Genomic DNA, 57671 nt, shown 5'->3' with positions numbered 1-57671 from the left:
TCAAGCGGTCTTGCGCTGCGGCGCAGCCAGCTGCGCGACGATCTCCTCCTCGACTTCGCGCAAGCGGTCCTTGCCGAAGAATATCTCGTCGCCGACGAAGAAAGTCGGCGAGCCGAACGAGCCGCGCGCCACGGCATTGCTGGTGTTCTCGATCAGCTTCTTCTTCACCTCGTCCTGCTGGGCGCGGGCGATAATGCGGTCGATATCGAGGCCGGAGGACAGGAACGCCTCGCGGAACACCTGCGGATCGTCCATCTTCTTGGGCTCGGACCACATGTGGTGATAGGCCGCGCGGAAATAGGGCTCGAACAGCCCTTCGAAATCGGCCGCAACGACGCCACGCATCAGCATCAGCGTGTTGACCGGGAAGAACGGGTTCGATCTGAACGTCGTGATGTTGTGGCGCCGCAGGAAGCGCTCGGTCTCGAGCGCGTTGTATTCCGGCTTGTTCTTGATCCCGCGCAGCGACTCGCCGGGCGACATGTTGCCGGTCGCCTTGTAGACGCCGCCAAGCAGCACCGGCACGTAGTCGAACTTCACGCCGGTACGCTTCTCGATCTCCGGCAGCGCCAGTTCCGCGAGGTAGGCGTTCGGACTTCCGAAATCGAAGTGGAATTCGACCTTGAGCGGAGCAGCCATGGAACGCCCTTCCCTTCGATTGTCGGCGGCCGTCTGCTCGGCCGGGTTGATCGTGGGGCGGACCATAAGTTCTATTTTAGAACTGTCAATATGATATTTGTCATCCTATAGCCGAACCATAGGCCAGTTCGAGGCATCCTATTGAAATGACGTCAGTTCTGTTTTAGAATTTCACTTCTATTGTCGTCGCAGAGCGCCGGAGACGCTGATGAAATGGGATACCCTCGAGGAGGAGCCGTGCTCGCTGGCCCGCACCGTCGCGGTGATCGGTGACCGCTGGAGCCTGCTGATCCTGCGCGAATGTTTCCTGCGCATCCGCAGGTTCGATGACTTCCAGGCGTCGCTCGGGATCACCCGCCATTTGCTCGCGGACCGGCTGAAGAAGCTGGTGCGCTTCGGCGTGCTGCGCAAGATTCCCTATCAGGAGGCGCCGAAGCGCTACGAATACATCCTGACCCAGAAGGGCCTCGACCTCTATCCGATCATCATGTCGATCGTGCACTGGGGCAACATCCACATGGTCGACGCGCGCGGCCGGCCGATGCTGCACGAACACAAGACCTGCAAGAAGATGTTCGACCCCGTCATGGTCTGTTCGGAATGCGGCGAACCGCTGAGCGCGAAGGATGTCCACGTCCATCCGGGCCCCGGCGCGCGAAAGTCCTCACCCGTGCACGCAAGGGCGCAGGAGCGGGCCAGACGGGTCGCCGAATCGACCTAGATACGCTTTGCGACCCAGTGCCCCGAGCGACCGTCGACATCAGCGCGTTTCAGCGTGACGGCGTAGCCAGCAGCACGACATTGCCGCCAAGCAGGCAGCCGACCGGCCGGCCGCCGGCGAAGCCGATGCGGACGCGGATCTCCGACAGGCGCCCCATCGCCCTGCCCTGCAGGATCCGAATCTCGTCGTCATCAGGCGTGACCAGGCCGTAATCGAGCAAGCCGAACGCCAGCGCCGCAGCCGCGATGCCGGTTGCGGCGTCCTCGCGATAACCGGATGAGCGCGGGAATTGCCGTGCCTCGAACAGGCGCGCCGCGCGGTCGACCACCGCGAATGGATAGAGCCCGGTCGATCCGATCCGCCCGCAGACCCCCTCGACGTCCCCGACCGAAGGCTCAAGCGCATTCAGCGTCTCCGGCGAGCGCATCGGAATCAATGTCTTGACCCGCGATGTGACCGCATTGCAGAGCGGTTCATTGCCGATCGCATCCGGCCCGACCGCGAGCGCCCGGAGCACGTCATCGCGTTGCTCGGCGTTGAGCGGAACGGTCTTTCCGACCGGCTGGGTGATCTCGACACGGGGCTCGCCGCTACGATCCCGGCTGATGAAGCCGGTGACGGGACCGCTGCGCGTTGCAATCCGGATCGTATCGCCCGGCAGTCGTCCCTGCCGTGCAAGCAGCCAGAGCGCACCGATGGTGGCGTGGCCGCACATTTCCATTTCGTGGTTCGGAACGAAGAAGCGGAACGTCGCGTCGAAATCGTCACTCTCCGCCGGCAACACGAAGCCGGATTCATGACCATGGCGGCGGGCAACGTCCTGCATCTCGGATGCGCTCATGCCGCTGGCATCGGCCACGATGGGACAGGGATTGCCGCCCTGCCCATCCACCGTGAACACGCTGACCAGTTCGACTGTCGTCATGATGCCATCCTCGAGGCTCCTACTTGACCAGCGTCGCGCCGGTCTCCGGATGCTGCAGCCAGCCGAGCAGCGCCTCGTGGAAGCGCGCCGGCGCCTGGATCTGCGGCGAATGGCCGAGGTCGGGGAATTCGATCAGCTGCGCATGCGGAATCCGCTTCGCGGCTTCCTTGCCCAGCACCGGATAATTGCCGAGCGTCTTGCGGATCTCGGGCGGCGCGGTGTCCTTGCCGATCGCGGTGGTGTCCTTGTCGCCGACAAACAGCAGCGTCGGCGGCTTGATCTGCTCGAATTCGTAGAACACCGGCTGGGTCGCGATCATGTCATAGAGCCGCGCCGAGCTTGACGCCACGGCCGCGCGGCCCGGGCCGCGATACATGCCGACCAGCATCTGCACCCACGTCTCGTAGGACGGATCCCAGGTGTCGGCGTAATAGGTGGCGCGCTCATAGGCGCGGATGCCGTCGGCGGTGACGCGCGTCTCACGCTGCATCCAGCCGTCGAGGCTGAGCCACGGCACGCCCTTGGCCTTCCAGTCCTCGAGCCCGATCGGATCGACCAGCACCAGCCGGTCGGTGGCGTCCGGATACATCAGGGCGTAGCGCATCGCCAGCATGCCGCCGGTGGAGTGGCCGACCATGATCGAATGCTCGATCCCGAGCGAGGCAAGCAGCGCGCGGCTGTTGCCGGCCAGCTGCTGGAACGTGAACTGATAGCGTTCCGGCTTGGAGGATTTGCAGAAGCCGATCTGATCCATCGCGATCACGCGATAGCCGGCGCCGCTGAGCGCCTTGATGGTGCCGTCCCAGGTGGCGGCGCAGAAATTCTTGCCGTGCAGCAGCACCGCAGTCTGGCCGTTCGGCGTCGCCGGCTTGACGTCGAGATAGGCCATGTCGAGCTCCTGCCCCTGCGAGCTGAAGCGATAATGCTCGACCGGATAGGGATAGTCGAAGCCCTGCAGCTCCGGGCCATAGGCCGGCTCGGCGGCCGATTGCGCTGACGCGGCGGACGCACCGAGCGCGACGGTCGCAGCGACGGCAAGGTGAAACAGGGCTCTCAGGTGCATCTCTCAAGGTCCGAAAATCAGGGGCGATCCGTGATGCCGTAGCCGAACGGCCGGGCGCCAGCCAGCGCTACAGCGATGATTTGTTCGTGATCGGCTCTGAAGCGTAGTTAGGCCGGATCGAACGCCCGGATCGGCGGCAGATTGCCGTTGAAACGCTCAACCTCGACCGTCGTGAGCTGCCCGGTGCAGCCCTGCGCGAAAGATGACGTGCCGATGTCTCGCGTCAGCACGTTCGGATTGCCGTGAACGCAGAGCGGCGCCTCCTCCTCGGGATCCATCGGGTCGTACCAGGCGCCGGTCGGCAGCTGCACCACGCCGGGCGCAATGCCGTCGGTGACATGCACCGCGGCAAGGCAGGCGCCGCGCGCATTGAAGATGCGGATGATGTCGCCGTCGGCAATGCCGCGCGCCTTCGCGTCGCGCGGGTTCATGCGCGCGACCTCGCGGCCGCGATGCTTGGCCTCGGTGGAATGTCCCCCGAAGTCGAGCTGGCTGTGCAGGCGCGTCACCGGCTGGTTGGCGACCAGGAAGCACGGCGAGCCGGATGTCGGCGTGTCGGTCTTCTCGAGCCAGACCGGATGGCCCGGACAGTCCACGTCGCCGTGATCGGCGATCTTCTGCGAAAAGATCTCGATGCGGCCGCTCGGCGTCGGCAAGGGACGCGCGACCGGGTCCTCACGGAAGCGGCGCAGCGAGCCGCCGTCGTCGAGATGTTGCGGCACGACCAGGCTGCCGCGCTGCCAGAATTCCTCGAAGTGAGGCGCCTCGAGCCCGCGCGCGGCAAGCGCCTTGCGGGTCGGCTCGTAGAGATGATCAAGCCATTGCCGCGACGTGCGCCCTTCGGTGAAGGGCTCGCGCGCCCCTAACCGCTCGGCGAGATCGGCAAAGATGTCGTAGTCGTCGCGCGCGAGGCCGAACGGCTCGGCGATCCGGTGCATGGCAACCATCAGCGGATCGTTGGTGGAATAGCCGATGTCCTCGCGCTCGAGCGTCATCGTCGAGGGCAGCACGATGTCGGCGTGACGCGCGGTGGCGGTCCAGGCGAGCTCGTGCACCACCAGCGTGTCGAGCCGCGCAAAGGCCTTGCGCAGGCGGTTGAGATCCTGGTGATGATGGAACGGATTGCCGCCCGCCCAGTAGACGAGACGGATATCCGGATAGGTTCGCGTCTCGCCATTGTAGCGATAGGCAGCGCCGGGATTGAGCAGCATGTCGGCGATGCGCGCCACCGGAATGAAATCGGCGATGCCGTTGCGGCCCTGCCCGAGCGTCGGTCCCGGCACCGCATTGACGCGACGCCCGTAATAGCCGATCGCGCCGAGCGAATAGGCGTAGCCGCCGCCAGGCAGGCCGATCTGGCCGAGCGCGGCCGCCAGCACCATGCCCATCCACACCGGCTGCTCGCCATGCTCGGCGCGTTGCAGCGAATGCGACACGGTGATCAGCGCGCGCCGCCCGGCGAGCCGCCGCGCGAGCGTCGTGATGGTGTCGGCCGCGATGCCGCAGATCGGCGCAGCCCATTCGGCGCTCTTGGGCTGGCCGTCGCTCTCGCCGGTCAGATAGCGCAGGAACACCGGCCAGCCCTCGGTGTAGCGATCGAGGAAGGCCTGATCGTGCAGGCCTTCGCTCACCAAAGTGTGGACGATGCCGAGCATCAGCGCGGTGTCGGTGCCCGGCACCGCCGTCATCCATTCGGCGCCGGCCTCGACGGGAAGATCGTCGCGCAGCGGGCTGACCAGGACGAACGCGCAACCGCGCCGGTGCGCCGCCTCCATCGCGCCGCGCTCGACGTGCTTGCTGATCGAGCCGCCGGCCACCATCGAGTTCTTCAGCGCCATGCCGCCGAATGCCAGCACGATGTCGGTTTCGGCTGCGATCTGCTCCCAGGTGACGTTGCGCTTGGTGATGTCCTCGTAACCGGTCAGGATCTGCGGCAGCAGCACCGAGGACGCGCCCGAGGAATAGGTGTTCACCGAACGGACATAGCCGCCGAGTGCGATGTTGAGGAAACGGTGCACCTGGCTCTGCGCGTGATGGAAGCGGCCCGCACTGGACCAGCCATAGGAGCCGCCGAACACTGCGCCCGGGCCGATCGTGTCGCGGATCCGCGTCAACTCACCGCCGAGCAGGTCGAGCGCCTGCTCCCAGCTGACGGAGACGAATTCATCGCGGCCGCGGCGATCGTCGGGCCCGGGCCCGCGCTCGAGCCAGCCGCGGCGTATCGCCGGCTGGGCAATGCGCGCCTGATGGCGCAGCGCGCCGGGGAAGTTGTTGATGATGCCGTTCGGATCGGGATCGCCGCCATATGGCCTGACTTCGAGCCCCGCCTTGCCGAACCGCGCCGAAAACACGCCCCAATGCGAGGTGTGCGGCTTGAACCCATCGGACAGATCGAGGCCGGGATCGGGGTAGCCAATGGTTTCGCTCATCGAGTGTCCTTCATCCGCAGCCGGCAGTAAGGCCACGCCTGTGTCGCGACGTTCCGGCCAGTATAATGATCCAATCGGCGCGCGGTACCCGCTATCAGAGATGTCGCACCGCACCGTGCCGGCATGACTGCGGGTGACGGCGGCGGAACTCGCCCCCGGGGCCGCGCTGCCAAAACATCGAAAACAACCCCATGCAAAGGAGCTGGCGGCGGCCGGGTTCGACAAGGCAGGTTGACACGTCGGGCAACTCAGGGATATTTTTCCAATATTCCGAAATCGTGTAAGCCCCCCTCGCCCGCAACAGCGGGCACGCCGGTTGCGATTGCGGCCAAAAATCCTCCCCCACAATTCAAAATGCACCGGCTGCCGCAGCGAGCGATCGCCTGCGCGCTTGCCGCGCGTGCCAGGGAATATCAACATGACACCTGCACCTGAAATCACCGTACCGACGATGGTCGCCGCAACCGACCAGACCCAGGCCACCGCGGCCCCGCGGATAAAACTCTCGCCGCGCGGTTTCTCCATCGACCACCCCGACCCGAAGCTCGGCGAACAGCTGATGGCGAACGCACTGGGTGTCGCCGACCGCGACGCGATGGAGGGCATCCTCCGGCAATTGGTAAAGGCCAGCGTGAACGGCGGCAAACCCTGCGAGGTCAACCTCGCTTTCATGATCTCGATGGTGAAGAGCATTCGCCCACGGGATTCCGTCGAGGCCATGCTGGTGGCGCAGATGGTTTCGGTTCATGTGATGGCGATGCGATGTGCCCATCACCTCGCGCATGCGGACGACCTCGCCCAGCACGACAGCGCCGCGCGCGCCTTGGGCCGGCTCGCCCGCACGTTTCCCGCCCAGATCGAGGCACTGAACCGCTACCGGAGCCATGGCGAGCCCGCCATCACCGTGCAGAACGTGAAGGTGGAGGACGGCGGCAAGGCCATTGTCGGCAACGTCACACAGCATGCGAGCGTGATCGTTTCGGACAAGACGCCGGCAGCCGCGGCGCGGGCACTGAGGCCCGCGGGCTCCAGGCGACGGCATGATGCCGCCGATGCCAGGCAGGACGCACAGGCATGAGCGATCACGTCAGAACGACCGGCCCGATGCTGGCGAGCCCGCGTTGTGGCGCCAGAACCCGCACCAGTGGCGCGTGCCGCGCGCCGGCGGTGCACGGCAAGACGCGCTGCCGCATGCACGGCGGCGCCGAGGGCTCCGGCGCGCCAAGGGCAAACCAGAATGCGCGCAAGCACGGCCGGTTCACCAGGGATGCGATAGCCGAGGGGAGGGAAATTCGGGCGTTGTTGGGGGAAGCGCGGAGGATGTTGGTGCGGACGAAGTGATTGCCTTGGCAGCAACCGGAGGCCACTATGCGTTCCCAACATATAAGCGCTCGTTTCAACCACCTCGCTATTAACAATTCTTGACCGGCGGCCTTTGTCATGAATGGCCGCTTCACTGCTTGAGCCATCTACCAGAGCCGAAGACCGGGCTGAAAATTACCCAGCACACGCCGCGTAAGAATGCCGGGCTAATAATCGACACCATAAGTTGAAATTAGAACAAAAAGAGAACTATATTATCCATTCATTTACCACAACCTGACAGACATAGGCGATGAGGCTGTCCGCGCCTAAGCCAATAAACGCTATTGCGGAATAGATTGTCTATGACCTGTATTAGCCTGGATCTATTAGCCCGTACAGTTTTTGAAGCACCTGATATGCTCGTCTTTATTCCCGCGCGATCTAACGTAATTTGCCTGGTGTTGATGTAGTTCTCGATTAGCTCCCTAGCCGCCTCTGGATCTGCGCTTCATCGTCGAGCTCATCAGATAGCGGAGCGCCGGTTTCATCGCATAGCTGGACCGCAACTCCCTCGCATGGTTCATCAAAGCTTCTGAGGCGTCCCAGCGCGCCAGTCTCAATCCGAGTTTTCGTTTCCTTAGTGTCTATCTCAATGAAGCAACCAGGCGAGTCCGCGTCGTATGAGTTTTTGACGCACTCCAAGATTGCTTGCTCGACGTCGGTCACTAGCTCGCGACCAAGCTGTATCAGAACGTGAGCATCGACCTTTAATTGGACGTCGTCGTCTATAGGCATCAGATTTCCGGTTGTCGGCTTGTGAAAGACGGACAGAAGACTGCGTAAGGCTTTGATAAGGTGGGTATGTAGACGATTCTCAATTAGCGGATGGTCTTAGTCTGCCTGCGCCACCTAAAATCGCCCATCCCAAGGCGTCTGGCAACAAATGTTGCGGTGCGAGAGAGGCCGCGGGAGGCCTTCGATCAGCAGCAGCAGGGCGTCGCCGAGCACGGCGGGGTGACGCGCGCCCATGGCCGTGGCGAGCTCCTGCAAGCGCTTGCGAAAGACCTTTCTTGTACGAGGCGGACCCGCCACCTTGACGTCCGTCCGGTCGAGACAATAAATGATGTTCGTCATATAAACCTGACCCGATCAAGGCCGCGCAAATGCCGGCCATGCCGGTTCGCACAAAGGGCGCGACAGGAGAACCATGCGTCGAATTGTTGTGACGGGCCTGGGGATGGTGTCTCCGCTCGGCTGTGGCAGCGAATTGGTCTGGTCGAGGCTGCTTGCGGGGCAGTCCGGGCTTGCGGCATTGCCCGCGTGGGCGGCGGCCCTGCCGGCCCGCGTCGCAGGACAGGTTCCTGATAAGGCCGAGGATTCGGAGGGCGGGTTCGATCCCGATTCCGCAGCCCCGCGCAAGGACCAGAAGAAGATGGACCGGTTCATCCTGTTCGCGCTGCTCGCAGCAGCCGAAGCCGTGGCACAGGCCGGCTGGATGCCGGCCGAGGCTCGTGCGCAGGAGCGCACCGCCACCGTGATTGCATCCGGTGTAGGCGGGTTTCCCGCGATTGCGGAGGCGGTGCGCACGGCGGAGAAGAGCGGCCTGCGCCGGCTGTCGCCATTCACCATTCCCTCCTTTCTGGCAAATCTCGCAGCCGGGCACATCACCATCCGATACGGCCTCAAGGGTCCGATCGGCGCGCCGGTGACCGCTTGTGCAGCGAGCGTTCAAGCCATCGGCGATGCAGCCCGCTTGATCAGGTCCGGGGAAGCCGAAATTGCGATCTGCGGCGGCGCGGAGGCCTGCATCGATCCCGTGAGCCTTGGCGGCTTTGCGGCCGCGCGGGCACTTTCGACGTCGTTCAACGACACGCCCGCCCGGGCTTCGCGGCCGTTCGACCGCGACCGTGACGGTTTCGTCATGGGCGAAGGCGCCGGCGTCCTTGTCATCGAGGAGCTCGAACATGCCGTGCGGCGCGGCGCCAAGCCGATCGCGGAGATCGTCGGCTACGGCACGACGGCGGACGCCTATCACATCACCGCGGGCCCGGAAGATGGCGACGGCGCCCGGCGCGCCATGGAGGCGGCACTGCGGCAGGCCGGGCTGCGGCCCGACCAGATCCAGCATCTCAACGCGCATTCGACATCGACACCGGTCGGCGATCTCAGCGAATTGGAGGCCACCAAGCGCGTGTTCGGGCGCGAGGGAGGGGTTGCCGTCAGCGCGACCAAGTCGGCGACGGGACACCTGCTCGGCGCCGCCGGCGGCGTCGAGGCCATCTTCACAATTCTGGCGCTGCGCGATCAGGTCGCTCCGCCCACGCTCAATCTGGACAACGGCGACCCGGCTGCGCAGGGAATTGACCTCGTCGCGAACGTGGCGCGGCCGATGGCCATCGAACACGCGATCTCGAACGGCTTCGGATTTGGCGGCGTCAACGCCAGCCTCGTGTTTCGACGATGGTCTTGAGCCGGCTGTCGATCAAATCCGCGATGAGCCGCTCGAGCACGCCGCTCCGGCCGGGCAGCGAGCGGCCCCCCGTCTCGGGGTGCCTGCGGCAGAGCACTAAAGCGCGATGATTTTTGGTTGAATCGGCTTGGCCGCAGACTCGCTTCGCCTCTCCCGCTTGCGGGGGAGGCCGACGCGCTCGGCAGCGCTCTTGCGCGCCTGAGCGCGGCGGGTGGGGGCTCTCTCCACGATGCGACTCGCGTGTTCAACCGGCATGATTCCCGACATTTTGGACCGGCATGATCCCCGACAGTTTGGGTTAAGCGGTCTGTTCGCCCGGTTCGCGCAGCCCCTCACGAGGCGGAGCGAACCGGGTGAACAGGCCGCGGCGGTCGATGAGACCGACGTCGAGGTCGCAGAAGCGGACGACGTGGTCACCGGTATCGAGTTCGGCGATGCCGACAAGTTCGTTCACCAGCGCCTGACCGATAAAGACGAACTTGCCTTTCCATTTAATCTCCCCATTGCCGCGAACACGGCGGGCCTGGTGATCGGCGTCATACCAGGGGTCTTGCTCGCGATCCGGCATGGTGCGTTGAGATGCTCGATAGGCGTCCTCCGGCGGCCGTTGGCCCAGCGCTTCGTGAGGACGTTCCTTATTGTAATGCTCTCGGAAGGCGTCAAAGCGGGCCTGTTGCTCGGACGCATTATCTGCCGGTGGGCTCGATGTTTGCGCCTTCAAGGTGCGATGCATGCGCTCATGGCGACCGTTCTCCTGCGGCGAGGCCGGACGGATGAAGTGCGGCGTAATGCCGAGCTTCAGCCACCAGACCGACAATGTGGTGAGACCGCCGGCGCCGCGCGAGCCGAACGGCGAACCATTGTCGCAGCGGATTGCCCGCGGCAGGCCATGCTCGCGGAAAGCCCTCTCGAAGCGGGGGCGGACGCCCTCGGTCGTCGGTGCGACGATCTGCAGTTCGATCAGGAAGCGACTGTGGCTGTCAGCCACCGTCAACGGATCAATCCGGCACTGGTCGCGGGTGCGGAACCAACCCTTGAAGTCCACGCTCCACTCGTCGTTCGGCTCCTGCACCGGCGTGCAGGGACGCCGCTGGTCGAGCGGACGGCGGCGGCGCTTCACCGGCGAGATCAGCCCCGCGCGCTTGAGAATGCTCCCAATCGTCGACGCCGCCGGCCAATCGATCTCCGGCGCCTGGCGGTCAAGCAGGGCGAGCAGCTTGCGCGGTCCCAGATAGGGAAAGCGCTGCCGAGCCGCGATCACCTTCTCTGCAATCGCCGCATCGGTCGTTTGTCGGCATTGCTGCGGCGCGTGCGAACGGTCCCTGAACCACTCCGGATCGCCGCTCTGCTTCCGCTGGCGCCATGCGTAAAACGTGTCGCGGCAGATACCGTGACGGCGGCACAACTCCGACACGCTCCAGTTCCCGCTCTCGTACTCCATAAGCATCCGGATACGCTCTTCCATCCGACTGGTCTCTCTGAACGGCATCGTCGGGCCCTCCCGCCGATGCTTCTAGAAACCTGTCGGCAATCATGCCGGTCTAAACTGTCGGGTATCTATCCGGTCTGTACCGCGGAGAGAGCCCCCACCCCAGCCCTCCCCCGCAAGCGGGAGAGGGAGCGCAGCGTCTTCGCGGCCGCGAGTTCGACCTGACTTCATCAAGCTTTAACTTGAACGGTCGAGCCGTGATCCGGATAAAGACCACGGCTCGGCTATCCGACCAATATCGGCAAATCGCGTCTCGCTCTAAACCTTGTGCACAGCGTTGTCGCCGGTGGTGACCTTGATATCGGCATAGCGACACGCGCCGTGGCGGCGCTGGAACGGCGCCACGGCCAGCAGCCAGATTTTCGAGATGGCCTTCGCCGATCCACCGATATGGGCGGCATAGTCTGCTGCGATGTCGCGTTCCTGCGCTTGCCAGGTTCCGAGGTCCGCCTTCCCGGAACGGACGATCATATGCGTCTCGATCGCATTCCAGCCGGGCAACGGGCAGCGGAAAACCTTGCCTTCAGGCAAATGTTCGCTCCAGATGTAGGTCAGATCCTGCCCGTCTTCGAACTTCACGCCGATCGAAAGATAGTCGTGGGTCGCAGCCTGGTCTTCCGCGACGGCGGTCGGCAATTGATCGATCTTCCAGCGCCATGCGAGCCGCGGACGAGAGGCCAATGGAAGCGACAGCGGCCGCTCGATGATGCTGACGTAGCCCGTGGTGTCGCAGACGATCTCGCCGTCTGCACCCTGGCTGAAGACTTCCTGTCCACCTCCAAAACCGAGCAGGTTCGACCAGCCCGGCGGCAGCTTGCCGCCACGCTCAAGACGCGCAAGCTCGGACTTGAGCAGACCGCCCACGTCGCCATGCGCCAGCAGACTCTTGACGCCCACGCCGGCATCGGCGCGCCACAGCAGGGCGATACCGGTCACCTTGACATCCGCCTTCCTGTAGATGTCTTCCGGCGTCGCCAGCACCCCGTCCTCACTGGCCCATTCCGCGGCCGAACGCGCGACCTCGATCCGTCCATCGTGGGAGGCCGTCATGGTCCCGGTATCCAGCATCGGATTGTAGATCGGCCGGAGCCCGCGCGTGCGCGCGTGGAAGACCAGGCCGGGACCGAACCAAAGATGATGCTCGCGCGACAGCCACATCCGGCCGCTCAGCAGGAACGTCACCTGCTGGCCCTGCGCCGCGTCGAGCCCGAGATCGGTCCATGGCAGATCGCTGCCGTTGATCTCGAAAGCCTTGTAGGCAACCAGTTCCGGTGAACTCGCCTTCGCAATGATTTCCTTGATCCCGCTCACCAGATCCGCCGGAGCCGGACCGCCCTGCTCGGCCGCTTGCGCCGTCCGCAACGCAGGCCCGGCAAAGGGCAGCACCAGACCGAGCGCCGATGCACGCAACATGACATCACGTCGGGAAATTTTCCCGATACGGTCGGCCGCGGACGACACGCCAAAACCAAGACAAGCCAAGCACATGCATTCCTCCCTGGTCCCGGTCGACGCCGGCGTTGGGCCGTGTTCATCGCTGGGGTTTCGAATGCTAGGCTTTCGCCGCGAATTCAGCCTGCCATGACGTGACGAAATGGCAGCCTGTTTGGCGCGTGAGGGCAGATGCACCAGACTGGTTACACACGCGCGAGCACGCTTGGTCCGATTGCCGATGTCGTGACGGCGGCCGGTGGATCGATCGGGCGGGTGTTCCGCCGCGCCGATCTTCCGCTCGGATTGCTGGAGGCGCCGGACACGCTGTTGCCGCTGCGCGATCACTTCCGGCTGTTGATGGTGACCTCGCGGGAATTGCACGACGAAGTCTTTGCGGTCCGGCTTGGTCGCCAGACGTCGATGGCAGGCCTCGGAATTTTCGGCAGATGGGTGGCCCAGGCCCCGACCTTGCTCGAGGCGATCCACCGCGCAGGAACCAGCCTGCCGCACATGCTGCAGAACGCCACCCAGCTGGTCGTCCGCCGTCATGGCAGCGAAATTCACTGGTCGTATGAATTGACCGACCCTGCGCGCGATGGACGCCGGCAGAACGAGATGCTCGCCATCTGGTACATGATCGCTATCGTCAGGCATTTTGCCGGCGCCTGCTGGCTGCCGAGCCGGATCATCTTTGGCGACCTGCCAAACCGGCTGCGATGTCCGATCGGCGAGTTGACGTGTACCGATACTGCTATTGGCAACGCCGCCAGCGCGATCGTGTTCGATCGGCGGCTGTTGACGGCCGTCAATCCAAATCTCGGACAAGGCGATGGGCTGACCGCGAGTGAGCTCGGACGCATTTTCGACCTGCCGGATCCGGAGGACCTGCCGGGCCGCCTTTCCGTACTGATCCAACTGGAGCTGCTCGATCGGCGTCCGACCCTTTCACGCATCGGAAACCGGTCGGGACTCACAAGACGAACACTGCAACGCAGGCTCAGCGAGGTCGGACTGAGCTATAGCGACCTGCTGCGAAACGCGCTGCAGCGGCGCGCGGTGAGACTGTTGTGCCAGACCGACCGATCGATCGGCGACATTGCATCGGTGCTCGGTTATGGCGACCCCGCCCACTTCAGCCGGGCTTTCGAACGCTGGAGCGGCACGGCTCCCACCCGTTGGCGTCGTCTGCCTGAATCGCGCGTGCGGGCCGAAACCAATGGCTCGCCACTCAGAATAAAATCGCGAACCGATATGTAATTGAGATTGCTACGCAATCCCTTACGCCGTGACTTGTCAGATCCGGAGCCTGCCAGAGCTTCCCAGCTGCAAACATCGGTCAAGGGCGAGGGATATTTCAGAAGACATTCAAATGGTTAGAGGTGCAGGCGTGCGAATTCCCGGCGGCTCGACGGCCTTGAATTCAAATCGCCGTGCGAGCCTTGCGGGCGTCAACCAAAGCCGCACATCGAGCGACTAATGCAAAGGACGCTTCACATCGATCCGGAAACCGGCACCCGAAGACTTGAATCGAACCAGACCGGCAACGAAGCGACAAACAGCCACCGAAAAATAAAACAATGAGCTTCCCTCCGAGCTGAAACACACAGCAACGCTGAACGATGCATAAAGAATGTCGCGACTTCGTTTGGCTCACGGTTCGAATTGAACCTCCCTGTGGTTGTGCGACAAAGGACTCGCATCTAGGTTCCGCACCAGCCGGATTTCTCATGTTTGCCGCCTAAGGACGATTTCCCGCGACGCGGCCTCGACGCCTGCGCCGCCCATACGGCTCCCCTTCGGAGCCGCCAGACCAGGAGACGACTGCATGTCCACCTCACAATCCCCGAAACTCGCGGAATCGACCGCGGTCAACGAGGCCGTCAAGGCACGGATGGCGCCGAAGCAGGCGACACAGGCCGCGCCTGTCGACATCACCGCCAATCCGGTGGCGAAGATCGTCTTCAATCCCGAAGCAGCACCCGAGGAGCGCAGCCGCCAGGTCGGAGCCCTGCTCTCGCCTGATCTCGCCGAGGAGTGCAAGGCGTCGATCAAGCAGCTCGAGGCCTACAAGGAATATCTGGCGCAGCAGCGCACGCTGATGCAGCGCAAGCTGATCGAGTTGTCGTCGACCACCGTCTTCGCCAAGATGAAGCAGACGTTTGCCGACATGAACAAGGGCGTGCTCGACTTCCGCGAGATGATCCGGCCGCTGGTCGACAATCTGGATGCGCTCTACACGCTGCGCACCGCCGGCGACAATGTCGTGCTGGATACCTTCGCGGAGATCGAGGAGGATCGCAAGCGCGAGGCCGATTGGGACCGCCGTACGTCGGAGATCGAATCCGAAACGCGGCAAGTCAACTCCGACAAGGAGATGCTCGATCGCGACATCGCCAAGCTGAAGACGCAAACCGGCCTGTTCGGCGGCATCAAGAAATCCGCGCAGGCCGAAATCGCCGCCAAGGAGCTGCTGATCGCCAAGCGGATGGAAGGCCTGAAGGCCTGCCGCGACAAGGCGCTGGCGATCATCACGGAGAAGGCCGAGCACGACGCCAAGCAGGGCAAGTTCAAGGCCGAGAAGGACCAGGTCCGCAAGATGCTCGACATCTCCGGTCCCGAGCACGTCAAGCGCGTCGAGGGCATCATCAAGGCGGCGCTCGGCTACATCGACAAGTCGCAGGTCTCGGTCTCGGAGCTGCGCGACGAACTCGGCGGGATCGAGGGGCAGGCCGACAAGCTGGTCAAGATCAACTCGCAGATGATCACGGTGGTCGCTATCCTCGACAAGGGCATCGACCTCGCCAGCGCGGCAAACAAGGAGAAGGTGCAGGCGCTGTCGACCGCCCCGGCGGGCGAGGATACGCTTGCCCGTCTCGAACGCGAGCGCAAGAAAAACGATTTCGAGCGCCACGTCACCACGCTGCTGGACAGCGGGCGGAGCACCAAGAAGACGGTGGCCGATCTCGAGAAGGACGCGGTCGACGCCAACACCTTCCACGACGCCCTCGGCAAGCAGAATGTCAATCTGCGCGAACTCTCCAGCGACGGCATCGCCAGCGTCGCGACCAGCCTGAACACCACCATCCAGGCGCTCAACAACTCGGCGCTCAACGAGGCCTCGGAGAGCGTGCGCGATTCGATGCGGGCGATGAACGCGGTGACCGACGACGTCGCCAACAAGGAAGTGATCCGCCAGGCGCTGCAGGTCGACGAGGCATCCAAGCGGATCATGGAGAAGGTCGAGTCGATGTCGAACATCGCCGAATCGCTGCAGGCCGCCAACAAGCTGCGCGAAGACGGGCTCTCCAACATCCAGAGCCGGCTGGGCGAGCTCAGCGATGTCACCGCCACCGTACGTGCGCGGCTGCAGGAGAGCATCGGCATGGATGCCAAGGATCCCGGCGCGTCGGCCGCGTCAGTGGCAGCGAAACCGGTCGACGACAAGGAAATCACCTTCGGGCAAATCTGAGCCCCGCCGTCGGACCGGCGCTGCCGGTCCGGCCTTCCCACTTCCAAGCCTGACCGATGGAAATCTGAAATGGCCGACAACTTCCTGATCACCGGCAGCGAGGCGCTCGCCAACCGGAAGAACTTCAAGCTGGTTGGCTGCACGGAGAAGTTCGAGGAATTGTGCACCATCCTGACGCGGATGGAAGCCAACAGCGTGATCGTCTCCGGTCCGAGCGGCGTCGGCATCACCACGCTGGCGCTGGCGCTGCAGGCGCGCAAGGTCGACCCCGACGCGCCGTTCGACATCGTCAACAAGCGGCTGTTCTGGCTCGACACCGACGGCCTGTTCGGCCTCGGCGACAACGACGCCATCGTCAAGCAGTTCAAGGCCATCTTTGCGACCCTCAACCGCACCCCGGACAGCGTTCTGATTGTGGAGGACACGCTCGACCTGATCGATGCGCTGCGCAACAGTGGGCTGATGCACATCGTCAACGCGTTGACGTCGATGGTGAAGGCGAAGAAGACGCAGGTCTTCCTCGAGGTGCGCGAGGCCGACCTGACCCAGGTGCTCAAGTGTCATTCCGACTTCCGCGATCATTTTACCCTGATGGATCTGACCGAGCCGGTCGGCGCTGAACTCGAGGAGATCGCGCTGCACGGCGCCAAGGATCTCGAGCAGAGCTACGAGGTCCGGATCGATCCGGCTGCGGTCAAGGCCGCCATCGACATGTCGAGCAAGTACCGGTCGCTCGACACCGGCCTCTCCGCGGCGCAACCCGCGCGCACCCGCACGCTGCTCGATCGCGGCATGGCGCGCTATTTGCTGCGGGCGCATTCGACACCGCCGCTGCTCGCGGAGCTCGAGGCCGAGCTCGCGCGTCTGATGGCCGGCGGGCCGTCCTCCGGAAACGAGGAAAAGGCCGCCACCGTGCGTGCCGCCATCGCCCGCCATAAGGCCGAGTTCGCCGAATACCAGGCCAAGATCAAGGGCTACTACGCGGCGCAACGCGAGGGCGAGAAGTCGATCGCACATATGGAGGCCCAGCTGCGCGGGCTCGAGGAAGAGGAGAAGAAGCGGCACCTCGACGATCCCGCCGGCAAGGCCTCTGCCGGCGATGCCGACTTCGATCTGATCGCCAGGGCGTCCGGCTATGCGACGCCCGAGATTCTCAAGCTGCGCGGCGACATCGCGCAGACCCAGGCGGCCGTCGATGAAAATCGGGTGAAATACAAGGCCGTCACCAAGCAGATCAACGATCGGCTGCTGTTCACCGCAGATATGGTGATCGACGAATTCTCGCTGATCTCCGGTATCGACGCCTCCAAGCTCAAGCAGAACGACGCCGTCAAGCTGCTCAATCTGCACGGCTCGCTGAAGCGGCGCGTGTTCGGTCAGGATGAGGTGATCGATCATGTCGATCGTGCGGTCAAGGTCTGGCGGCGGGGGCGGCGCACCGACAAGCCGCTGCCGTTCCTGTTCTGCGGCGCCAGCGGCGTCGGCAAGACCGAGGTCGCCAAGGGGTTGGCGGAAGCCCTGTTCGACACCGACAAGGCGCTGAACCGCTACGACATGGGCGAGTTCATGGAGAAGAACGACGTCACCAAGCTGATCGGCGCGCCTCCGGGCTACGATGGCTTCTCGGCCGGCGGCGAGATGACCAACTCGGTGCGGGCCAATCCGTATCAGGTCATGCTGTGGGACGAGATCGAGAAAGCTCACCCCGACATCTTCAACATCTGCCTCAACATCCTCGACGACGGGCGCTGCCGCGACAATCTGGGCCGCAAGGTCGAGTTCGGCGACGTGGTGATGCCGATGACCACCAACATCGGCGCGGAGCATGCGCTGCGGGTCGGGACCGGTCCCGGCGACCTGAGCCAGGATGAGGCCTATGAACTCACCATCCGCGACCTGAAAAAGGCCTTCCGAACGGAATTCCTGAACCGCTTCGAGGGACGCGAGAACATCATCCTGTTCCACAAGCTCAACATGGACACGATCGAGAAGATCGTGTTCCGTGAAATCTCACGCATCAACGCCTTCTACGCGGCACAATCGATCGAGGTACGCTTCCCCGAGGCGCAGCTGCGGGAGTTCTGCGACAAGACCTATTCGCCCGAGATCGGCGCGCGCGGCCTGCCAGGCCGCATCAAGCGCATCGAGGCCATGATCGTCGAGAAGACGATGACTGAGGCCGCCTTCACCGGTACGCTCGACATCGGCTTCGATGCCACGAGCCGCAATTTCACGTCGACCTGGATCCGCCATGACAGAAAAGCCGCATGACGACGCGAATGCGTTGCTGGACGGCATCGACAAGACGCTGTCCGACTTCAAAACCAAGGCCTATGAGGCCAAGAAGTCCTACGACCAGTCCGACCTCGGGCGCGCCCACCGCGAACTGAGCATGCTCGGCCGGTTCTGGTCGCAGTTCGTCCGCTCCTGCGGCTGGATCTACCTGAAGCTGATCGCTCCGGTCACCTGGCGGATCTACCGCTTCGTGCGCTGGGCGTTCGCCCGCTACCGCGCGCTTTGGGCGCGCTGCGTCTACGCAAAGGACGCCTATGGCGATCCGGAATTCAGCAAGGCGCGCGGCGGCATCATGATCCTCGCGACGATCGCCGTCTGCTACGTCGTCTACTGCGCAGTGGCGGTCGCCGCGACCTTGCCCTGGTACCTCGCCACGGTGCGGCACGACGAGCAGCTATATCTTTCCAACTCCCAGAACCTCTCGAGTTCGCAAACCGAGGGCCCGGAGGTCCACGAGGTCTACGGTTGCGAGACGCTGCCCTGCACCGAGCAGAACACGGTCACCTTCCGGGTGCGCGCAACCTGGTTCAACGAGATCTGGAGCGTGCTCCATCATGGTTCGCTGTTTTATCCCGGCTACGTCGCCGCAGCGGTCAGCCCTGTGCTGAACCGCTGCGTCATCACGTCCTACGGTGTCCGCAAGAAATTCCTGGTGCGATCCTGGGATATCTATCCCGACCTCGTGCAGGTCGAATGCATGCCGACCGGCGCCGGCGAGGGCCAGGACAGCAAGGTGATCAACAACAAGGACTATCGCTAGGTCCACTGCAATGGACAGGCAATTTTTGGCGCGCCGCTCAGGATTAAACTACGAACTCATAGATAATTGAAATTGCTTGTGATTTTGCCAAGGCGAACGATCCGGCAGCCGCCGGCGCCGAGTTCGGCCTCACGCGCTGCAGCAGGGCATCTCGGCACGTCTCACGACAGCATGCGCCTTGGATAGCTTTGGGATCGGAGTATTGTCGTCGGGAGCAGTCGAAGCTTTGAGACCGGGGGATTCGCGTACGCGCTCGATCGCGATCAAGGCAGTGGCGCTCGAAGCGATGCACTCCAGAATCAAGCCGATGGTCGCGACTGCGGTCGGACGGCGCGGCAAATGGAGGACATTATGGCTTGGCGTGACGATAAGGCCCGTGCAACCCTGATCCGCGATGCCGCGGGAAGTGTGCAGCCGGGCAAGGCTCCCCGGAGCTTTGCCGAACTTCTGTTCGGCTACACCAATGTCGAGGACCTCGCCAACCACGATGCCTTGTCGCTGGCCTTCCTGGCGGAGCAAGCCTGGGAGCACGTGCAGCAGCGTACGGCCGGCGGCGCCGACATCCGTGTCGTCAATCCGATGATGCCGGACGGGCGCGAGATTTCCGTGCTCGAGATTCTCAACGACAACATGCCCTTCCTGTTCGATTCCACGACGGCGGAGCTGGCCGAGCAAGGCATCGAAGTCACCCTCGTCGCTCACCCGATCCTCGCGGTGGAGCGCGATGACCAAGGCAAGCTGCTGCGCTTCCACGGCGAAACACTGCCGGAGGGAGCGAAGGGCACACGGGAAAGCCTGATTCATCTCCACATCACCCGCCTGGACGCCGATGCCGATCGCCAGAAGCTGATCGACGGCCTCACCAGGACGTTGAACGACGTCCGCGCCTGCGTCACCGACTGGCGTGCCATGCGCGACCGGGTCGAGGACGCGATCAAGACCTTCTCTTCCAATCCGCCGCCGCTGCCGATCGACGAGGTTGCCGAGGCCAACCAGTTCCTGCAATGGCTCTGCGCGGACAATTTCACCTTCCTCGGCGTGCGCGAATATCGCTTCTCGCCCGACGGCGATGCGTCCGACGACATCACGACCGGCAAAGGCCTCGGCGTGCTCCGCGATCCGGATGCGAAGGTCCTGCGCCGCGGCGGCGAAATGGTGGTGATGACATCGGAAATACGCGAGTTCATGCGCGACCCCACCCTGCTCATCGTCATCAAGGCCAACGTCTCCAGCCGCGTTCATCGTCGCATCCGCATGGATTATGTCGGCATCAAGCTCTATACGCCCGACGGCCGGCTGGAGGGTGAATTGCGGGTCGTCGGCCTGTTCACCTCGGGCGCCTATACCCGCTCCGCACGGCAGATCCCTTATGTCCGCCACAAGGTGACGCGGGCGCTGCAACGCGCCGGCTTCGACCCGAACAGCCATTCGGGCAAGGCGCTTATGCATATTCTCGAAGAATATCCGCGTGACGAATTGTTCCAGGTCGACGTCGACACGCTCTACAATTTCGTCATGGAGATCCTGATCCTCTACGAGCGTCCGCGCGTCCGCGCGCTGGCGCGGGTCGACAAGTTCGATCGCTTCGTCTCCATCCTCACCTTCATTCCGCGCGACAAATACGACACGGACGTCCGCACGCGCGTCGGTGCCTTCCTGGCGCAGGTCTACAAGGGAACGCTGTCGGCCTCCTACGTTTCATTCCCTGAAGGGGCACTTGTGCGCGTCCACTACATCGTCGGACGCTATGACGGCAAAACTCCCGTCGTCGAACGCGCCACGCTCGAAGCCGGGATCAGCGCGATTGCCGCGACCTGGGCCGACAAGCTGAAGGGCGCGCTCACTGCCTCGACCGACGGCATGCGGGCGCGCATGCTCACCACCCGATATGCCCAGGCCTTCAGCGGCGGCTATACCGAGGTGTTCGGCGCGGAACAGGCGATCACCGATATCGCCACCATCGAAAAGCTCACGCCAACCCGCCCCGTGGCGATTTCGGTTCACCGTGACGAAAGCGAGGCCGATCCCAAGCGCTTCGGACTGAAGGTGTTCTCGCACGGCGCGCCCCTGTCGTTGTCCTACCGCGTGCCCGTGATCGAAAATCACGGCCTGCGCGTGGTCAACGAACGCACCTATCAGATCGCGCCGCGCGCCACGCCGGCGCCTCCGCCGGTTTGGCTCCACGAGATGACGATCGAGACCAGCGACGGCCAGCCGATCACGATCAGCCCGGAATTCAGCCATCGCCTTGAAGCCTCGATCATGGCGGTGGTCCGCGATCACGCCGAATCCGATGGATACAACGGCCTGATCCTGCGCACTGCCCTGGGCTGGCGGGAAGTCTCGACCATCCGCGCGCTGTCCCGCTACCTGCACCAGATCCGCGCGCCGTTCACGCAGGATTACATGTGGGAGACCTTGCGCAAGAACGCCGCGATCACGGCCAGCCTCGTCGCGCTGTTCCAGACCCGCCTCGATCCGCGTCTCGCCGCCACGGATGCCGAGCGCTCGGCACGCGAGACGGCCCTGCTTGCCGAGGTCGAGGAGCAGCTCAAATCCGTCGCCTCGCTGGACGAAGACCGCATCCTGCGCCGATTCACCAATTTGGTGCAGGCGACGATACGCACCAATCTGTGGCAGATCGGCGCGGATGGACATCCGCGTCCGGTGATCTCCTTCAAGTTCGATGCGCGCCGGATCGACGACCTGCCGGCGCCACGACCGCTCTACGAGATCTTCGTCTACTCACCTCGCGTCGAAGGTATTCACCTGCGCTTCGGCAAGGTTGCGCGCGGCGGCTTGCGCTGGTCCGACCGGCCGCAGGATTTCCGCACCGAGATCCTCGGCCTCGTGAAAGCGCAGCAGGTCAAGAACGCCGTGATCGTGCCGGTCGGCGCCAAGGGTGGCTTCGTGCCCAAGCGCCTGCCGCCGCCTTCCAATCGCGACGCCTGGCTCGCGGAAGGCACCGAAGCCTATCGCATCTTCGTTCGCTCGCTGCTGGAGCTCACCGACAATCTCGACGGCGACATCGTCGTGCCGCCCGAATCCACTGTGCGCCACGACGGCGACGACCCCTACCTCGTCGTCGCCGCCGACAAGGGCACCGCCACCTTCTCCGACGTCGCCAACGCGATCTCGGTCGAGAAGAACCATTGGCTCGGCGACGCCTTCGCGTCCGGCGGCAGCCAGGGCTACGACCACAAGAAGATGGGGATCACGGCGCGCGGCGCCTGGGAGACGGTCAAGCGCCACTTCCGCGAGCTCGGCACCGACATTCAGACCACGCCGTTCACCGCGGTCGGCGTCGGCGACATGTCCGGCGACGTTTTCGGCAATGGCATGCTGCTCTCGCCGGCGACAAAGCTCGTGGCGGCTTTCGATCACCGCGACATCTTCATCGATCCCTCGCCCGATCCTTCGATCAGCCTCGCCGAGCGCAAGCGCCTGTTCGACCTGCCGCGATCGAGCTGGCAGGACTACAACAAGTCGCTGATCTCGGCGGGCGGCGGCGTGTTCTCGCGCCAGCTCAAGGCGATCCCGCTCACGCCGGAGATACGCACCCTGCTGGATCTCGACAAGCCGCAAGCCACGCCTTTCGAGGTGATGACGGCAATCCTGAAGGCGCGCGCGGATCTCTTGTGGTTTGGCGGCATCGGCACCTATATCCGCTCCGCCGGGGAAAGCGACGATCAGGCCGGCGACCGCGCCAACGATCCGATCCGCATCACGGGCGGCGACGTGCGGGCCCGGGTGATCGGCGAAGGCGCCAATCTCGGCGTCACCCAGCGCGGCCGCATCGAAGCGGCGCAGAAGGGCGTCAAGCTCAACACCGACGCCATCGACAACTCGGCCGGCGTGAACACGTCCGACGTCGAGGTCAATATCAAGATCGCGCTGGCGCGCCTCGAGCGCGAGGGGCGCCTCAGCCCCGCTGACCGCAACAGCCTGCTGGCCGCGATGACCGACGAGGTCGGCACGCTGGTGCTGCGCAACAACTATCTGCAGTCGCTGGCGCTCTCGCTCGCCGAACGCAAGGGCGTGGCCGAGACCGGCTTCCTCACGCGCCTGATGCAGTCGCTCGAGCAACGCAGCTTGCTCAGCCGCGCGGTGGAATTCCTGCCCGACGACGCAGCGCTCACCGAGCGCACACGGCGCGGCCAGTCCCTCGCACGGCCCGAGCTTGCCGTGCTGCTCGCCTACGCCAAGCTGACGCTTTACGATGACCTGCTCGGCACCAGCGTGCCGGACGATCCCTATCTTGCCCGGGAACTCTCGCAGTATTTTCCGCGCGAGGTTCAGGACAAATACCCGACGGCGGTCGAATTCCATCGCCTGCGGCGCGAGATCATCGCGACCAGCCTCGCCAATGCGGTGATCAACCGCGGCGGCCCGGCCTGTGTCGTGCGCCTGATCGACGAGACGGACGCCGATATCCCGACCATCGTCATGGCCTATGTGGCGGTCGATGAATGCTACGGGCTGAAGTGGCTCAGTGACGCGATCGATGCGCTCGATACCTGCATCGACGGGCAGGTGCAGCTGTCGCTCTACGCTTCCGTGCAGGATCTCCTGCTCTCCCGCATGGTCTGGTACGTGCGCAATGTCGATTTCAAGGACGGGCTGGAGGCCGTCGTCGCGCGCTTCGGCCCGGCGATCCGCGAGATCGTCGCCGGGCTCGACGCCGCGCTGCCGCCGGACTTGCAGGCCGCGCGTGCCAAGCGGCGGCAGGAGCTCACCGACGCCGGTGTCCCGGCCGGCCTCGCCGGCGAACTTGCCGATCTCGACGCGCTGGTCTCGGCGCCCGATATCGTGACGGTTGCGGAGCGCACCAGCCGCCCGATCGGCGACGCCGCGGCGACCTTCTTCGCCGCCGAGGCGAATTTCCGCCTCGACCGGATCGTCGCCGCCGCGCGCAGCGTGCCGGCAAACGATTATTTTGAACGGATGGCGATCGACCGCACGGTGGAGCAGATCGCCGGCGCCGAACGAAGGCTGGCTGCGGATATGCTGGCAACCGGCCAGTCCGGCCAGCAGGCCGTCGAGACCTGGCTCGCGGCGCACCCGGAATCTGCGCGCATCCGCCGCTCGGTCGAGGAGATCGCGGCCAGCGGCCTGACGCTCGCCAAGCTGACGGTGGCGGCGAACCTGCTGGGGGACCTGGTCAAGGCCTGAGGCGTGCGAGGCAGCGACGTGAAACGACAAGAGCGCAGGCTGTTAGCCGGCGAACGGAGGACTGCAATGATCCACGCCACTTGCCATACCGCCGATAACGTCCGCTGCATCGAGTTCGATGCCACGCCCTGGTTCAGCGAGGCCGACGCTCCGAGCATTGTCGATTTGGCCCAGCGAGGATGGGCCAGCACGGCGATTGCAGATTCCCTCGAGCGCCGACGAGGCTATGAACCCTTGCACGACCTCGTCGAGTATGCGGCGAAGCGGTTGCAACCGGAATCCCTGGAGGACCCGACCTGGGAAACCTTCGCATGCGTCGTCGATGGACCCGACGCCGTGGCCTGGCTCGAGAGCAACCGGCCCGAAATTGTAGCAAGGATCAGGAACGCCCCGCTCCGATGAAGCGAGCACTACAATCCCGGTGATCTCGCCGCCCAAGCCTTGGTGGCCTGGCAGCTTTCCATCGCTCGGGCGTAGGCAGGGCGGGCCGTCGTGCGGGCGAGATAGTCCCGCTCGGTAGAACCAGGGACGTAGTTGCCAGTTCGCAGGCCGAGCAGGAGGGCGTAGCTCACCGAGATATCGGCAGCAGTGAATCGGTCGCCGGCGAGATAGGGACAATCCGCGAGGCGGCGGATAACCAACCCCAGCCGGCTTTCGAAGGTCTCGAGTGCCCAGCAGGTAACCCGGGCATCCCGCTCGGCTTCGGGCGCCAGTTGGCGACCGACAATGACGGCGTTCATCGGCCCGGCGAGCCCGGCCTCGCCCAAGTGGAGAAATTGCAGATAGGAAGCGAAGGCGGGATCGTCCGGGGCGACGGCAAGCGAGCCTGAGCCGTAGCGGGCGAGCAGGTACTCAAGAATCGCGATCGATTCGACCACGATCGTCTCGCCGTCCTGCAGTGCGGGAATGAAGCCGGCGGGGTTGATCGCGAGAAAATCGCGATCCTTCTCGGCTGCCAGCAGATCGACCGGGCGCAGCCGATAAGCCAATCCCAATTCCTCAAGCAGCCAAACAACACGGAAGCCACGACCTTCGCCATAGACGGTGAGCATAGTTAAGCGTTCCTGGATTGCGCTAGATATACTCACTCGCAGAGATAAGCCGGCCGCGCAACGGACTATCGATGGCGCATCATGCGCGCAAGGCTTGGCGCATATTCGTCATCCGACAGCGCCGGCCCTGCCCACTTTATCGGTTCATGACCTAATGCTGCACGCGGTCCGGAAACGCCGTGTAGACGAACCAGGGTTCTGGATCCTCAGCCGTCGGAACATGGTTTTGCCTGGGCCTGATGACGATGGTCACGCCCTTCAAGTGCTCGTCCCAAAACACGCCCTTGTCGAGCACCTGATCGTTCGGGTTCTTGTAGACCTTCTTGAGCCATCCGCCGCCGGTTTCGTAACCGACGGCCTTGTTTTCTCGGACCCACTCCTTGCCGCCGGCCGTCGTGGTCCGGATCTCGTCGATATTATCGTGGATAATCTGTCCGATCGCCTTCATCATCGTGTCCTGGTCGCGCCACCTCGAAGCTGCCTTGGTCTTGCCTTGACCCCGCCAGACACTGAAATTTGTCGGCTGACCGTTGGTTTCCGATGGCGGCACCGCGAGCTTCTTCTCGCCGACGACCCTCTCCAGGAGTTTCGTCTCGGTCAGGTGCTCGTTGTGTCGTCCCAAAAGGTGCCCTCCCTCCTTTTCCCAAATCAGGAGCTCGCGCGCGCCGACCTGCTTGTATTGCTTCGGCAAGCGAGGGGTGACGCTCGGTGGTGCGCCAACCGGCTTCTTCGGTGGGCCGGGCTTCATCGCCTGCACGAACAGGCCGCCCGGCTCCGAGCCCGTCGCCATGCTGAAGTGCAGGAAGGAAACATTCATGCCGACGTAGCCCGCGAAGGTATTGGTCAGCATCGCCAGTTCGAGAAGTTCGTGGCGGCGCTTGATGTTGAATTCGATCGTGGTTCGGAAATCGACCAGGTCCGGGGTGGTCGATCCGTTCAGCATCATCTCGTCGCGGGCGTTCATCGGGATGATGGTGCCGTTTCGCCGCACGTAGTGATCGATGATCGGCGGCTCATAAGGCTTCAGCCGCACCAGTCGCATTCCGGGAATGCTGGTCCGGACCGGAACGTCGTCGAGCGAAAGCTCGAGCTTTCGTCCGTCGTCGTAGTAAACGACCATCGTATGGAATTCGAAGGTATTCGGATTCGGATCGCTGGTGACGTTCGAGATGTTGTGGTTGACGAAGCGCTCCTGATATTCGGGGTCGGAATGGGCTATCGTGCGAACGGTCTTGGCGTCTTCATCGACCAGTCGATACTGCTGGCTCCGTGGCTCCGGCTTCGGCGCTGCCCCCTTCACCGCCGTCAGGATTGCGAGCAGATCGTTCCGCGCGCTCGGCGACACACGAGTGTTGAAAGCGGTGGCAAGCGCATCGCTCGCATCAGGCGTGGAGAGACGTTCGTACAGCTTCAAGGCCAGTGCCGGATCGTCGACGGCCTGAAAGGCCGCTTTCAGCGAATTCAGACGCCGCACCCCGTCCGGCCCCGAAAGTGGCGCGCGCAGCAGCGCCATCACATCGGTCTCGAATTGCTGCTCTGTCATCTCTGGTCTCCAACAACCGCCCGGCAACGTCCGTTGGACGTAGCGGGCGTTGCACCGGTTCGAACAGTCGCGACATGTTGAACGGCCCGGAGGCTCTCGTTCGGTCTGTGATCTCTGCACACACTGAGGGCAACACACGCGTGCCCACCTCCTTGTATTGCTTCGGCAAGCGAGGGGTGACACTCGGCGGTGCGTCAACCGGCTTCTTCGGTGGGCCGGGCTTCTGCGCCTGCGAGGCGGGATGACTACGAGGCATCAATTGAATGCACTGTCACCGTAATTCCGATGTCGCCGGAGTTGGGCCACTCGCGTCACTCGCGCCGCACTCGCGCGGCGGCAACTCAAATAAGCGGTGAGGCACGCGGCTCGCTGCCGCTGTCTCTCATCGATCTCTAACGCGTTTCACCCAAAATTCGCCGCTACTCGTTCGTTCACAGCTTCAAGCGTACCCTGATTTGCTCAGGCGGCAATGACGATCACGCTTCCAGAGGATATCCTCTCTGTATTCATGATTGATATCCTCTATCCAACTCCCCTTCACCTCGATTGTTGGCGGATTAGGCAGTGGCGCGCGCAGTCCCAATGAAGTTGGGTTGCGTTCAGCCACCTCCTGGGCATGAATTCATTCTCTGGTGCGGCCAAGAATGGTGCCCCGTCACCTAGTACCCAGATTTTGCTAAACGGACCAACGAACGATCGCTCCAGAAGTGCGAATTCGTCGAGCGAAAGCTTCTGGCAGGTCAAAGCCAATGGCCTTCTAAGCTGTTTGATGATCTCGTTGTTAAACTGAATGCCTTCCTCGCAAGAAAGGTAATACTGAGCACGGTACCCACCACGGCTGTTAAACAGAGCATCAAATGTGTCACGATCAAGTGGAAACGTTGCGACGCTCCGACGGCATCCGATCATCTCCTCACCTTGCTGCCAGTGCCAGCAGGCAAGGCCTTCACGAGCTGCCGTCTCAGCTTCTGCTGCAACATCACGAATGAGCTCCTCGGCTCCAACAGGATGCGATAATCTGGCGGCACGCGCGGCATCCTTCATTCCCGAGAGATCCCACTCTGCAAGATCAACCATTCGCAACATTCGCCCTCCAAGTAGCCTGGACGTTAAGCCGCCCGCTCGCCGATGGCGGCGCAAGGCCCGCGAGATCATGGCGGTCGGCGCATATCGATCCGCAGAAGAGGCGGATCGCTACACTCGGGCGGCGGACCGAAAGAAAACGTTTGACTCGGCCCAGGCGAAGCTAAGGGGATGAAGGTGGGATCGAAAAGACCAACGCTAGTTATGCTCAACTAGGCCGCCCGCCAGTCTATATCGGGTATCCAGACTTCCTGAGGTTCGGGAATCCCAGCCTCAAGAGCCGCCCCGAACGCCTTGATGGCTTCGCGCGAATTAGCATGCATCATGGCTTGAGCAAGCGCCTGAAGTGATGGGGTTCGAGCGTTGTAGTGAATAGACTTCCGTTGTTGTTAGAAAACCTGAGTTCGATCACTCCGAACTCAACTTTTAGTCCTGATTTGAATTTGGCCCTTGGAGCAAGAGAGCTTACGGCATTTTCCTGCTCTCGCGTCACTTCAATCGGCGGCATAGGAATCGACATTGGTGGCTCCCCGAGATCAAATGGAACGAACGTTCAATTGGGGAACCTAGATTCGGCCGGAATTGCGGTTGGGGCCGGCAAGGCGCCGCGAATTGAGCGCGGGTCTACCGAACGCGCTTCGAGCTACGCTCGGCCTTCGCGCGAGAGGGATGTGGCCTCCGGCTTGCGCTCGCTATTCGGCGCGCACGTAAGTCGAACGGAAATAAAGGTCCGGACCGCCGGTTGGGTCCTTGATCGGATCCGACGTCATCGTCAGGTCATTGCCCTTGATCTCGAAACCAGAGGTGATCGGCTGCAGGTACTGCACCGCGGACACTTCGGGATAGAATACCACCCTGTTGCCGCCGATCGACTCGAAGGGGCCGGCGGCACTGGCCATGGTTTTCGACCATGCAATACGGTCAGCATCGGTCACGGCGCCGACGCTGGCTTTGCGATCCTCGGCGAAGAACATGTAGATCATCCGGCCACCTGTGGTGTGGATGCGATAGCCCTTGGGGTGTTCCCCGTAGGTCTTCACCACGGTCTCGACACCGACCTGGCGCCGCTCGAAGCTGACCAGCTTCCAGACGCCGATGAATTGCGACGGCACGTCGTCGGTCATGGCGTCGATCAAGGCCCCTGGTGGCGTTCAACGTCCGGCTTCGCGCAGACCTTTATTCGTCGTCGATGCGACGAACGCGCCTCGGCATTCGAAAATCATTGATTTTTTGGCGCTCCCTAGGGGAATCGAACCCCTGTTTCAGCCTTGAGAGGGCCAAATAATAAGTCCCTCTCCGTTCGTCATCGTCCGCCGACGTTCAATAATTTCAATAGGTTGAACGCCCTTAGTCCGGTATTGCTCGCCAATGTACATGGGTTTATATTCAACGGATATTCGACGTAAAACCGGCGAACGCTATGTCGAAGACACTCACCGAGGCTCAAGTTACGACGGCTAAAGCGCGCTCCAGGCTCGAGCTTGGCGTGCATTGGCGTCGCCTCGATGCGGAAGCGCATCTGGGCTATCGCAAAGGAAGACAGAGCGGCATTTGGCTTGTCCGCTGGCGCAATCACTACGGAGGCGGCAACTACAAGCAGGCGCAAGTCGGCGTCGCCAACGACATCAATGACAAGCCCGCCGACGGGATTCTGACCTTCGAACAGGCCGTGGGAACGGCACGGGAGGCCGTAGCTCGAGTCAGAACAGAAGCCGCGTCGCACGCGGCGGGCCCGGCTCCTACCGTGCGATCGGCCGTTGAATCCTACGTCAAGGAACGCGACGCTCGAGAAAAACGCCGAACAGGTCGCGACGTCCGATCCGACGCCGGTACCAAGCTGCGGCGCTACGTACTTGGTCAAGAAAAGCGCGGCAATCAGGAAGCTGCTGAAGCTGCTGCTCTCGCATCGGTGTATCTGCATGCCTTGAAAGAGGACGACTTGATAACGTGGCGTGAGGGTTTGCCGGAGGACTTAAAGGTCACGACCAAGCAGCGGTTCGTGAATGACCTCAAGGCCGCACTAAATGCCGCGTGGCCGCGGCTTTCCGCAGATCGGAAGAAACTAAACCCGACGTTCCTCGCCATTGTGAAGGCCGGCTTCAAAGCCGAGCGGATCGATGATGATGACGATGTGTCGGTTGCTCGGGATAACCAGATTCTCACGGATGAAGAGGTTGGCGCCATCCTTCAAGCTGCGCATGAAGTCGATCAGGAGCTTGGGTTTGATGGCGATCTATATCGGATCGTCGTATGCTTGGCCGCGACCGGCGCGCGGTATGCCCAGGTCAGGCGAATGCGCGTGGGCGACGTACAGGTTTCTGCGCGGCGTCTGATGGTGCCGGGTTCCTACAAGGGGCGCGGGGGTAATAGCGGCTCAGACCCGGTCCCAGTGGGTGACGATGTAATTGCGGTGCTTTTACCCGCAATTACCGGCCGGCCAAGCGATGCACCTCTTCTCGAGCGATGGATCCATGAACAGGAGCCAAGGGGTATCGCGTGGAAGAAGTCTGAACGCGGTCCATGGAAAAGAGCCGAACTTGCACGGCCCTGGAAGGCCATTCGCGAGCGCGCCGGTATGCCAGAGGTGATTCCCTATGCTTTGCGGCACTCGAGCATCGTCCGCGGTCTCCGAAAGGGCTTGCCCATTCAACAGGTGGCCAAACTGCACAACACCTCAGTCAAAATGATCGAGCGGCATTACGCGAAATACATTGCGACCGCCTTGGAAGACCTCGCAAGAGCTGTAGTCGTGTCGCTGGTGCCGCGGAGTGGTGGAAACGTGGTGCCGATGGGAAAACGCGCGTAGGCGCCCTTCCCGAGCCTGGTTCCAAAGCGATGTGTGTCCTTATCGGTCGCAGGACGGCTGTCTGGTACGAACGGCCGCTTTGCGCCAAGAGCTGCCCTCGGAAGGCGAAGGCCACACGTTCGAATCGTGTCGGGTGCGCCATTTCGGTACAAAACTGGGCACTCCAAAACCTGCCGATTTTGCGCCGGACGCGGCGACGAGAGTGCGCAAGAGCACGCTTTTCGATCCCATGATGCGAACTTCTTTCGCGTCCACCTCGATGCGCTGGGCCAGCGCGCGCAGGTGATCGCGGCGGTAGCCGCCCTGTTCGGTCCGCATGCGCCGGCGGGCCTGGCTGGCGAAGGTCTTGAGCGCCTGGGGTGTGATGCTCGGCCCAGCCCGATCCAGCGCACCCTCGCCCCGCTCCGCGTCGGCGCGGGCCTGGTCGCGGATCGACTTCAGCTCGGTTACACGCTCCTTGAGCATCGGGTCTGAGACGTCGGCGATCCCGTTTTCGATGGCGTCGTATAGCCGCTTGAGTTTGGCTTCCGCTTCGGCCGCACGCTTGCGCAATTCGGCGATATGCGTCGTTCGGCGCTCGGCGCGCTCCTTCCGGCGATGCAGGACGGCCGATAAGACTTCCTCGAGACGTTTGGGCTGCAAAAGGCGGTGCTCGATGTGCTCGGCTACGACGCTGTCGAGCTTTTCCATCGGAACGGTGCGGCCTTTGCAGCCGGTCTCGCCCTGCCGGGCCTTGGTCGAGCACGTGTAGTACCTGTACCGTCCACTCTTCCCGGTCCTCAGTGTCATCGCGCCGCCGCAGGTGGCGCAAAAGCAGATGCCGGTAAGGAGGGTCGGTCCGCTGACGACGCGCGGCGCGGTCAGCGCCGGGCAGCGCGTCTTGAGTAGCATCTGCACGGCCTCGAACTCGGCCGCATCGATGATCGGCGGCACCGCCATTTCCACCACCTCGGCGTCCGGTTTGCGCTCGCGGGTCTTCCAAAATTTGGTGTTGAACCGGTGACGGCCGATGTACGTGGTTCGCGTTAGTACCTTGTGCACGGCATCGACGCCCCAGCGTCCGCCATCGCGCGTTCGGATGCCGGCTTCGTTCAGATGCTTGGCGATCGATTTGACGCCCATCGACCCGGATGAGCCGCTTCCTTCGCGCGCCAGGCGATAGATCAGCCGCACGGTCTTGGCCTGGATAGGATCGATCTCCAGCGTCTTCTTGGTGCGATGGCCGCGCTGCTCACTGGCTTCCACGATACGGTAACCGATCGGCGGCAACGCGCCATTCCAGAAGCCTTGCCGTGCGTTCTCCTTCATCGCTCGCAGCGTGTGCTTGGCATTCTCCTTGGACTGATATTCGTCGAACAGTGCCATGATTTGGCGGATCATGTTGCTCATCGGATCATCGCCGAGTTCCTGCGTGATCGACACCAGCCGCACGCCATTCTTGGCGAGCCGGCGGACATAAAACTCAAGCTGGAACTGGTCGCGGAAGAAGCGGCTGAAGCTGTGGACCAGGATCACGTCGAACGCCGGCGGCTTGACCGTCGCCGCGTCGATCATGCGCTGGAACTCCGGCCGCCGATCGTCGGTCGCGGACGCTCCGGGCTCGACATAGTCAGCGACGATCTCCCACCCACGAGACGCACAATGAGCCTTCGCCTGGCGGCGCTGATCCGGGATAGAAAGATCGCTGTCTGCTTGCCGCCCCGTCGAGACCCGCAGGTAGAGAGCCGCCCGAACCGTCGCTGCCATGGTGATTTCCCCCTTAGCCGTCTCCAAACAGCTCGTCGAACAGGTCGCCGAACCAAGCCTCAAAGACGGCGATCTCGGCTTCAGCAACCGGCACGTCTTCCGGCCAGTCATCCGTCACCGTCCATGTCACCGAAGTGCGCTTCGCTCCTCGCCGGCTAGGACGCGCGGGCGCCACTGCATAGTCGTAGAGATCGTCGCATTGCACGTTGGTCGACACGCGCCGCTGCGATTCTTGAGAGCGAGCCATGGCGCCATTGTGGCAAGCTTGGCCGATCCACTGAACAGCCGAAGCGCGCGCTACATCACGCTGCTGTGCTCCGACCTCGCGCTTCGTCTGCCGGCTGAGCGCAATCGCGCAGAGCAAGCTATGATCGCATGGCAGCAAAGGCCGGGCCATCGGAGCGCAGTCAAGGCCGCAAGCCGGCGGAGCCGGTCGCGCAAAGCGCGAGCCTTGACGGCGTTCCGTTGGTCCGGCAGCGGTCTCGCATGCGATCATGGCGGGCCTCCATGCCGAGCCTGCACAACTGGACGCTACGCTGCGAATGATGCCGCTCGGAACGTTGATTTTGAATGCTTTCTCGGTTCGAATGGCACCAGGCCGCCTAATACGGTGCCGCTGCAGTGCCATCCAAAACAATGTGCAGACAAACACTTACGATCCCCGACGGCACGGAGCGACACCGTCGCTTTTATCTAGCCGTCCTAATCGATCGTGGTCTGTGCCCGTCATCTTGATGACAAGCACGCGGCCCTCGGTCGGTAGTATCAGGTATTGTCGATAGCAGACGAGAGAGCGGATGTGGCAATATCGACGCGAATGACCCGGAGCAGCCCGACGGCAGCTTTTGCACGAGACGGACGGTCGCAACCTGGGAAGCCGACACTGGCGCTAACCATCCGGCAATAAGTTCAGGACACGTTGGAAGAATGGGCCGCTCACCGAATTAATTCATGAGGTCGACTGTCTTGTGGACATTGACATCGGAAACTGAAGCTTACGCGCAAATCCTGGGCGCAATTTTTGGCTATCTGGTCGGCTCGTTACCGTCCGAGGTGCTTCAGAAGAAGGCCGAAGCCGTTCAGGGTAATCGCAAGACTATTTTGGGCAACCTGCGGACGACCGAGCCGCTCATCCTAGATGTCGTAAAAGGTGCGATGGCTGTACTAGTCGCCTTTTGGCTGGCTCGTGCGTTCAATGACGGCTCAACGAGCGCGGACCTTAGTCAAGAATTTTCGGTATGGTTTGCGGCAGGCGTTGCCGCCTTTCTAGGTCACTTGTTTCCGATCTGGCGCGGTTTTCGAGGTGGCAATGGGTTTGGCATATACCTCGGCGTGCTAATCGGCTGGTGGTGGCCGGCGGCACTTGCGTTCTGTATCACATGGCTGATCGTTGCTCGTGCTACGCGGAATTCATCCCTGGCCTCGCTGCTCGCGGCAGTCGTCGCCGCGCTGGCGTTCTACTTGGGCACCCAACCCATGGGTACAACAAGTATGGTCTTCTGGGAACTATATCGTCAGCACGAAGTCATGACGTGGGCTACGGCCCTCATGGCGGTAGTCACTGCCTGGAAGCATCGTGACGACATTAAGAGGTTGCTGACCGGCACAGAGCCGAAAATCGGCACAGGAGATTGATAGTCGCAACGCGGGGGGCGAGGAACCTGGGACACTCGCCCTTTCGGTAATCCGTGCTCCATCTCAAAGCGACCGCTCCGAACGTGATGCGGGCCGTACCTGTGAGGTCGACAGCTGGCCCATCACGTCGATCCCAAGACTGGTCGAAAGGACCGCTATCGAAGGTATTCGGAACCACCAGTGAAATCGGGAAGACAGCCGCCATAAAGCGTAGCGCAAGATCGCAGTCCGTCGCAGGCGATCCGGCCGCATCGCTTGGGCGGTCATTGCGTCATAGCGCCACGGCGAGGCAATAGTGCCCATCTTCATCGGCCGTGGCGCGCCAACATCGTCGATGCGCAATCGCCATTGTCTACTGACGATACCAAGCCCGTCAGATCCCACGGAGACGCAAGATCGTCGCCACTCAGGCCTTCCCGCCGTGATGCGATCAGCAGTCGAAGAGATCAGCTGCACAACGCAGTCTGATGGATAGGTCTAAATCCCGGCCCCTAAACATCCGATACGTGCGGCACGGGTCCAGCGAGTTCGTGAAATTGCTAGCGAACCGAATACCCAGGTTGAGGGCACATTTCGACCAATCCCCGACGTTCACTCACAGCGAGCAGCGACGACCCCTTCTGACGGCCGCAGGAATAAGGCAGCAAGGAGGATCCGGCCCTTGAAATGTTCCCGCTGCGTTCCCATCGTTAGAGATCAGCAGTTAGAGGATGGGGCACGGAATGAGGCAGCTTGAGGTTGAGAACCAGCTCCGCGACGTGGTCAGCCGAATCATCGTTCAGGTTGAGTTGGCAACCTCCCAGGGTCGAACCGATATCAACTTGGCGCTGGAGGATGCGTTCATCCCCATCCTGAAGTCAGTTTACAACCTGCCGCACCTCACTAACCTGAATCGGAAGCAGAAGAACTTCCCCGGCATCGATCTCGGCGACGATCGTCGGTGACGACGATGAAGACGATATCCAAGTGGCGGGAGGAACGGCTGCATGAAACTCACGACGCTACCTGAACCGCTGCTCGAATTCGGTACCGGCACGCACGTTTGCCCCCGAACGGGAATCGAGCACTTGGGCGTCTACGACAAGCTAGATGAGTTGCGTCGAACCGAACTGCGGATCGGCGTGGTCGGACGCGGAGAAGGAATCGACCTCTTGGACGATTGGCTCGAGAGGTGCCGGGATGGAATTGACCGCAAGGAGGGGTCCAAGCTGCTGAACCTGTTTCGGGGCTTCGGCGGCATCAATCAGGACTACGGATTCCTGACGAGGATCATCAACTCTCCGCAATACACCCGCACCATCAAGAAGTCGGATATCTCGGCAGTAGTTAAGCTCGCGTCCCGGGCGGAGCGAGTGGAGAAGGCCGTTGAGCTCTACTACGAGCAGATTCGCTTCCTCGCCGAGAATAGATCGGTGGACGTGATCGTCTGCGTGATGCCGAACGAGATGTTCGACTCCATCACGACGACCGCGGAGAGCGACGACGATGATTCGGGGGAAAGCGAACTTGAGCACAACTTCAGACGCATTCTGAAGGCCAAGAGCATGCACCTTGGCACGCCACTACAGTTGGTACGCGAGAAGACCATCATCATCACCAAGCAGGCGGGAGATCAGCAGGACCCGGCGACGAAAGCGTGGAACTTCGTCACGGCGCTCTACTATAAAGGAAACAAGACGATCCCTTGGCGGCTCGTTGAGGACACGGCGAAACTACGGTCGTGCTACATCGGCATCGGCTTCTACAAGAGCCGCGACGGGGAGACAGTATCGTCGAGCCTGGCTCAGGTCTTCGACGAATTCGGGCACGGGATCATTCTGCGTGGCACGCCGGTGTCGATCGACAAGAAGAATCGTCGCCCTTACCTTAGCGAGGATCAGGCCTACGAGTTGCTGCGCGACGCGCTGGACGAGTATGACCGAGCACTTGAGCACATGCCGGCTCGGATCGTGATCCACAAGTCGAGCCAATACCGCGAGAGCGAGCGCAAGGGTTTTCTCAGAGCGCTCGACGAGAAGGGCATCCGAACGAAAGACTTCGTCGCGATAACGGACACGGACATCAGGCTGTTCGGTGATAAGGACTATCCGCCGAAGCGCGGCACGCTGATGACGATCTCCGAGACCGAGGGAGTCCTCTACACGCGAGGTACCGTCGATTTCTACAAGACGTATCCCGGCATGTACGTGCCAGCCCCGCTGAAGATCACCGTGTACGAACAGGATTCGTCTCTTGAGAGCCTTTGCGATGAGATACTTGGGCTGACCAAGATGAACTGGAATAACACCCAGATGGACGGTCGTCTGCCCATCACGCTTGAGTGTGCCCGGAAGATCGGAGACATCATGAAATACGTGGGCCCGACCGAGAAGCCGCAGGTCAGCTACAGCTTCTACATGTAGCGATTTCGCGGGCTTGGGCGATCGTTCTTACGATCACCCCCTGCGGGAGATCACAACATCGGATTGTTGCGCTTGATCAGTAGGAAATCAAAAACTCGTTGAAGCAGCGAAATGGCGGAGAGAGTGTCAGTCAATGCGACCTCCCGTGAGCACTCAACGTCTTGCTCGGCCTGCTGTCCTAGAGAAGTACCGCCAAATTGCCTGAAGAAAATAGGAACCAACCACACCGAAGAGGGTACAAGAGAAGGAATAAATGAGGTGGACAGCGATGGAACCCGATATTGGTGAACCTCTCAGGCGCCATGAGGTGACCCCTTTGAACGAGCCTGTGATCAGTCCAGAACCGCCTGATCTTCCCGAAGTCCCGACTAAGGTGCCTGAAAAGGAACCGGCATGAGCTACATGGTCGGCGAACTTGTTGGCCATCGGTATTGGGTTGTCTCTTGGCAAGGGAACCTGTTTGGGCCACATAGCTGGCGCCATTGGCACCCTGAAGAGCCAATGTCAGGCGGCAATATGAACCATAGCGGCCACGCCGGGGTGTATGCCCTCAAGACCAGGGACCTGGTCGAGCGCTTCATTGCGAACGTATCGGTGCGGAGAGAGCTTGCAAACACCTGGCGGTCCCGCCTCTTCTTCCACCAACCGACCAGCCAGGGCCAGTTGCTCTCGCTATCGGCTCAGTCTCGCTGTGGGGCACAATCTGGGAGCATGAGTCAGGCTTCCGCGCTCAGTTCGGGCGCGTGCGGACTATCGATGAGTGGCTCGTGGGCGAAGAGTTCGAACAGCGCCAAACAGAAGGTGTGCTACTCGAACGATTACGAAACAAGTACGGTTGTGCCTCTAGGCAAGACATGAGTTTCTGCTGAGCACTGAGCACGAGCTCAACCTCTCGACCGGCAGTGTCGACGGGCTCGTTTTGATCTTTTGACGCGATGAACTACTTTTTGAAAGCCTCAGGCCCGTGTGGGATGAAGCAGTACGATCAGAACTGATTAGCTTGCCGACAAGCCTTATCGTTCCGTGCAAAGGGGGGCTAGAGGTTCGGCGCGAAGTCCGAAAAGCTGCGACCAGATCAGTATCATTTACCGCTCGAAGACGTGAGGTCGCGCAGGGCATCCTGGACGCGGCTCAGGAGAGAGCCGAGGCTGTGATCCGATCGCGGAGCGTGCCGGATCAAGGTTCTCATCGCAATCGCGGCTGCTTGCCTGCCCATTTGCCTCGGGTGGAACGGATCATCGAGCCTGCGAGCACGCTTTGTCCGTGCGGTTGCGGCGCCATGACGAAGATCGGCGAGGATGTCACCAAACGCCTCGACGTGATCCCGGCGCAATGGCGAGTGCTTGGTCACGCCGGCGCTTCGTCAAATTGGCCCGCAACAGCAAGTCGCCGAGGCCGCGGTTCGGCACATCGCACAGCTTTACGCCATCGACGCCATGGTACGCGCTTCATCGCCGGACATCCGGCTGGCCGCGCGCAAGGAGCACTCGCTGCCATCGTCGCCGCGTTAAAGCCGTGGTTCGAGAAACAACTGTCGATGATCTCAAGTGGTTCGACGCTCGCCGAGCGGTACGCATCCGACGGGCGCCGTCTTGCGTGACGCGTGGTAATTCGCGAAGCGTGCGACCTTAAGTCTAGCTTTAAGGTCATCAGGCGATGCGGGTCGAGGTTTTGGGCGGGCTGGAGCGGCGGCGGCGCTGGTCGCAGGATGACAAGGCGCGGATTGTCGAGGAGACGTTGGCGCCAGGCGCGAAGGTGACAGAGGTTGCGCGTCGCAACGGAGTAGCGGCCGGCCTGTCTGTTCACGAAGCGGCTGGAGCGCGGCCGCTTTTTGTGGCCGTCGCTGGCGGACGGCGTTGTGACGATCAGCGTTGCGCAACTATCCTATCTCCTGTCCGGAATTGACTGGCGGATGCCGCAGGCGACCTGGCGTCCACAGGCTTCCGGTTAAGCTGTGGCTCTTTGACTCACGGCAGGAATCCAGCGGGATTTTTTGCCGCGAATATGGTTGATTCGCCCTCGTGACGACGCCCACCGATGCGCTTCCCGCCGACCTTGCCGCTGCGCATGCGATGATCATTGCGCCACGCGCAAAATCCACGGCCGCCGCGACGCCCCCTACCGAATAACCTGCCGGTCGAACGTATCATCGAACCCATGCCTTGCGCGTGTGGCAAGTGCGGCAGTGAAGGGCTGCACAAGCTCGGCGAGATGTACGCATACGACGAGGACCGCGTGATGGACGCATGCGCGCGGGTACGGCGAGCTCTATGATGGCGTTTGCGTGAAGGTCAGGCGGCCTGCTGATCGGCGGGCTTGTCGGCTTGGCGCAGGAGCTTCCATTCCCAGGGCAGCAATTCGTGCAGACGCGATGCGGGAAGATCGGCGATACGGGCGAGGACGTCGGCGAGCCAGGCTTTCGGATCGACGTCGTTGAGACGACAGGTCGTGATCATCGTCAGCATGATGGCGGCACGGTCGGCACCACGCTGGCTGCCGGCGAAGGTCCAGTTGCGCCTTCCCAAGGCGATGCCTCTCAATGCGCGCTCAGCACAATTGTTGGTCAAGCAGATCCTGCCATCGTCGAGGAAGCGGGCGAAGTCGTCCCAGCGCCTGAGCATGTAATTCATAGGCTTCAGGACCTCGGAGGAGCGAGAGAGGGTTTCGCGCTCACGCAGCAACCAGGCGTGCATGTCCCCGAGGAGCGGCTTGCTCTTTTCCTGGCGCACGGCGCGCCGCTCTTCGGCGCCGCAGCCGTTAATGGCGCGCTCGATCTCGAACAACACATCCAGGCGCCTGACCGCCTCCAGCGCGATCGGAGAGACCGGTTTACCTCTCTTGCCTTCCCGGGCATTCTTCTCGATGTCAGCCAGCTCGAAGAAGCCCCGCCGCGCATGGGCGAAGCAAAACGCCGGCGTAATCGGCAGCACCTTCTTCTGCGGGTCGAACAGCGGCTCGAAGCCGTTGTAGCAATCGGCTTGCAGGATGCCGGCGAAGGCGGCCAGATGCTTCTGCGGATGCTCGCCTCGTCGGTCGCTCGAGGCGTAATAGACCGCCGCCGGCGGCGCAGGCCCGGCAAAGGGCCGGTCATCCCGCACATAAGTCCAGATCCGCCCGGTCGTGCACTTGCCCTTCGCCAGGATACGGATGGTGGTGTCATCGCCATGAAGGCGCTCAGCAGCGAGCACATGGCGTTCGATCAAGTGGAAGAGTGGCATGACGGCGAAGGTCCCGTGGCCGACCTGGTCGGCCAGCGTCGACAGCGGCAAATCGATCCTCTCGGCCTTAAAGCGCGCACTCTGGCGGTTGAGCGGGATATGCATGCCGAACTTGTCGAACAGGATCGTCGCCAGCAATTGTGGGCCGATGAAGCCGCGCGGCGTGGCATGGAACGGCGCAGGCGGCTGGCTGATCTTCTCGCAATCGCGGCAGGTGAACTTCTCGCGCACTGTCTCGATGACCTTGAAGCGACGCGGGATCTCCTCCAGCGTCTTGGTCACATCCTCGCCGACCTTCGCCAGCCGCGATCCGCCGCAGCAGGCGCAGCTCGTCGGAGCGTCAATGACGACGCGCTCGTGTTCGATGTCGTCCGGCCAAGGCTTGCGCACCGGCCGCTTGCGCGTGAAGGGGCGGACGTTCTGCGTCTTCGCCGCTGCGGCCTGCGCCGCAAGCTCATCCTCGCTCGCCGTGGCGACGAGGTCTTCGAGCTCCAGTTCCAACTGCTCGAGCAGCCGCGCCGTGCGCTCGGAGCGCTGCCCGTACAGTTCGCGTTTGAGCTTCTCGATCCGCAGCTCGAGATGCGCGACCAGCGCCTCGTTGTTCGACAGCTCCGCCTGCGCGCTGGCAGCCATCGCCTCAGCTCGCAGCCGCGCCTCACGCTCGGCCTGCAGCGCCGCCAGGGCACTGACAAGGTCCGATGGAAGATCGTCCGGCTTTGATATCACGAAGCCATTGAATCAGATCAAGCAGCAGATTCAAACCTGCAAAACGACTAACCGACCCGCGTCGGACGCTGGGTTTCTTGAGGGTTGCGCCAATCGATCCCGGACAACAGATAGCTCAATTGCGCCGGAGAGATCGTTACCGATTCACCGGCAACCGATGGCCAGATGAACCTTCCTCTCTCGAGTCTTTTGGTAAACAAGCATGCTCCCTGGCCATCGTGCCAGATCATCTTCACAAGATCGCTGCGGCGACCGCGGAAGACGAACAGATGACCGCTGAGCGGGTCTTTGCGCAACACCTCCTGCACTTGGAGTGCCAACGACGGAAAGCCTCTGCGCATATCCGTGTAGCCTGTCGCGAGCCACACTCGCGCGCCTGTCGGAACCGGGATCATCGGCGCACCAGGGCATCGAGAACTCGCCGCAGCGCGTCTCCATCAACGTCACCGTCGACCCGGATGCGGTGTCCGCTACCGAGATCAATCTCGATGATGCCCTGGCTCCTCCGTCGACGCGCCGGCGCCGTCGTCAATGGCGCTTCGGCCACATCCCGCGGCGGCACAGACGGCCCAATCTCGACCGGCACCAACGGCGCTACACTCGTTTCACCGTGCTTGCAAAGCTCTTTGCGCCACCTGAACAGCTGGCTCACATGAAGGCCGGCCATGCGAGCCACCTCGGAAACAGTGGCTCCGGGCTCGAACGATGCTGCAACTAGCCGTTCCTTCTCATCCTGTGACCACCGACGCCGCCGCTCGACCGATGTGATCACCTCTGCCCGCGAAATCGTCATAGCGCTTCTCCTAGGATTACCCCTAGGACCTGCAGCGCTCGCGTCCGTCAAACAAGGCGGCCCTCAATGGAGGGATACGGCGAGATGGTATCGAAGATTCTGGAATGCGACACGAACCCGGTCGAGAACGCCATCCGGCCAGTCTGCCTGACCAGAAAAAATGCGCTCTTCGCCGGTCATGAAGTCGGCGCGGAAAACTGGGCGCTGCTCGCGTCGATCGTCGCCACCTGCAAGCTCAACGACGTCAACCCGGCCGCCTACATCGCCGAAACACTCGAGACGATCATCGACGGCCATCCCCATAGCAGCATCGAAGACCTCATGCCGTGGCGATTCCGCAAGACGTCAAGCTTGCACCGACGGGGTCGCGGCTAAGCGCTTACCGTTGATCAAGGGCGCAACATCTATGTCTGCCCAGGTGGCGCGGAGCTGGCCAGCACAGGCAATATCGATCAAGGTCATATCGCTTACTACAGGGCCAGCAAGAACGATCGCTCCTGTGCTCACTAAAGCCGAAGTGCACGACCGCAACCGTGCGCAAAATTACCCGCGACCTTGACGAAGATGTGCGTGATCGCGTCCGCGCTTTGGCCAATACAGAAGCCTTCGAACAGTCGCGCCGGGAGCGCAAGAAGGTTGAGATGCGATTTGCGCACATGAAACGCGTTCTCAGGCTCGACCGGTTCCGGCTGCGGGGCTTGAGCGGCGTCAGAGACGAAGTCCTGCCCACGGCAACCGCACAAAACCTTAGGAGGCTAGCCAAGCTTCTCTGTCGTGTCCCACCTCCCCGGACAGCGATTCGCCCGGCGTAGGCATCCCCTCGGGCACAACTACCTATACAATACCCCAACAAAAGCAGACCCAACCAACAAACCGCGCAAGAAGTCACAGCGAAGGCTGGCAATCGAGATCAGTCGAGTTTTACAACAGTATCCGGCGGAGATGGGAAGCAATCGCGCACACCAAACACGCTCGATTCGTCCGACGACAAATCGCATTGCTATGACCGAGGCCGCAATGTCGTTGGCCACGTTTTTCCGCCTCTCCCATGGTCAGGGGCGTACCGAACTTCGCGCCACCGTATTGATATTGGCACGTTCCGCGCCTCTGGCCTTGGATGTCAGCTTTGTCTCCAATCGCCGAGTGAGCTGCTCGTTCGGAAGTTCCGAGCCGGGCCAAGAACGACCGACTCGACGACGGTGAATAAGGCATAATACTGCCCCCACCAGATCCAGGAGGTGATCAGTCTCCCAGGTAAGGTACGCTAGTGAACGCGCATCTACACTCGCGCTGCTACCGCTGCTACAATGCCAGCTGCTACAATGCCAAATGATACTAGGCAACCAAGGGAATGATCGCTATGGCCGAACCTATCATCAAACTGGGCTCGAAACCGGGAACGCACTGGCGCCCGCCTGGTACATGCTTGTCGCTAGCGCGGCCGGATTCTGTGCCATGCTGATGATGCCCGAGACGGCACCGCCGAGAATTCAGAGCGCTGCGCATAAGCGAAGCCCGTCGTAGCGCTGGACAACGTGATCACGGGTCCCTTCCGCTCATATGGCGCTCCCCGTCAAGTCTTTGGGGAAGAAAGTAGGTCGGCCCGAGAGATGGGAATTGTCTTGATGAAGCATTCGATTTTTGCAGGAGGGGCCGGTGTTGGGGCCGCGCCTTCTTGTTGGGGTCGGGTAGGCTCTCGAGCTTTTCGCTTTTTCCTGCTGGATGGTCATCGGCATTGGAACAAGCGATGGGCAATCCGCGTGATGATCGCTGCAACACGGCGGGTTTCTTGCTGCGCAGCGCAAGAGGCCCCCTTGCTAGCCAGAATAGGCTGCCTGTGCCCGACCAGTATCGAATCGATAGCTATGTTAATGAGATAGGCTTCAGACGCCCAGACAGTTCCGACCCGCTCGCCTACGGGACGCAGACTGCAACAAATCAGCGCTCGTCTGTTCTGCCAGCAAGACAAGCCCGAGCAAATCATTCCCTTCCAGAGCCAATGAAACAAGGCGGCACCACCACTCTACGTCATCGGGAGTGCATGAATTCTCCCAGACAGGCAAGCATGCGAGTTGCGCTGCCGTGGATGTCCGGCAATTCACCCTGGCAGAGGCAATAGCTACCGCCCGTTTCTGATCGGTCGGCAACAATACCGAGCCTGTCGGAGCAGAGAATGACGCGGTCCGCGCCACCAATTGTAGCCAACCAGCGCGATCAAGTCACCGCGGTCGACGATCAGCGCCCCCTGCTTTAGCACCAATTCAGCGAAGCTCAATTGATCGTGAGCGTCATCACTTGGCCAAGTGGGCATCAACAGCCCCGGCGTGTTCCAACTCAGCGGTGTTCTTGACGTGGACAGCATTCGCACCGGCGCGGTGATCGGACGCAATCGCGACATAGAGCGCCGGTAGCACGAAGAGCGTGAACAACGTTCCGATGGACATGCCCGCGACGAGCACGAGCCCAATCGAGAAGCGGCTCGCGGCGCCAGCGCCCGTTGCGGTCAACAAGGGTAAGAGACCAGTGACCATCGCCGCCGTGGTCATCAAGATCGGACGAAGTCGAACGCGCGCCGCCATCTCGATAGCCGAGCGGCGGTCGAGCCTCTCCTTGAGCTGCAGCTCATTGGCGAACTCAACCATTAAGATACCGTGCTTGGAAATCAGCCCGACCAGTGTCAACAGCCCGACCTGAGTGTAGATGTTCATCGTCGACAAGCCAAAGAATAGCGGGATCAAGGCCCCGACGACCGCCATCGGAACGCTGATCATGACGATGAGGGGATCGCGCAGGCTTTCGAACTGTGCCGCAAGCACCAGAAAAATGATGATGAGTGCAAACGCAAAGGTGATGGCGAGTTGATTACCCTCGCGCACATATTGGCGAGCGTCGGCAAGGAAGTCGTGGCTAAAGCCTGCGGGCAGCATCTTTGCCTCCTCGTCCAGGTAGTCCACAGCCTGACCGATCGTGACACCAGGCATCGGTACAGCCTGGAAGGTCGCGGAGTTGAGCTGGTTGTAGTGGGTGAGCGTGTTCGGATCGGTCGCAGTCTCGATGGAAACCACGGTCGACAGCGGCAGCATCGAGCCTCTCGCAGTCTTCACATAATAGCTTCCAAGTGATTCCGGCGTCAGGCGGTTTTCGCGCGCCAGTTGCGGGATCACCTGGTAGGAGCGCCCCTGCAGGTTGAAGCGGTTCACGTAGTTGCCGCCGAGCAGGGTCGCAAGCGCGCCACCGACGTTCTCCATGGTGATGCCAAGATCGCTTGCCTTGGATCGATCAACCTTGATTTGCACCACGGGCTGATTGAACTCAAGGTCAGAGTCGCTGACCGCGAACAGACCGCTCTTGCGAGCGGCATCCTTCAGCTTCGACATCTGCTCATAAACGGACTGGAAACCTAGGGTCGAACTGATCACCATTTGCACCGGCAGGCCGCCCGATCCGCCCGGAAGAGGCGGCAAACCAAAGGCAAATGCGTTGATGCCTTCGATTTTGGACAGCTCGGCCTGAACGGACCACTTGAGCGCGATCGTTGATCTCTTACGCTCGTCCCAAGGCTTTAGCAACATGCCGGCCATGCCGCCCTGCGGCCCGCTGCTGCCGTTGAGCACGAAGCGCAAATCGGTCTCGGGAAACTTCTGGAACGCTTTGTCGAGCTTGGCGCCGTAATAATCGAGGTAATCGATATTGGCGTATTTCGGCGCTTTAGTCAGCGCGAATATGATGCCCTGATCCTCCTCGGGTGCAAGTTCCTTGGACGTATGCATGTAGAGAAAGCCCGCAAGGCCCAGCATGGTCAGCGCAAACAGCCCGGTAATCGGACCATAGTCGAGCGAGCGGTCGAGGTTGCGACCGTACCAGCGGGTCGTGGCGCCGAACGCGCGGTTCACACCCCTTGCAAACCGCCCCTCCTCAGAGTTCTTCAGGAAGACCGAACACATCATCGGCGAAAGCGTCAACGCAATTGCGCCCGACACGATGACCGAGCCCGCCAGCGTGAACGCAAATTCGCGGAACAGCGCGCCAGTGAGGCCGCCGATAAAGCCGATTGGCGCGTACACGGCGGCCAGCGTGATCGTCATGGAGACGACGGGACCGACGATCTCGCGCGCCCCCTGGGTCGCGGCCAGCGCGGGCGGCGCGCCTTGTTCCAGATGGCGATGAATATTCTCCACGACGACGATTGCATCGTCGACCACGAGACCAATCGCAAGCACCATCGCGAGAAGGGTCAGAAGATTGAATGAAAACCCCAGCGCCAGCATCATGCTGCAGACGCCAACAAGCGACAGCGGAATGGTAACGACGGGAATGATGACCGACCGAAACGAGGCCAGGAACAGGAAGATCACGACCACCACGATCAAGACGGCCTCGACCAGCGTCTTCTCCACCTCATCGATCGATGATTGAATGAACTTCGTGGAGTCGTAGGCCACTTTCATCTTCAGCGAAGGCGGCAAGTTGCGCTCCATGTCTGGAAATAGCGTCCGTACGCCTCGTACGATGTTCAGTGGATTGCCTTGAGGGCTCGCCTGCACGCCGATGAAGACCGCGTGCTCGCCGTTCATGGAGACACTGGCGTCTGCGGTCTGCGCGGCAAGCTCGACCGTCGCAATGTCCTCCATGCGCACAAATCCGCCGTCATTGGCCTTGACGATCATGCGCTTGAAGTCATCGACACCGCGCAGATCAGTGTTGGCCGTGATGTCGGAGATGGTGAGATAGCCCTTGACCTGACCGGCCGCGGCCTGGAAGTTGTTGGCGGCAATTGCAGCCGAAACGTCCGCCGGCGACACGCCATGCCCCGTCATTTTCACAGGATCGAGCCATAGCCGCATCGCAAAACTCTGGCCGCCCAGGATGTCCGCCGCTGCGACCCCCTCTACAGTCGACATAACCGGCTGCACCACGCGTGAAAGATAGTCGGAGATCGCGCTGGCCGTCAATTCCTCGCTGGAGAAAGCGATATACATGACAGCGGTGGTCTGACCGGCTGACTTGGTGACGACCGGATCGTTTGATTCCTTCGGAATTTGAGACTTGACCGAGTTGACCTTGGAGAGCACTTCGGTAAGCGCCTCGTTGGGATCAAAATTGAGCTTGATGTAGACCTGGATCGTCGAGCTACCGAGCACCGATGAGGACGTGATGTAGTCGACGCCCTCGGCGGACGCCACTGCCTGCTCCAGGGGGGCCGTGATGAACCCCTGGATCATGTCGGCGGAGGCACCCGGGTAGGAGGTTGTGATATTGACGACCGTGTTTGACAGCTTCGGATACTGCCGGATCGGCAGAACGGCGGCCGCGCGAAGGCCGATCAACAGGATCAGCAGACTGATGACGACTGATAACACGGGACGTTTGATGAAAAGATCGGCAAATGCCATCGAGGCTCTCGCATTCAGGAGGGTGACGCAAATTCGCTGGCACTGGCAAGTCGCGCTCCAGTTACGGTCATCAGCGCGGCTGACAGTGGCAAAGACCCCAGAAGGAAGCGGAATCGGCTGCTCTAACGGCTAGTTCCTAGGCAGAAGATCCGATCCTCCACTTCTCCATCGCCATTCCTTGGATGAATCTTTGCCCTTTTGATCGCTGATCGCTGATCGCGAGTAAGGACACACCTCTTCAGGATAAAGACCCATGTCATTTTGTGCGCAATCGGCCCGAGGTCCGACTCGGAATACGGAAGCGGGCTCACGCATTTCCATTCCGCTTCATCCTCACGCCTCAATGGCACGCAACGCCTTGCAGCAAGCGGATCAGTCGGCACTAACGGCTTCCGCGCCGCTGTCGAATGATCCAGCGGCGACGTCGAAAGTACAAACAACTCGACGAGTGACTCAACTCTACAAAGGCAAGCGCGCGATATAGAATGGGTTGCCAAACCTATACCAAGGTTTGTCGGCGCCTTACGCCGGCATGAGCCGCGCGAGACTTGCGACGTGCCCCCGGGGCCAAGATGGACCGGCGCACAAATGCATTCTAGAGATGCCCATGTTGGTCGCCGTGACGTCGGGCGGTTCCGGGTCGATGCGAACCTCGTCAATCTCCGGCGAATATGGGGTCGCCCGCTTGCAGGCGATAACGCTCGGGCACGATGCGACCGGATGGAAGACGGCAAAGGCGGGCAACACGCACAGCGTCGGTCCTGCTTCGAGGCCAACCTGGATCGGTTTCCAGAAATTCGCGCCAAGTGCTGCCGGCTTCCGTACAGCATTGCGTTGGGCTTGATGCCGATATAGGAACGCCACGTTGCAGCGTCACGATTGCGGCCACCATGATCCGTCACATCGTCTTCTTCACAGCCAACGATCAAGCCGGCATCGACCAGATCGTCGAAGGTCTGTCAGTTCTCACCGCAATCCCGTATGCACGCCGGCTCGAGATTGCGCGCAACCGCAAGAGCGATCAACTCGGCAATGAAGTCGACGTCGTGGTGTACGGTGAGTTCGACAGCGAGATGGATCTCGCTGCGTACAAAACGCACGGTTTGTATCAAGAAGCGATCCGGTGCGTCCGGCCACTTCGGGAACTGCGGTTTGCCGCTGACTACGAACTGTCAGCAGATGTCTATTTCGCTGAACCGTCAGGGTTGAGCCAAGTTGTTCGACGCCCCCGACGAGCTAGTCGCAGCTAAGCATGATGATGATCAGCCTCGAGGCTTTGTACGTGTCGGACGGAAATTGCGCTTGTTCGCGCCGGGACAACGATCAGAGCCGGCTTTACGGCCTGCCGATCATCGGTAACCGATAGCCCTATGCACGTCCGCGAGTTGCAGTGGATCGAGCCTGTCAAGGCGCTGCGATGCCTTGCGCAGCACCCGCAGCTTACCTTTCTCGATAGCGCGGCAGGGCATGAACTTCTCGGGCGGTACTCATATTTGACCTGCGAACCGTTTGGCACCTATTTGGTCGCCGATGGACAGGCAAGCTGGAATGCAGAGGCCGTTGCGGGCGATCCATGGGTGGTCCTGCGAAGCCTTCTCGCCAGATACCGAGCAGCACATCGCCCCGATCTCCCGCCGTTCCAGGGCGGCGCCGCCAGCTTCCTTGCTTACGACATGAACCGGACACTGGAGCGACTGCCGGCCCCGTCACTTCCCGGCCTCCGCTTACCTCAATCAATTCTACATTTCTATGACGTGGTGGTCAGTTTCGATCAGCGCGACCAGAAGTGCTGGATCGTCTCTACAGGATGGCCGGAGCAGGAGCCCGCTCGACGAAACGAGCGTGCGCGTCGTCGCGCTGATGAGTTTGCAGCACTGCTTGCCAGGCCAGGGTTACCTCGACTCACAATCCCTAGCAGGGCGGGACCGTGGCATTCGAACTTTAGCCGCGAAGGCTTCATGCCGGCGGTCCAACGCGTCATCGAGTTGATTCTGGCCGGGCATATATTTCAGGCGAACATCGCGCAATGTTTCAGTGCCAGGGTGTCGCCGCTATTCGATCCACTGACCTTCTATTGCCAGCTCCGCTCATCGAACCCGGCCCCGTTTGGAGCGCTCTTGCGCTACGGAAAGCTAACGATCGCATCGAGCTCTCCGGAACGATTTCTGAAACTTGACGGACAGCAGGTCGAAACACGCCCCATCAAGGGGACAATCGCGCGTTCCGCCGACGGCGAGGAAGATCGGCGCCGCGCCAAAGTGCTTCTTGCGTCCGAAAAGGATCGCGCCGAGAACGTCATGATTGTCGACCTGCTGCGCAACGATCTGTCACGCGTCTGTACAGACAATTCGGTCGATGTCATGGCACTGTGCAACCTGGAATCCTATGCCTCAGTGCATCACCTCGTCTCAATCGTCAGCGGCACTCTTGCTGCGGGCCAAGACGCGGTTAGCCTGCTTCGCGCCTGCTTTCCGGGCGGCTCCGTGACTGGTGTTCCAAAGGTGCGATCGATGGAAATCATTGCGGACCTCGAGAAAGTGGCGCGAGAGGTCTATTGCGGGGCGATCGGCTTCGTTGGATTCAGTGGACAGATTGACACGAACATTGCGATTCGTACTGTGACGATCGACGGCGACCTGGCTATGTTTCATGCAGGGGGCGGAATAACGGCGATGTCAACTCCTGAAGCCGAATATGAGGAGACGCTTGCCAAGGCACAGCGCCTCTTTGATGCTTTTGATTCCGAGATACCCGGTGCATTTTGATTTTCATCATCGATAATTACGATTCCTTCGTATTCAATATTGCACGTTATCTTCGCATGCTGGGTGCAGAGACAGAAGTCGTCCGAAATGACGCGATCAGCATCACCGATCTCGTTGCGCTCAAGCCGCGCGCAATCGTCATTTCTCTCGGCCCCCGCACGCCAATGGAAGCCGGCATTTCCACTGCCGTCGTCCGCGAGCTTTCGGGTCGCGTCCCCATTCTTGGCATCTGTCTTGGACACCAGTGTATTGGCAGCGTTTTCGGGGGGCGCGTGGCGCCGTGCCCGTTGTCCCACGCACGGGCGAGCCTCACCAATAACGCATGCCGGTCGGGGATTGTTCAAGCAGCTTCCGTCTCCACTTCCTGCCGGACGCTACCACTCTCTGGCGGTCGAACTCGATGAGTCCGACGCTCCGCATCTCATGGTGACAGCTCGTTCAAGTGAAGGCGAGATCATGGCTCAAGCACACCGGCATCAACCAACCTATGGCGTGCAGTTTCACCCTGAGTCAGTACTAAGGTCACATGTTGCTTATGAATTTTTTGCAACTGGCAGCGAGTTTCCGAGCGTGACATCGGAAGTCACGCGCGCGGTAGCTTGGCCCGAGTTAGAGCATGGCACACTGCGCACTTGATCTGGCTTGCCTAACGTTGTGCGGTAAGCACCGACCAGTCGAAGATGTAATGAGAAAGCGCGAAAGAGCTCAATTGGTACGATGCGTACGCAACTTTTTCTTTTCGTTCGGTCTAAATTGAATTACTTGGGGTGCACAATGCGTGGACCTCTTCGCATTGCCTCCATTCGATAACAGGCGGACTATCCTCCAGCCTGGTCTCAAAAATGCTTATTCGAGATCCGCCAAGAAGTTGGCGGTGCCTTGCGGTAGCCTTCACTACCGCCGCCCTAGGGGGCTTTCCTCCCTTGACTTGGCCGCCGGTCCTATGGATCGGCGGCTTCCTTCGGTGTTGATTGAGGAATCAAAGTCAATCTGCACGCGATCGGCGCAGGCGCGCGACAGGCCGCGACGCTCGTGCCGGGGCTTGAGAGAACTTTATGCAACACAGAGGTGTGCAATTCAGCATTCGGGAAGCTCTGCCAGGCGAATGGCGCTACAGTTTTAAGATCGATGGCAGGACGGTCCCAGCGGCAAGACCCAAACGAGATTGCAACTTCTTGCGATCCGTCGGGTCAAGGATGGAATTGATCGTGAACTAAATCGAAGCGTGGGCAGTGCGAGTTGATATTGGAGTGGGCACCTTTCCCAAGTGCCCCGTTCGGGGGGATGCAAAGCCGCTCAACAGAGCTCCATGTCGGACTTCCGCGCGCGCATCAGGCGATAGGTTCCCGGAAGCCGCTCAACGGTAGCTTCACCGAGAAGCTGGATGGTCCCACGAGGGTATCACCACGAACGTACGCATACGACGAGGACCGCGTGATGGACGCATGCGCGCGGGTACGGCGAGCTCTATGATGGCGTTGCGTGAAGGTCAGGCGGCCTGCTGATCGGCGGGCTTGTCGGCTTGGCGCAGGAGCTTCCATTCCCAGGGCAGCAATTCGTGCAGACGCGATGCGGGAAGATCGGCGATACGGGCGAGGACGTCGGCGAGCCAGGCTTTCGGATCGACGTCGTTGAGACGACAGGTCGTGATCATCGTCAGCATGATGGCGGCACGGTCGGCACCACGCTGGCTGCCGGCGAAGGTCCAGTTGCGCCTTCCCAAGGCGATGCCTCTCAATGCGCGCTCAGCACAATTGTTGGTCAAGCAGATCCTGCCATCGTCGAGGAAGCGGGCGAAGTCGTCCCAGCGCCTGAGCATGTAATTCATAGGCTTCAGGACCTCGGAGGAGCGAGAGAGGGTTTCGCGCTCACGCAGCAACCAGGCGTGCATGTCCCCGAGGAGCGGCTTGCTCTTTTCCTGGCGCACGGCGCGCCGCTCTTCGGCGCCGCAGCCGTTAATGGCGCGCTCGATCTCGAACAACACATCCAGGCGCCTGACCGCCTCCAGCGCGATCGAAGAGACCGGTTTACCTCTCTTGCCTTCCCGGGCATTCTTCTCGATGTCAGCCAGCTCGAAGAAGCCCCGCCGCGCATGGGCGAAGCAAAACGCCGGCGTAATCGGCAGCACCTTCTTCTGCGGGTCGAACAGTGGCTCGAAGCCGTTGTAGCAATCGGCTTGCAGGATGCCGGCGAAGGCGGCCAGATGCTTCTGCGGATGCTCGCCTCGTCGGTCGCTCGAGGCGTAATAGACCGCCGCCGGCGGCGCAGGCCCGGCAAAGGGCCGGTTATCCCGCACATAAGTCCAGATCCGCCCGGTCGTGCACTTGCCCTTCGCCAGGATACGGATGGTGGTGTCATCGCCATGAAGGCGCTCAGCAGCGAGCACATGGCGTTCGATCAAGTGGAAGAGTGGCATGACGGCGAAGGTCCCGTGGCCGACCTGGTCGGCCAGCGTCGACAGCGGCAAATCGATCCTCTCGGCCTTAAAGCGCGCACTCTGGCGGTTGAGCGGGATATGCATGCCGAACTTGTCGAACAGGATCGTCGCCAGCAATTGTGGGCCGATGAAGCCGCGCGGCGTGGCATGGAACGGCGCAGGCGGCTGGCTGATCTTCTCGCAATCGCGGCAGGTGAACTTCTCGCGCACTGTTTCGATGACCTTGAAGCGACGCGGGATCTCCTCCAGCGTCTTGGTCACATCCTCGCCGACCTTCGCCAGCCGCGATCCGCCGCAGCAGGCGCAGCTCGTCGGAGCGTCAATGACGACGCGCTCGTGTTCGATGTCGTCCGGCCAAGGCTTGCGCACCGGCCGCTTGCGCGTGAAGGGGCGGACGTTCTGCGTCTTCGCCGCTGCGGCCTGCGCCGCAAGCTCATCCTCGCTCGCCGTGGCGACGAGGTCTTCGAGCTCCAGTTCCAACTGCTCGAGCAGCCGCGCCGTGCGCTCGGAGCGCTGCCCGTACAGTTCGCGTTTCAGCTTCTCGATGCGCAACTCGAGATGAGCGATCAGCGCCTCGGTATCCGACAGTTTCGCCTGCGCATTCGCGGCTTGCGCCTGCCAGTTGGCGGCCTTCGCCTCGGCTTTCTGTCGCGCCTCACGCTCGGCCTGCAGCGCCGCCAGGGCACTGACAAGGTCCGATGGAAGATCATCCGGCTTCGATATCATGGAGCCATTGAATCAGATCGAGCCGCAGATTCAAACCGTAAAACGACTATCCGACCCGCGTCGGACGCTGGGTTTCTTGAGGGTTGCGCCAATCGATCCCGGACAACAGATAGCTCAACTGCGCCGGAGAGATCGTTACCGATTCACCAGCAACCGATGGCCAGATGAACCTGCCTCTCTCGAGTCTTTTGGTGAACAAGCGTAAGCGCTCCTTTCTACGCACCTATGCAGTTGAGCGCGGGGATGGGATGAGGTGTCCACCATGAGCGAGGTGGACACGATCGATGATCACTCCAGAAGAACCTTTGAGACTTGAGACGGTCGGCGTGTTGCGCAATGGCCGGCGTCGCTATGATCCGGCCAGCAAACAGCGGCTGGTCGAGGCCTGTCTGCAGTCTGGCGTGTCGCTGGCGGGGCTTGCGCTGCAACACGGCGTGAACGCGAACCTGCTGCGCAAGTGGGTGGCCAAGCGACAACTTCAGAACGGGGATGGCCAGCCGGAGGCGCGGGCGCCGATTGCGCCAGCCTTTATTCCGGTTCGCGCGCCGTCGCCGTCGCCAACTCGATCTGCTGGCGCGATTGCGGTTTGCGCGACGGAGCGATCCTGTGCAGGGCGGCTGACGGCATCGATGCCCAACGGCGTGACGCTTTCGCTGGAAGGCGGCGACGCGCAGTTGCTGTCGGCGGTGATTGAAGCGCTGGGGCGTTGCGATGTTCCGACTGGCGTCTGATCTTCGGGTCTACCTTCACCGCGAACCGATTGACTTCCGGGCGGGCATCAACAGCCTGGCGATCGTGGTCGAGCAGTCGATGGGGCTGGATCCGTTCCAGCGCGCGGTGTTCGCGTTCTGCAATCGTCGCCGCGACCGGATCAAGCTGCTGATTTATGATCGGTCAGGATTTTGGATGCTGCTGAAGCGGCTGGAGGCCGACAGATTCCACTGGCCCCGAAGTCAGGAGGCGGTGCTGACGCTGACGACGGAGGAGCTGCACTGGCTGCTTGACGGCATCAACATCGCGGCGGTGCGTCGTCATCCGGTGCGGCAATATCAGAGCGTGGGCTGAGCGTGTTCGATGCGGGCGGCGTCATCGGGCTTCGGCATGGCCGTTCTCAGATGACGCGGCCGAAGACATGACGAAGACATGGGAGCCCGGTTGACGCGGCGGCATGACTTCGATTCAAGACTCCGATGAGTCGCAAGCCCACGACGCACGAACTGGAAGCCTTGATCGCGGCGCACGCGGCCGAGATCGCGGCGCTGAAGGCCGAAAACGAGAAACTCGCACAACGCGTGCTGCATCTAGAGGAGCAGTTGCGCCTGGAGCGCCTGCACCGGTATGCGCCGAAGAGCGAAAAGCTCAAGGAGCGCATCTTCAACGAAGCCGAGCAGGCCGCCGCTGAAAGCCGGGACGACGACGATGTCGAGGCGGTCGCCGTGCCGGACACGGGATTGCCGGAGGCTCCAAAGCCGGCGCCGAAGGCACGCGGCCGCAAGCCGCTGCCTGACGATCTGCCGCGCCAACGCGTCGAACACGATCTGGGTGAGGATCAAAAGGACTGTCCGTGCTGCCATAATCGGATGCATCGGATGGGCGAGACCGTCACCGAGCAGTTGCACGTCGAGGTCAAGGCGTCGGTGCTGCAACATGTGCGGTTCAAATATGCCTGCCGTCACTGCGAGCGCACCGCGCTGAACACCCCGATTGTGACCGCGCCGATGCCGGCGCAGCCGCTGCCGGGTAGCGTCGCCACGCCATCGACGCTGGCGCTGGTGCTCGCCAACAAATACGTCGACGGCACGCCGCTGTACCGTGTGGCGGACGCGCTGGGGCGCGCCGACGTCAGCATCAGCCGCGGGACGCTGGGCAACTGGGTGATCCGGGCGAGCGAGTTGCATCTGCATCGGGTCTATGACGCGCTACAGCAAAAGCTCATGTCGCAGCCCCTGGTCCACGGCGACGAAACCTGGGTCCAGGTTCTTAAAGAGGACGGCCGTGATGCGCAGGCCAAATCCTTCATGTGGGCCTATCGCAGCGGCCAGGACTGCGCGCAGCCGGTCGTGCTGTTCGATTACCAGCCCGGTCGCGGCCAGCAACATCCTCAGGCCTTCCTGGCCGGCTATCGCGGCTTGTTGATGAGCGACGGCTATGACGCCTGGCGCACGCTGACAGGCGCGACCCATCTCGGCTGTATGGCGCATGCGCGCAGGAAATTTACCGATGCGCTCAAGGCCAGGACAAAGCCTGGCGGTCCGCCATTGCAGGCGCTCAAGTTCTTCGAGGCGTTGTACGAGGTCGAGAGGGTGGCGCGCCAGACGCCGCCCGACGGCGAAACGCGCGCCGCATACACCTTGCGGCTGCGCCAGCAGCATAGCCTGCCGGTATTGGCCGCCTTCCGGACCTGGCTCGACGACCAGGCGCCGAAGGTGCTACCCGAAAGCTTGACCGGCAAGGCGATCGCCTATGCACGCAACCAATGGGATTATCTGACCCGTTACACCAGTGACGGTCTCGCCCCGATCGATAACAATGTTCTGGAGCGCGACATCAGGCCGTTTTGCACCGGACGAAAAAGTTGGCTGTTCAGCGACACCGTTGCCGGCGCCAAGGCAAGCGCCGTGATCTACAGTTTGGTGCTGACATGCCGGGCATGCGGCGTCGATCCCTATGCATGGCTACGTCACGCGCTCACCGAATTGCCCCAACGCGCGCCAGACGCCGATATCGAAGATCTGTTGCCGTTCAATTGCACCGCTCAAAAAAACCTGCCAGCTGACAACGACAGCGGCTGACCGTCAAACGCTCAGGATCAATCAAGCCGTTCCGATGATCCCGCTGGGCCCCGGCGCCACGCGACGCCGCGGCCAGCCGCGCGCGCAGCCTGTGCAGTAAAATGCGCGCTTACGAACAAGCAGGCGCCCTGGCCATCGTGCCAAATGACCTTCAATAGATCACCGCGTTTGCCCCGGAAGCAGAAAAGACCGCCGCCCATGGCGTCGCGCTTGAGCACTTCCTGCACGCGCAGAGCCAGGCTCGGAAAGCCGCACCGCATGTCGGTATGGCCCGTCGCCAGCCACACCCGCACGCCCGTCGGGATCGGGATCATCGGCGCGCCAGGCCCCGAGCAATTCGAACGACCGCCTCGATATCCGCACCGGGGCCGAAGACCACGCGCAGCCCCTGAGGGCTCACGATTTCGATCTGACCTGTCTCGACAGCTTCCGTCGTTGGCGGCGTACTTGCCGCAACTATCGCAGGGACGAATGTCGGGCCGATCGAATCCTCTTCGGCCGGATCATGACAGGTCCAAGCCTTGCGCCAGCTCAGCAGAAGCTGACGTGATATCCCATACCGGCGAGCCGTCGCCGACACCAGTCGTGGCCCCGAGAAGCTCTCCTCTACGATTCTGAGCTTCTCCGCACGCGTCCAGCGTCGCCGCCGACCGGTCTCCACCAAATCCATGCGGCTCAGCACCGCACTGTCCTTATGTACGTCCATAAGGACAGTCAGCTACAGATCGGAAAAACTCGCAAGACGGCCGCCCTCGGACGGATACCCACGAACGGCACTCTGCTGCGATACACTCCAACTATCGAGTAGCCCGCTTTGGCCCCTGCTCCGCCTCGGCAAACGCATAGGTTGGGCAGTCGCTCGAGGCTATGCTCAACAACGACCTACAGAACGCAGGCGTGAGCTTGCCGCGGTGGATCACGACGTTCTCATGACCCGTCGCGGCTCGGGCGTTCTGCCAGAGTCGATTGTAGCCGCGCTGTTCGTTGGACTTCACGTGGCAAGCGGCGAAGTCGCTGTCGTCCAGCGTTGCCAACTGCCACGCATATACCGGCCGCTTCGTATGGATGTGCACCCACATTGGACTTGGCATCGTATCATTGCGAAGCGCATTGGGCTGCAGTTTGATCTCAAACAGCGTCCCTGGCTCGCCCTTCAACGCGCGTGGCGGATCCGGATGCGCCAGCTCCCCGGCCGCCCGCAAGTGTTCAAGGTAACTCTGCGACGGAAAGGCGTAGGTCTTCATGCAATCGATCCTGGTCGTGGCCTTTCGTTCCTTCAAAGCCTTGGCAAGCCCCTGCACATCGGACAACATTACGTTGAGCCGGACTGTTTTACTGTGCACGTCGCGCACTTGCGCGGGCGTGAATACACCGCGTCGACGGGGCTGCTCCAGCGAGGCTAGACAGGCTTCAATCTCCGCGGCTTGCGTCTGCAGGCGCTCGACGACAGTGTCCACGACGTGGTCGGCGTCCTCGGGTTTCATGTGGCGCGCTTGCGAGGCGGCCCTTTGCTGACCGGCCAGATCGAACTGCAGAAGTTCGTCCAATCGCTCGAGCAGACGCGCCAATGCCTCCTTCGACGGTGGGGCCTGCCATATCGCCAAGTGCCCCGTCGCTAACGATGACGCTCTCGCATGTGCCTCCTCCGCAGTCGCAAGTTTCTTCGTGCCCAGATCCGAGAGCACGATAACCCTGGCTGTCGGCGGGGTGCCGGCGTCGGGCCCTGCGACCAAAGGCTCCGGCAGCCCGGCCGCCGAGCTCCCCGCGCCAGGAGCCGGCGTGCGCTTGCCCTTCCCCTTCCTGCGCGCTGCATTACCTTCGGTGACTGCAGCCCTGCGGGTCGTATTGACCGGCGTCCCAGCCCCATGTTCGGCCTGTGGTCCAATGATGGCCGGCATCTTCGGTTGCACCACCACGAGACGCATGACGTCGTCCGCCGTGACCCACGCGCCCTCCACGATCTGGTTCAAGAGGTCCATTGGGAGGTCGGCACCCGTTCCGACGCCGCTCAACTCGACAATGATGTCATGCAACGTCCCACCAAATTCCGACAGCCGCTCCATGACCCCTTCCAGAACGGCGCAGTGCTCCGCATCGAGCGCCCGTCCTTGGCTGTTTAGCACAGCGTCGACTGTCGAGACGAATGCCGGAAAAACATCCTCGATGAAGGTTGCGAGCAAACGCGCGCGCCCGTCCTCACCCATGAGGATCTGCTTGACGGCTGGTTCGAACGTGCTCGCCCGCGGCTCAATCAGCACCTGCGCGAGGGCGATCTTCGATTGCAGATACATGCACTGCGTATACAGTGCCCAGCCCGTGTGCAATCGTAGCGTGGCCTCTTCGGCCTGCCGCATCTCGGCTGCTGTACCTGGCAAGTTCGCTG

General features: G+C 61.9%; 43 protein-coding genes, 1 tRNA gene and 5 pseudogenes (1 of these 49 only partly in view). 25 read left to right on the top strand and 24 right to left on the bottom strand.

Annotated elements, in window-relative coordinates; genetic code table 11:
• On the bottom strand, positions 1 to 639 hold the full coding sequence (locus HAP48_RS25015) for a 2-hydroxychromene-2-carboxylate isomerase (protein WP_166209345.1): 639 nt from the start codon (positions 637 to 639) through the stop codon (positions 1 to 3).
• Positions 640 to 847: 208 nt separating this feature from the next.
• Between HAP48_RS25015 and HAP48_RS25010 the strand changes: the two genes are divergently transcribed.
• Complete coding sequence (locus HAP48_RS25010) at positions 848 to 1360, top strand: winged helix-turn-helix transcriptional regulator (RefSeq protein WP_029080410.1); 513 nt, start codon at positions 848 to 850, stop codon at positions 1358 to 1360.
• A gap of 49 nt (positions 1361 to 1409) precedes the next feature.
• Here HAP48_RS25010 and HAP48_RS25005 read toward each other — a convergent pair whose 3' ends face one another.
• The 3 genes from HAP48_RS25005 to HAP48_RS24995 form a co-directional block, all read right to left on the bottom strand.
• Complete coding sequence (locus HAP48_RS25005; protein WP_166209348.1) at positions 1410 to 2285, bottom strand: PhzF family phenazine biosynthesis protein; 876 nt, start codon at positions 2283 to 2285, stop codon at positions 1410 to 1412.
• Between the two features lie 19 nt (positions 2286 to 2304).
• On the bottom strand, positions 2305 to 3348 hold the full coding sequence (locus tag HAP48_RS25000) for an alpha/beta fold hydrolase (RefSeq protein WP_166209351.1): 1044 nt from the start codon (positions 3346 to 3348) through the stop codon (positions 2305 to 2307).
• A 107-nt stretch (positions 3349 to 3455) separates the two neighbouring features.
• Positions 3456 to 5777: a molybdopterin guanine dinucleotide-containing S/N-oxide reductase gene (locus tag HAP48_RS24995; RefSeq protein ID WP_166209354.1), complete on the bottom strand. Its 2322-nt coding sequence runs from the start codon at positions 5775 to 5777 to the stop codon at positions 3456 to 3458.
• A 418-nt stretch (positions 5778 to 6195) separates the two neighbouring features.
• Here HAP48_RS24995 and HAP48_RS24990 point away from each other — a divergent pair, with 418 nt between their 5' ends.
• Complete coding sequence (locus HAP48_RS24990) at positions 6196 to 6855, top strand: hypothetical protein (RefSeq protein WP_166216054.1); 660 nt, start codon at positions 6196 to 6198, stop codon at positions 6853 to 6855.
• The gene (locus HAP48_RS24985; protein ID WP_166209357.1) at positions 6852 to 7118 is read left to right on the top strand and encodes an HGGxSTG domain-containing protein; all 267 of its coding nucleotides are present in this window, start codon (positions 6852 to 6854) and stop codon (positions 7116 to 7118) included. The genes HAP48_RS24990 and HAP48_RS24985 overlap by 4 nt, the downstream gene beginning before the upstream one ends.
• 873 nt (positions 7119 to 7991) lie before the next feature.
• Here the strand turns inward: HAP48_RS24985 and HAP48_RS24980 are convergent.
• Positions 7992 to 8216, bottom strand: coding sequence for a hypothetical protein (locus tag HAP48_RS24980; protein WP_166202876.1), 225 nt, complete (start codon positions 8214 to 8216; stop codon positions 7992 to 7994).
• A 73-nt stretch (positions 8217 to 8289) separates the two neighbouring features.
• On the opposite strand from HAP48_RS24980, the gene fabF reads away from it, so the two are divergent.
• Positions 8290 to 9552: a beta-ketoacyl-ACP synthase II gene (gene fabF / locus HAP48_RS24975; RefSeq protein WP_166209360.1), complete on the top strand. Its 1263-nt coding sequence runs from the start codon at positions 8290 to 8292 to the stop codon at positions 9550 to 9552.
• Positions 9553 to 9850: 298 nt separating this feature from the next.
• Here fabF and HAP48_RS24970 read toward each other — a convergent pair whose 3' ends face one another.
• Both HAP48_RS24970 and HAP48_RS50865 read right to left on the bottom strand, forming a co-directional pair.
• On the bottom strand, positions 9851 to 11017 hold the full coding sequence (locus tag HAP48_RS24970) for an integrase core domain-containing protein (RefSeq protein ID WP_224496526.1): 1167 nt from the start codon (positions 11015 to 11017) through the stop codon (positions 9851 to 9853).
• Positions 11018 to 11299: 282 nt separating this feature from the next.
• Positions 11300 to 12091, bottom strand: a complete 792-nt coding sequence (locus HAP48_RS50865; RefSeq protein WP_420869908.1) for a DUF3047 domain-containing protein — start codon at positions 12089 to 12091, stop codon at positions 11300 to 11302.
• Between the two features lie 573 nt (positions 12092 to 12664).
• Here HAP48_RS50865 and HAP48_RS24960 point away from each other — a divergent pair.
• The 6 genes from HAP48_RS24960 (at position 12665) to HAP48_RS24935 (ending at position 24573) form a co-directional block, all read left to right on the top strand.
• Complete coding sequence (locus HAP48_RS24960; protein ID WP_166209368.1) at positions 12665 to 13732, top strand: helix-turn-helix domain-containing protein; 1068 nt, start codon at positions 12665 to 12667, stop codon at positions 13730 to 13732.
• 568 nt (positions 13733 to 14300) lie between these two features.
• Positions 14301 to 15944, top strand: a complete 1644-nt coding sequence (locus tag HAP48_RS24955) for a hypothetical protein (protein ID WP_166209371.1) — start codon at positions 14301 to 14303, stop codon at positions 15942 to 15944.
• Between the two features lie 69 nt (positions 15945 to 16013).
• Entirely contained in the window at positions 16014 to 18215 is a 2202-nt protein-coding gene (locus HAP48_RS24950) for an AAA family ATPase (RefSeq protein ID WP_166209374.1), read from the top strand.
• Entirely contained in the window at positions 18196 to 18999 is an 804-nt protein-coding gene (locus HAP48_RS24945) for a hypothetical protein (protein ID WP_166209377.1), read from the top strand. The genes HAP48_RS24950 and HAP48_RS24945 overlap by 20 nt, the downstream gene beginning before the upstream one ends.
• Before the next feature lie 339 nt (positions 19000 to 19338).
• Complete coding sequence (locus HAP48_RS24940; RefSeq protein ID WP_166209380.1) at positions 19339 to 24171, top strand: NAD-glutamate dehydrogenase; 4833 nt, start codon at positions 19339 to 19341, stop codon at positions 24169 to 24171.
• A 66-nt stretch (positions 24172 to 24237) separates the two neighbouring features.
• Positions 24238 to 24573 carry a hypothetical protein gene (locus tag HAP48_RS24935; RefSeq protein ID WP_166209383.1) on the top strand — a complete coding sequence of 112 codons (336 nt, stop codon included), beginning with the start codon at positions 24238 to 24240 and terminating at the stop codon, positions 24571 to 24573.
• A gap of 8 nt (positions 24574 to 24581) precedes the next feature.
• Here HAP48_RS24935 and HAP48_RS24930 read toward each other — a convergent pair whose 3' ends face one another.
• The 6 genes from HAP48_RS24930 to HAP48_RS24905 form a co-directional block, all read right to left on the bottom strand.
• A complete protein-coding gene (locus HAP48_RS24930; protein ID WP_166209386.1) occupies positions 24582 to 25223 on the bottom strand; it encodes a glutathione S-transferase family protein in 642 nt (213 codons plus the stop codon).
• A 151-nt stretch (positions 25224 to 25374) separates the two neighbouring features.
• A complete protein-coding gene (locus HAP48_RS24925; protein ID WP_166209389.1) occupies positions 25375 to 26766 on the bottom strand; it encodes a hypothetical protein in 1392 nt (463 codons plus the stop codon).
• A 537-nt stretch (positions 26767 to 27303) separates the two neighbouring features.
• The gene (locus tag HAP48_RS24920) at positions 27304 to 27843 is read right to left on the bottom strand and encodes a hypothetical protein (RefSeq protein ID WP_166209392.1); all 540 of its coding nucleotides are present in this window, start codon (positions 27841 to 27843) and stop codon (positions 27304 to 27306) included.
• A gap of 328 nt (positions 27844 to 28171) precedes the next feature.
• Positions 28172 to 28369 carry a hypothetical protein gene (locus tag HAP48_RS24915; protein ID WP_166209395.1) on the bottom strand — a complete coding sequence of 66 codons (198 nt, stop codon included), beginning with the start codon at positions 28367 to 28369 and terminating at the stop codon, positions 28172 to 28174.
• A gap of 172 nt (positions 28370 to 28541) precedes the next feature.
• Positions 28542 to 28973: a lipocalin-like domain-containing protein gene (locus tag HAP48_RS24910; RefSeq protein WP_166209398.1), complete on the bottom strand. Its 432-nt coding sequence runs from the start codon at positions 28971 to 28973 to the stop codon at positions 28542 to 28544.
• 107 nt (positions 28974 to 29080) lie between these two features.
• Positions 29081 to 29155, bottom strand: a tRNA-Glu gene (locus HAP48_RS24905).
• Positions 29156 to 29269: 114 nt separating this feature from the next.
• Here HAP48_RS24905 and HAP48_RS24900 point away from each other — a divergent pair.
• Positions 29270 to 30655 carry a tyrosine-type recombinase/integrase gene (locus HAP48_RS24900; protein WP_165125820.1) on the top strand — a complete coding sequence of 462 codons (1386 nt, stop codon included), beginning with the start codon at positions 29270 to 29272 and terminating at the stop codon, positions 30653 to 30655.
• A 39-nt stretch (positions 30656 to 30694) separates the two neighbouring features.
• On the opposite strand, the gene HAP48_RS24895 is transcribed toward HAP48_RS24900, so the two are convergent.
• Positions 30695 to 32401 (bottom strand): recombinase family protein, encoded by a 1707-nt coding sequence (locus HAP48_RS24895; protein ID WP_166209401.1) that lies wholly within the window; start codon positions 32399 to 32401, stop codon positions 30695 to 30697.
• A gap of 13 nt (positions 32402 to 32414) precedes the next feature.
• On the bottom strand, positions 32415 to 32765 hold the full coding sequence (locus HAP48_RS24890; RefSeq protein ID WP_143278893.1) for a hypothetical protein: 351 nt from the start codon (positions 32763 to 32765) through the stop codon (positions 32415 to 32417).
• Between the two features lie 587 nt (positions 32766 to 33352).
• Between HAP48_RS24890 and HAP48_RS24885 the strand changes: the two genes are divergently transcribed.
• The 6 genes and pseudogenes from HAP48_RS24885 to tnpB (HAP48_RS50850) all read left to right on the top strand — a co-directional run bounded on the left by HAP48_RS24885 (position 33353) and on the right by tnpB (HAP48_RS50850) (position 38389).
• The gene (locus tag HAP48_RS24885; protein ID WP_166208670.1) at positions 33353 to 34036 is read left to right on the top strand and encodes a glycerol-3-phosphate acyltransferase; all 684 of its coding nucleotides are present in this window, start codon (positions 33353 to 33355) and stop codon (positions 34034 to 34036) included.
• Positions 34037 to 34758: 722 nt separating this feature from the next.
• Positions 34759 to 34980: an SMEK domain-containing protein gene (locus tag HAP48_RS24880; protein ID WP_224496575.1), complete on the top strand. Its 222-nt coding sequence runs from the start codon at positions 34759 to 34761 to the stop codon at positions 34978 to 34980.
• 42 nt (positions 34981 to 35022) lie between these two features.
• Positions 35023 to 36438 (top strand): argonaute/piwi family protein, encoded by a 1416-nt coding sequence (locus HAP48_RS24875; RefSeq protein ID WP_166209403.1) that lies wholly within the window; start codon positions 35023 to 35025, stop codon positions 36436 to 36438.
• 1204 nt (positions 36439 to 37642) lie between these two features.
• Positions 37643 to 37783: pseudogene (locus HAP48_RS50860) on the top strand (IS66 family transposase zinc-finger binding domain-containing protein); the annotation flags it as partial.
• A 311-nt stretch (positions 37784 to 38094) separates the two neighbouring features.
• A pseudogene (locus HAP48_RS50855) lies at positions 38095 to 38217 on the top strand (transposase); the annotation flags it as partial.
• Positions 38218 to 38236: 19 nt separating this feature from the next.
• Positions 38237 to 38389, top strand: a complete 153-nt coding sequence (gene tnpB / locus HAP48_RS50850) for an IS66 family insertion sequence element accessory protein TnpB (RefSeq protein WP_175619847.1) — start codon at positions 38237 to 38239, stop codon at positions 38387 to 38389.
• 340 nt (positions 38390 to 38729) lie between these two features.
• Here the strand turns inward: tnpB (HAP48_RS50850) and tnpC (HAP48_RS24865) are convergent, their stop codons facing one another.
• Genes tnpC (HAP48_RS24865) through tnpA (HAP48_RS50120) form a run of 3 tightly spaced genes read right to left on the bottom strand, consistent with a single transcriptional unit; the run spans position 38730 to position 41175 of the window.
• Complete coding sequence (tnpC, locus tag HAP48_RS24865; RefSeq protein ID WP_166207527.1) at positions 38730 to 40382, bottom strand: IS66 family transposase; 1653 nt, start codon at positions 40380 to 40382, stop codon at positions 38730 to 38732.
• 47 nt (positions 40383 to 40429) lie between these two features.
• Positions 40430 to 40777 (bottom strand): IS66 family insertion sequence element accessory protein TnpB, encoded by a 348-nt coding sequence (tnpB, locus tag HAP48_RS24860; protein ID WP_165124204.1) that lies wholly within the window; start codon positions 40775 to 40777, stop codon positions 40430 to 40432.
• Positions 40774 to 41175, bottom strand: a complete 402-nt coding sequence (tnpA, locus tag HAP48_RS50120; protein ID WP_166205105.1) for an IS66-like element accessory protein TnpA — start codon at positions 41173 to 41175, stop codon at positions 40774 to 40776. Before tnpA (HAP48_RS50120) ends, tnpB (HAP48_RS24860) begins: the two co-directional genes overlap by 4 nt.
• A gap of 99 nt (positions 41176 to 41274) precedes the next feature.
• Between tnpA (HAP48_RS50120) and HAP48_RS24850 the strand changes: the two are divergent.
• Positions 41275 to 41550: pseudogene (locus HAP48_RS24850) on the top strand (transposase domain-containing protein); the annotation flags it as partial.
• 12 nt (positions 41551 to 41562) lie between these two features.
• A pseudogene (locus tag HAP48_RS24845) lies at positions 41563 to 41987 on the top strand (transposase); the annotation flags it as partial.
• 1479 nt (positions 41988 to 43466) lie between these two features.
• Here HAP48_RS24845 and HAP48_RS24840 read toward each other — a convergent pair.
• Positions 43467 to 46568, bottom strand: coding sequence for an efflux RND transporter permease subunit (locus tag HAP48_RS24840; RefSeq protein WP_029083943.1), 3102 nt, complete (start codon positions 46566 to 46568; stop codon positions 43467 to 43469).
• 890 nt (positions 46569 to 47458) lie between these two features.
• Between HAP48_RS24840 and HAP48_RS24835 the strand changes: the two genes are divergently transcribed.
• The 3 genes and pseudogenes from HAP48_RS24835 to HAP48_RS24825 all read left to right on the top strand — a co-directional run bounded on the left by HAP48_RS24835 (position 47459) and on the right by HAP48_RS24825 (position 49907).
• Positions 47459 to 47818: a Dabb family protein gene (locus HAP48_RS24835; RefSeq protein WP_029083942.1), complete on the top strand. Its 360-nt coding sequence runs from the start codon at positions 47459 to 47461 to the stop codon at positions 47816 to 47818.
• A 120-nt stretch (positions 47819 to 47938) separates the two neighbouring features.
• Entirely contained in the window at positions 47939 to 49333 is a 1395-nt protein-coding gene (locus HAP48_RS24830) for an anthranilate synthase component I family protein (RefSeq protein ID WP_029083941.1), read from the top strand.
• Positions 49330 to 49907 (top strand): annotated as a pseudogene (locus tag HAP48_RS24825) (anthranilate synthase component II). The gene HAP48_RS24830 and the pseudogene HAP48_RS24825 overlap by 4 nt, the downstream one beginning before the upstream one ends.
• A gap of 915 nt (positions 49908 to 50822) precedes the next feature.
• Here the strand turns inward: HAP48_RS24825 and tnpC (HAP48_RS24815) are convergent.
• Positions 50823 to 52496, bottom strand: coding sequence for an IS66 family transposase (gene tnpC, locus HAP48_RS24815; protein WP_166209409.1), 1674 nt, complete (start codon positions 52494 to 52496; stop codon positions 50823 to 50825).
• 46 nt (positions 52497 to 52542) lie between these two features.
• Positions 52543 to 52719, bottom strand: coding sequence for an IS66 family insertion sequence element accessory protein TnpB (tnpB, locus tag HAP48_RS24810; RefSeq protein ID WP_166209411.1), 177 nt, complete (start codon positions 52717 to 52719; stop codon positions 52543 to 52545).
• Between the two features lie 61 nt (positions 52720 to 52780).
• Between tnpB (HAP48_RS24810) and tnpA (HAP48_RS24805) the strand changes: the two genes are divergently transcribed.
• From tnpA (HAP48_RS24805) to tnpC (HAP48_RS24795), 3 genes are all read left to right on the top strand, one after another.
• Entirely contained in the window at positions 52781 to 53227 is a 447-nt protein-coding gene (tnpA, locus tag HAP48_RS24805; RefSeq protein WP_166205731.1) for an IS66-like element accessory protein TnpA, read from the top strand.
• Positions 53208 to 53561, top strand: coding sequence for an IS66 family insertion sequence element accessory protein TnpB (tnpB, locus tag HAP48_RS24800; RefSeq protein ID WP_166205730.1), 354 nt, complete (start codon positions 53208 to 53210; stop codon positions 53559 to 53561). Before tnpA (HAP48_RS24805) ends, tnpB (HAP48_RS24800) begins: the two co-directional genes overlap by 20 nt.
• A 125-nt stretch (positions 53562 to 53686) precedes the next feature.
• Positions 53687 to 55288 carry an IS66 family transposase gene (gene tnpC / locus HAP48_RS24795; protein ID WP_166205729.1) on the top strand — a complete coding sequence of 534 codons (1602 nt, stop codon included), beginning with the start codon at positions 53687 to 53689 and terminating at the stop codon, positions 55286 to 55288.
• A gap of 17 nt (positions 55289 to 55305) precedes the next feature.
• Here tnpC (HAP48_RS24795) and tnpB (HAP48_RS24790) read toward each other — a convergent pair whose 3' ends face one another.
• From tnpB (HAP48_RS24790) to HAP48_RS24780, 3 genes are all read right to left on the bottom strand, one after another.
• Entirely contained in the window at positions 55306 to 55602 is a 297-nt protein-coding gene (gene tnpB / locus HAP48_RS24790) for an IS66 family insertion sequence element accessory protein TnpB (protein ID WP_166209414.1), read from the bottom strand.
• Positions 55599 to 55994 (bottom strand): IS66-like element accessory protein TnpA, encoded by a 396-nt coding sequence (tnpA, locus tag HAP48_RS24785; protein ID WP_166204038.1) that lies wholly within the window; start codon positions 55992 to 55994, stop codon positions 55599 to 55601. The genes tnpB (HAP48_RS24790) and tnpA (HAP48_RS24785) overlap by 4 nt, the downstream gene beginning before the upstream one ends.
• A gap of 91 nt (positions 55995 to 56085) precedes the next feature.
• On the bottom strand, positions 56086 to 57671 hold the 3' portion of the coding sequence (locus HAP48_RS24780) for a hypothetical protein (protein WP_029083940.1). The gene runs 679 nt beyond the window's last position; only the last 1586 of its 2265 coding nucleotides appear in the window; its start codon lies off the right edge, out of view; it ends in the stop codon at positions 56086 to 56088.

The organism is Bradyrhizobium septentrionale, assembly GCF_011516645.4.
Taxonomy (GTDB): Bacteria; Pseudomonadota; Alphaproteobacteria; order Rhizobiales; family Xanthobacteraceae; genus Bradyrhizobium; species Bradyrhizobium septentrionale.
Note: the sequence above shows the minus strand (reverse complement) of the source record. Positions and strands in the feature narration are given on the sequence as shown.

Bases quoted from the DNA above. Each gene is read 5' to 3' on its own strand.
- HAP48_RS24915 (WP_166209395.1), bottom strand. From the start codon at position 28,369: ATGTCGATTCCTATGCCGCCGATTGAAGTGACGCGAGAGCAGGAAAAT.
- HAP48_RS24925 (WP_166209389.1), bottom strand. From the start codon at position 26,766: ATGACAGAGCAGCAATTCGAGACCGATGTGATGGCGCTGCTGCGCGCG.
- HAP48_RS25015 (WP_166209345.1), bottom strand. From the start codon at position 639: ATGGCTGCTCCGCTCAAGGTCGAATTCCACTTCGATTTCGGAAGTCCG.
- HAP48_RS24840 (WP_029083943.1), bottom strand. From the start codon at position 46,568: ATGGCATTTGCCGATCTTTTCATCAAACGTCCCGTGTTATCAGTCGTC.
- HAP48_RS25005 (WP_166209348.1), bottom strand. From the start codon at position 2,285: ATGACGACAGTCGAACTGGTCAGCGTGTTCACGGTGGATGGGCAGGGC.
- HAP48_RS24940 (WP_166209380.1), top strand. From the start codon at position 19,339: ATGGAGGACATTATGGCTTGGCGTGACGATAAGGCCCGTGCAACCCTG.
- HAP48_RS24835 (WP_029083942.1), top strand. From the start codon at position 47,459: ATGATCCGTCACATCGTCTTCTTCACAGCCAACGATCAAGCCGGCATC.
- tnpB (WP_166205730.1), top strand. From the start codon at position 53,208: ATGTTCCGACTGGCGTCTGATCTTCGGGTCTACCTTCACCGCGAACCG.
- tnpA (WP_166205731.1), top strand. From the start codon at position 52,781: ATGATCACTCCAGAAGAACCTTTGAGACTTGAGACGGTCGGCGTGTTG.
- HAP48_RS25000 (WP_166209351.1), bottom strand. From the start codon at position 3,348: ATGCACCTGAGAGCCCTGTTTCACCTTGCCGTCGCTGCGACCGTCGCG.
- HAP48_RS24990 (WP_166216054.1), top strand. From the start codon at position 6,196: ATGACACCTGCACCTGAAATCACCGTACCGACGATGGTCGCCGCAACC.
- HAP48_RS50865 (WP_420869908.1), bottom strand. From the start codon at position 12,091: ATGACGGCCTCCCACGATGGACGGATCGAGGTCGCGCGTTCGGCCGCG.
- HAP48_RS24885 (WP_166208670.1), top strand. From the start codon at position 33,353: ATGAGGTCGACTGTCTTGTGGACATTGACATCGGAAACTGAAGCTTAC.
- HAP48_RS24950 (WP_166209374.1), top strand. From the start codon at position 16,014: ATGGCCGACAACTTCCTGATCACCGGCAGCGAGGCGCTCGCCAACCGG.
- HAP48_RS24985 (WP_166209357.1), top strand. From the start codon at position 6,852: ATGAGCGATCACGTCAGAACGACCGGCCCGATGCTGGCGAGCCCGCGT.
- HAP48_RS24920 (WP_166209392.1), bottom strand. From the start codon at position 27,843: ATGGTTGATCTTGCAGAGTGGGATCTCTCGGGAATGAAGGATGCCGCG.
- HAP48_RS24980 (WP_166202876.1), bottom strand. From the start codon at position 8,216: ATGACGAACATCATTTATTGTCTCGACCGGACGGACGTCAAGGTGGCG.
- tnpA (WP_166204038.1), bottom strand. From the start codon at position 55,994: ATGGACGTACATAAGGACAGTGCGGTGCTGAGCCGCATGGATTTGGTG.
- HAP48_RS24970 (WP_224496526.1), bottom strand. From the start codon at position 11,017: ATGGAAGAGCGTATCCGGATGCTTATGGAGTACGAGAGCGGGAACTGG.
- tnpC (WP_166205729.1), top strand. From the start codon at position 53,687: ATGAGTCGCAAGCCCACGACGCACGAACTGGAAGCCTTGATCGCGGCG.
- HAP48_RS24880 (WP_224496575.1), top strand. From the start codon at position 34,759: ATGAGGCAGCTTGAGGTTGAGAACCAGCTCCGCGACGTGGTCAGCCGA.
- HAP48_RS24875 (WP_166209403.1), top strand. From the start codon at position 35,023: ATGAAACTCACGACGCTACCTGAACCGCTGCTCGAATTCGGTACCGGC.
- HAP48_RS24935 (WP_166209383.1), top strand. From the start codon at position 24,238: ATGATCCACGCCACTTGCCATACCGCCGATAACGTCCGCTGCATCGAG.
- HAP48_RS24955 (WP_166209371.1), top strand. From the start codon at position 14,301: ATGTCCACCTCACAATCCCCGAAACTCGCGGAATCGACCGCGGTCAAC.
- tnpA (WP_166205105.1), bottom strand. From the start codon at position 41,175: ATGACGATTTCGCGGGCAGAGGTGATCACATCGGTCGAGCGGCGGCGT.
- HAP48_RS24830 (WP_029083941.1), top strand. From the start codon at position 47,939: ATGCACGTCCGCGAGTTGCAGTGGATCGAGCCTGTCAAGGCGCTGCGA.
- fabF (WP_166209360.1), top strand. From the start codon at position 8,290: ATGCGTCGAATTGTTGTGACGGGCCTGGGGATGGTGTCTCCGCTCGGC.
- HAP48_RS25010 (WP_029080410.1), top strand. From the start codon at position 848: ATGAAATGGGATACCCTCGAGGAGGAGCCGTGCTCGCTGGCCCGCACC.
- tnpC (WP_166209409.1), bottom strand. From the start codon at position 52,496: ATGATATCGAAGCCGGATGATCTTCCATCGGACCTTGTCAGTGCCCTG.
- HAP48_RS24910 (WP_166209398.1), bottom strand. From the start codon at position 28,973: ATGACCGACGACGTGCCGTCGCAATTCATCGGCGTCTGGAAGCTGGTC.
- HAP48_RS24900 (WP_165125820.1), top strand. From the start codon at position 29,270: ATGTCGAAGACACTCACCGAGGCTCAAGTTACGACGGCTAAAGCGCGC.
- HAP48_RS24945 (WP_166209377.1), top strand. From the start codon at position 18,196: ATGACAGAAAAGCCGCATGACGACGCGAATGCGTTGCTGGACGGCATC.
- HAP48_RS24895 (WP_166209401.1), bottom strand. From the start codon at position 32,401: ATGGCAGCGACGGTTCGGGCGGCTCTCTACCTGCGGGTCTCGACGGGG.
- tnpB (WP_166209414.1), bottom strand. From the start codon at position 55,602: ATGATCCCGATCCCGACGGGCGTGCGGGTGTGGCTGGCGACGGGCCAT.
- HAP48_RS24995 (WP_166209354.1), bottom strand. From the start codon at position 5,777: ATGAGCGAAACCATTGGCTACCCCGATCCCGGCCTCGATCTGTCCGAT.
- tnpB (WP_165124204.1), bottom strand. From the start codon at position 40,777: ATGATCCCGGTTCCGACAGGCGCGCGAGTGTGGCTCGCGACAGGCTAC.
- HAP48_RS24930 (WP_166209386.1), bottom strand. From the start codon at position 25,223: ATGCTCACCGTCTATGGCGAAGGTCGTGGCTTCCGTGTTGTTTGGCTG.
- HAP48_RS24960 (WP_166209368.1), top strand. From the start codon at position 12,665: ATGCACCAGACTGGTTACACACGCGCGAGCACGCTTGGTCCGATTGCC.